Origin of the sequence: Pseudarthrobacter polychromogenes, from assembly GCF_014644495.1 — a bacterium.
GTDB classification, from domain to species: Bacteria; Actinomycetota; Actinomycetes; order Actinomycetales; family Micrococcaceae; genus Arthrobacter; species Arthrobacter polychromogenes.
Genome location: NZ_BMKU01000004.1, coordinates 1,026 through 58,696, shown reverse-complemented (window position 1 = coordinate 58,696; position 57,671 = coordinate 1,026). Strand labels below are relative to the sequence as shown.

The 57,671-nt window shown below is 66.1% G+C and carries 48 protein-coding genes (1 of these 48 only partly in view); 25 read left to right on the top strand and 23 right to left on the bottom strand.

The genetic code is table 11. The annotated features are described in order from the left end of the window. From IEX43_RS07820 to IEX43_RS07810, 3 genes are all read right to left on the bottom strand, one after another. Positions 1-365, bottom strand: the 5' portion of a protein-coding gene (locus tag IEX43_RS07820) for a hypothetical protein (RefSeq protein WP_188809883.1). 55 nt of this gene lie to the left of the window's left edge; 365 of the gene's 420 nt are visible here — the first part of the coding sequence; its start codon is at positions 363-365; the stop codon falls past the left edge of the window. A gap of 92 nt (positions 366-457) precedes the next feature. Beyond that, the gene (locus IEX43_RS07815; RefSeq protein ID WP_188809881.1) at positions 458-613 is read right to left on the bottom strand and encodes a hypothetical protein; all 156 of its coding nucleotides are present in this window, start codon (positions 611-613) and stop codon (positions 458-460) included. 157 nt (positions 614-770) lie between these two features. Next, positions 771-1,541, bottom strand: coding sequence for a class I SAM-dependent methyltransferase (locus tag IEX43_RS07810; protein WP_188810394.1), 771 nt, complete (start codon positions 1,539-1,541; stop codon positions 771-773). A gap of 228 nt (positions 1,542-1,769) precedes the next feature. Here IEX43_RS07810 and IEX43_RS07805 point away from each other — a divergent pair, with 228 nt between their 5' ends. From IEX43_RS07805 to IEX43_RS07795, 3 genes are all read left to right on the top strand, one after another. After that, entirely contained in the window at positions 1,770-3,440 is a 1,671-nt protein-coding gene (locus IEX43_RS07805) for an ATP-binding protein (RefSeq protein WP_188809879.1), read from the top strand. Between the two features lie 18 nt (positions 3,441-3,458). Continuing rightward, a complete protein-coding gene (locus IEX43_RS07800; protein ID WP_188809877.1) occupies positions 3,459-5,006 on the top strand; it encodes a putative bifunctional diguanylate cyclase/phosphodiesterase in 1,548 nt (515 codons plus the stop codon). Between the two features lie 165 nt (positions 5,007-5,171). Further along, positions 5,172-6,233 (top strand): EAL domain-containing protein, encoded by a 1,062-nt coding sequence (locus IEX43_RS07795; protein ID WP_194734852.1) that lies wholly within the window; start codon positions 5,172-5,174, stop codon positions 6,231-6,233. Between the two features lie 63 nt (positions 6,234-6,296). Here IEX43_RS07795 and IEX43_RS07790 read toward each other — a convergent pair whose 3' ends face one another. Beyond that, a complete protein-coding gene (locus IEX43_RS07790; RefSeq protein WP_188809875.1) occupies positions 6,297-6,563 on the bottom strand; it encodes a DUF6480 family protein in 267 nt (88 codons plus the stop codon). Positions 6,564-6,703: 140 nt separating this feature from the next. Here IEX43_RS07790 and IEX43_RS07785 point away from each other — a divergent pair, with 140 nt between their 5' ends. Next, complete coding sequence (locus IEX43_RS07785; RefSeq protein ID WP_188809873.1) at positions 6,704-7,132, top strand: hypothetical protein; 429 nt, start codon at positions 6,704-6,706, stop codon at positions 7,130-7,132. Positions 7,133-7,169: 37 nt separating this feature from the next. Here the strand turns inward: IEX43_RS07785 and IEX43_RS07780 are convergent, their stop codons facing one another. From IEX43_RS07780 to IEX43_RS07770, 3 genes are all read right to left on the bottom strand, one after another. Next, the gene (locus IEX43_RS07780) at positions 7,170-7,928 is read right to left on the bottom strand and encodes a glycerophosphodiester phosphodiesterase (protein ID WP_188810389.1); all 759 of its coding nucleotides are present in this window, start codon (positions 7,926-7,928) and stop codon (positions 7,170-7,172) included. A gap of 88 nt (positions 7,929-8,016) precedes the next feature. Next, a complete protein-coding gene (locus tag IEX43_RS07775) occupies positions 8,017-8,283 on the bottom strand; it encodes a hypothetical protein (RefSeq protein ID WP_188809871.1) in 267 nt (88 codons plus the stop codon). A 154-nt stretch (positions 8,284-8,437) separates the two neighbouring features. Further along, complete coding sequence (locus IEX43_RS07770) at positions 8,438-9,256, bottom strand: HAD family hydrolase (protein WP_188809869.1); 819 nt, start codon at positions 9,254-9,256, stop codon at positions 8,438-8,440. Between the two features lie 145 nt (positions 9,257-9,401). Here IEX43_RS07770 and IEX43_RS07765 point away from each other — a divergent pair, with 145 nt between their 5' ends. Further along, positions 9,402-10,268 carry an AraC family transcriptional regulator gene (locus IEX43_RS07765; RefSeq protein ID WP_188809867.1) on the top strand — a complete coding sequence of 289 codons (867 nt, stop codon included), beginning with the start codon at positions 9,402-9,404 and terminating at the stop codon, positions 10,266-10,268. A 55-nt stretch (positions 10,269-10,323) separates the two neighbouring features. Here the strand turns inward: IEX43_RS07765 and IEX43_RS07760 are convergent, their stop codons facing one another. The 3 genes from IEX43_RS07760 to IEX43_RS07750 all read right to left on the bottom strand — a co-directional run bounded on the left by IEX43_RS07760 (position 10,324) and on the right by IEX43_RS07750 (position 13,914). Next, complete coding sequence (locus IEX43_RS07760) at positions 10,324-11,154, bottom strand: IclR family transcriptional regulator (RefSeq protein WP_188809865.1); 831 nt, start codon at positions 11,152-11,154, stop codon at positions 10,324-10,326. 99 nt (positions 11,155-11,253) lie between these two features. Then, positions 11,254-12,507: an aminopeptidase P family protein gene (locus IEX43_RS07755; protein ID WP_188809863.1), complete on the bottom strand. Its 1,254-nt coding sequence runs from the start codon at positions 12,505-12,507 to the stop codon at positions 11,254-11,256. Between the two features lie 63 nt (positions 12,508-12,570). Continuing rightward, a complete protein-coding gene (locus tag IEX43_RS07750; protein ID WP_188809861.1) occupies positions 12,571-13,914 on the bottom strand; it encodes an MFS transporter in 1,344 nt (447 codons plus the stop codon). Positions 13,915-14,411: 497 nt separating this feature from the next. On the opposite strand from IEX43_RS07750, the gene IEX43_RS07745 reads away from it, so the two are divergent. From IEX43_RS07745 to IEX43_RS07735, 3 genes are all read left to right on the top strand, one after another. Then, positions 14,412-15,497 (top strand): S-(hydroxymethyl)mycothiol dehydrogenase, encoded by a 1,086-nt coding sequence (locus IEX43_RS07745; protein WP_188809859.1) that lies wholly within the window; start codon positions 14,412-14,414, stop codon positions 15,495-15,497. Next, positions 15,497-16,114: an MBL fold metallo-hydrolase gene (locus IEX43_RS07740; protein WP_188809857.1), complete on the top strand. Its 618-nt coding sequence runs from the start codon at positions 15,497-15,499 to the stop codon at positions 16,112-16,114. Before IEX43_RS07745 ends, IEX43_RS07740 begins: the two co-directional genes overlap by 1 nt. A gap of 144 nt (positions 16,115-16,258) precedes the next feature. After that, on the top strand, positions 16,259-18,613 hold the full coding sequence (locus tag IEX43_RS07735) for an FdhF/YdeP family oxidoreductase (RefSeq protein WP_188809855.1): 2,355 nt from the start codon (positions 16,259-16,261) through the stop codon (positions 18,611-18,613). 101 nt (positions 18,614-18,714) lie between these two features. On the opposite strand, the gene IEX43_RS07730 is transcribed toward IEX43_RS07735, so the two are convergent. From IEX43_RS07730 to IEX43_RS07705, 6 genes are all read right to left on the bottom strand, one after another. Beyond that, a complete protein-coding gene (locus tag IEX43_RS07730) occupies positions 18,715-20,181 on the bottom strand; it encodes an HNH endonuclease signature motif containing protein (protein ID WP_188809853.1) in 1,467 nt (488 codons plus the stop codon). 120 nt (positions 20,182-20,301) lie between these two features. Beyond that, entirely contained in the window at positions 20,302-22,809 is a 2,508-nt protein-coding gene (locus tag IEX43_RS07725; RefSeq protein ID WP_188809851.1) for a GcvT family protein, read from the bottom strand. Between the two features lie 36 nt (positions 22,810-22,845). After that, positions 22,846-23,775 (bottom strand): formyltetrahydrofolate deformylase, encoded by a 930-nt coding sequence (gene purU / locus IEX43_RS07720; protein ID WP_188809849.1) that lies wholly within the window; start codon positions 23,773-23,775, stop codon positions 22,846-22,848. Positions 23,776-23,778: 3 nt separating this feature from the next. Then, a complete protein-coding gene (locus IEX43_RS07715) occupies positions 23,779-25,701 on the bottom strand; it encodes a BCCT family transporter (protein ID WP_188809847.1) in 1,923 nt (640 codons plus the stop codon). A gap of 250 nt (positions 25,702-25,951) precedes the next feature. Continuing rightward, positions 25,952-27,367: a ferredoxin reductase gene (locus tag IEX43_RS07710; protein WP_188809845.1), complete on the bottom strand. Its 1,416-nt coding sequence runs from the start codon at positions 27,365-27,367 to the stop codon at positions 25,952-25,954. Beyond that, positions 27,364-28,668 (bottom strand): aromatic ring-hydroxylating oxygenase subunit alpha, encoded by a 1,305-nt coding sequence (locus IEX43_RS07705; RefSeq protein ID WP_188809843.1) that lies wholly within the window; start codon positions 28,666-28,668, stop codon positions 27,364-27,366. The genes IEX43_RS07710 and IEX43_RS07705 overlap by 4 nt, the downstream gene beginning before the upstream one ends. 160 nt (positions 28,669-28,828) lie before the next feature. Here IEX43_RS07705 and IEX43_RS07700 point away from each other — a divergent pair, with 160 nt between their 5' ends. Then, entirely contained in the window at positions 28,829-29,761 is a 933-nt protein-coding gene (locus IEX43_RS07700; protein ID WP_188809841.1) for a LysR family transcriptional regulator, read from the top strand. 28 nt (positions 29,762-29,789) lie between these two features. On the opposite strand, the gene IEX43_RS07695 is transcribed toward IEX43_RS07700, so the two are convergent. Together IEX43_RS07695 and IEX43_RS07690 are read right to left on the bottom strand one after the other, a co-directional pair. Then, on the bottom strand, positions 29,790-30,596 hold the full coding sequence (locus tag IEX43_RS07695; RefSeq protein ID WP_188809839.1) for an IclR family transcriptional regulator: 807 nt from the start codon (positions 30,594-30,596) through the stop codon (positions 29,790-29,792). A 67-nt stretch (positions 30,597-30,663) separates the two neighbouring features. Next, positions 30,664-31,923, bottom strand: a complete 1,260-nt coding sequence (locus tag IEX43_RS07690) for a helix-turn-helix transcriptional regulator (protein WP_229666359.1) — start codon at positions 31,921-31,923, stop codon at positions 30,664-30,666. A gap of 131 nt (positions 31,924-32,054) precedes the next feature. Between IEX43_RS07690 and hxlB the strand changes: the two genes are divergently transcribed. Both hxlB and hxlA read left to right on the top strand, forming a co-directional pair. Next, positions 32,055-32,657 carry a 6-phospho-3-hexuloisomerase gene (gene hxlB, locus IEX43_RS07685; RefSeq protein ID WP_188809835.1) on the top strand — a complete coding sequence of 201 codons (603 nt, stop codon included), beginning with the start codon at positions 32,055-32,057 and terminating at the stop codon, positions 32,655-32,657. 57 nt (positions 32,658-32,714) lie between these two features. Next, positions 32,715-33,338: a 3-hexulose-6-phosphate synthase gene (hxlA, locus tag IEX43_RS07680; protein WP_188809833.1), complete on the top strand. Its 624-nt coding sequence runs from the start codon at positions 32,715-32,717 to the stop codon at positions 33,336-33,338. Between the two features lie 95 nt (positions 33,339-33,433). Here the strand turns inward: hxlA and IEX43_RS07675 are convergent, their stop codons facing one another. Further along, a complete protein-coding gene (locus IEX43_RS07675) occupies positions 33,434-35,005 on the bottom strand; it encodes a glycoside hydrolase family 32 protein (RefSeq protein ID WP_188809831.1) in 1,572 nt (523 codons plus the stop codon). Between the two features lie 278 nt (positions 35,006-35,283). On the opposite strand from IEX43_RS07675, the gene IEX43_RS07670 reads away from it, so the two are divergent. The 5 genes from IEX43_RS07670 to IEX43_RS07650 all read left to right on the top strand — a co-directional run bounded on the left by IEX43_RS07670 (position 35,284) and on the right by IEX43_RS07650 (position 41,115). Next, positions 35,284-36,720, top strand: a complete 1,437-nt coding sequence (locus IEX43_RS07670; protein ID WP_188809829.1) for a GH32 C-terminal domain-containing protein — start codon at positions 35,284-35,286, stop codon at positions 36,718-36,720. Between the two features lie 48 nt (positions 36,721-36,768). Continuing rightward, positions 36,769-38,103, top strand: a complete 1,335-nt coding sequence (locus IEX43_RS07665) for an ABC transporter substrate-binding protein (protein ID WP_188809827.1) — start codon at positions 36,769-36,771, stop codon at positions 38,101-38,103. 101 nt (positions 38,104-38,204) lie between these two features. Next, positions 38,205-39,086, top strand: coding sequence for a carbohydrate ABC transporter permease (locus tag IEX43_RS07660; RefSeq protein ID WP_188810387.1), 882 nt, complete (start codon positions 38,205-38,207; stop codon positions 39,084-39,086). Further along, a complete protein-coding gene (locus IEX43_RS07655; protein ID WP_188728775.1) occupies positions 39,083-39,988 on the top strand; it encodes a carbohydrate ABC transporter permease in 906 nt (301 codons plus the stop codon). Before IEX43_RS07660 ends, IEX43_RS07655 begins: the two co-directional genes overlap by 4 nt. A gap of 38 nt (positions 39,989-40,026) precedes the next feature. Next, positions 40,027-41,115 carry a LacI family DNA-binding transcriptional regulator gene (locus IEX43_RS07650; protein ID WP_188809816.1) on the top strand — a complete coding sequence of 363 codons (1,089 nt, stop codon included), beginning with the start codon at positions 40,027-40,029 and terminating at the stop codon, positions 41,113-41,115. Positions 41,116-41,142: 27 nt separating this feature from the next. On the opposite strand, the gene IEX43_RS07645 is transcribed toward IEX43_RS07650, so the two are convergent. Then, entirely contained in the window at positions 41,143-42,348 is a 1,206-nt protein-coding gene (locus IEX43_RS07645; protein ID WP_188809814.1) for an MFS transporter, read from the bottom strand. A gap of 79 nt (positions 42,349-42,427) precedes the next feature. Then, positions 42,428-43,099, bottom strand: a complete 672-nt coding sequence (locus IEX43_RS07640; RefSeq protein WP_188809812.1) for a GntR family transcriptional regulator — start codon at positions 43,097-43,099, stop codon at positions 42,428-42,430. A 156-nt stretch (positions 43,100-43,255) separates the two neighbouring features. Here IEX43_RS07640 and glyA point away from each other — a divergent pair, with 156 nt between their 5' ends. The 7 genes from glyA to purU (IEX43_RS07605) are packed head-to-tail and all read left to right on the top strand — an operon-like array spanning position 43,256 to position 52,147. Then, positions 43,256-44,620 carry a serine hydroxymethyltransferase gene (glyA, locus tag IEX43_RS07635; RefSeq protein ID WP_188809810.1) on the top strand — a complete coding sequence of 455 codons (1,365 nt, stop codon included), beginning with the start codon at positions 43,256-43,258 and terminating at the stop codon, positions 44,618-44,620. Beyond that, positions 44,617-45,837 carry a sarcosine oxidase subunit beta family protein gene (locus IEX43_RS07630; protein WP_188809808.1) on the top strand — a complete coding sequence of 407 codons (1,221 nt, stop codon included), beginning with the start codon at positions 44,617-44,619 and terminating at the stop codon, positions 45,835-45,837. The genes glyA and IEX43_RS07630 overlap by 4 nt, the downstream gene beginning before the upstream one ends. A gap of 37 nt (positions 45,838-45,874) precedes the next feature. Further along, a complete protein-coding gene (locus tag IEX43_RS07625) occupies positions 45,875-46,300 on the top strand; it encodes a sarcosine oxidase subunit delta (RefSeq protein WP_188809807.1) in 426 nt (141 codons plus the stop codon). Next, positions 46,297-49,242, top strand: coding sequence for a sarcosine oxidase subunit alpha family protein (locus IEX43_RS07620; RefSeq protein ID WP_188809805.1), 2,946 nt, complete (start codon positions 46,297-46,299; stop codon positions 49,240-49,242). Before IEX43_RS07625 ends, IEX43_RS07620 begins: the two co-directional genes overlap by 4 nt. Further along, the gene (locus IEX43_RS07615) at positions 49,235-49,873 is read left to right on the top strand and encodes a sarcosine oxidase subunit gamma (protein ID WP_188809803.1); all 639 of its coding nucleotides are present in this window, start codon (positions 49,235-49,237) and stop codon (positions 49,871-49,873) included. The genes IEX43_RS07620 and IEX43_RS07615 overlap by 8 nt, the downstream gene beginning before the upstream one ends. Next, the gene (locus IEX43_RS07610) at positions 49,874-51,247 is read left to right on the top strand and encodes an L-serine ammonia-lyase (RefSeq protein WP_188809801.1); all 1,374 of its coding nucleotides are present in this window, start codon (positions 49,874-49,876) and stop codon (positions 51,245-51,247) included. A 3-nt stretch (positions 51,248-51,250) separates the two neighbouring features. Beyond that, entirely contained in the window at positions 51,251-52,147 is an 897-nt protein-coding gene (gene purU / locus IEX43_RS07605) for a formyltetrahydrofolate deformylase (RefSeq protein WP_104185779.1), read from the top strand. A 188-nt stretch (positions 52,148-52,335) separates the two neighbouring features. On the opposite strand, the gene IEX43_RS07600 is transcribed toward purU (IEX43_RS07605), so the two are convergent. Further along, positions 52,336-53,295 (bottom strand): DUF559 domain-containing protein, encoded by a 960-nt coding sequence (locus tag IEX43_RS07600; protein ID WP_188809799.1) that lies wholly within the window; start codon positions 53,293-53,295, stop codon positions 52,336-52,338. A gap of 182 nt (positions 53,296-53,477) precedes the next feature. Beyond that, a complete protein-coding gene (locus tag IEX43_RS07595; RefSeq protein WP_188809797.1) occupies positions 53,478-55,028 on the bottom strand; it encodes a helix-turn-helix domain-containing protein in 1,551 nt (516 codons plus the stop codon). Between the two features lie 109 nt (positions 55,029-55,137). Here IEX43_RS07595 and IEX43_RS07590 point away from each other — a divergent pair, with 109 nt between their 5' ends. Beyond that, positions 55,138-56,661, top strand: coding sequence for a purine-cytosine permease family protein (locus IEX43_RS07590; RefSeq protein ID WP_188809795.1), 1,524 nt, complete (start codon positions 55,138-55,140; stop codon positions 56,659-56,661). 18 nt (positions 56,662-56,679) lie between these two features. Next, entirely contained in the window at positions 56,680-57,636 is a 957-nt protein-coding gene (locus tag IEX43_RS07585) for a polysaccharide deacetylase family protein (RefSeq protein WP_188809793.1), read from the top strand. Positions 57,637-57,671: the final 35 nt, after the last annotated feature.

The window sequence follows — 57,671 nt, the reverse complement described above, 5'->3', positions numbered from 1 at the left end:
TCCGGCTCTTCCGGTACGGCCATCAGCGGGACTGCGAACGTCACCACCGGGCGGCCCTCCGGATCATCGGCGGACCGGATGGTCAAGCTCCTGGTTCCCGGGGGCACGGAAGGGGTGAAGGTCTGCAGGTTCCGGGACTCCACCGTGGCCGAGTCCCGGAAGGAGTACTCGGTACCGAAGTGGTCCTGCAGGATTAGGTGCGGCTCGGGACCGTCGGCGGAGGCCAACTGGATGTTGACCACTAGCCCGGTGGCCCAGACCTCGACCGAAAGGATGGTGAACTCCGTGCGGTGGGTGACGTGCTGGCCGTAGGTTGGCGGCAGCAGCATCCCCCGAAGGCCGCCGGAGGGAATGAATTTGCGCATCGTGGTTCCTGTAGGTTCTGGGGCCGCCGTTGGCGGAACGGCGCCGGCGCGGAAAGCCGGTGCCGGGCTGTACGCGGCGGGAGGGAGGTGGCTTAGGCGTCGTCGCGGCCGGCGTTTTTCGGGCGGAAGAGCGGACCGCTGCGGGCCCTGCCGCCGCTGGGGCCGGCACCCGGGCCGTCCCCGTTCCGGCACCATCCGGCGCCGCCGATACTGTTGCCCTTGCCCTTGTTGCCCTTGACCTGTGCCACGGTAGCCAGCCTTTCCCCCGGAAGCTATAACTAGTAAGACTACTTACCATGTAGCCTCCCGACCCTCCCTTGTGTCAAGGGCTTTGGATCTCTGTTGTGGAACAACTGTGGGGATCACCATCCGGGATCACCAACGGCCGCCGGAAGTCGGCACCGGCTAACCCCGTGGCCGCAGCACCGCGAAATAGCCCGGGACCCGGCTTTGTCCGTCCACCCCGGTCATCGGGTTCGTCTCGATGGCCACCTCACCATCCGCCAGCAGTTCCCAGGCCTCCGGCGGAAAGGCCCGCGAGCGCTCCTCCGGGCCGAAGTGGCCGGGCATGGGCAGCCCGCGGATGGCCCGTTCCAGCGGCGCCGGGATGTTGCGGGTTGTAGCGCCGAGATGGGAGACGTACTGCACCGGGTTGCCCTGGAAATTCGTCTCCGCCAGGAACACCGTGCCGGTGCTGCCGGCCAGCAGCCGCAGGTTGTCGACCATCGCCGACTGGTCCGCCGCGTCCAGGACGTGCAGGACGCCCCGGATGAAGACGTTCGCGTCGCCCTGGACAGCCAGTGCGCCGGCCGCGCCGGCCCCGGTCATGTCCAGGGCCTGGTAACGGACCCTGGCTGCCACGCCGTCGGCCCGGTTGTGCCCATCGGCATGGGCTACGGCGTGGCCGGACACGTCCACGCCCACAGCCTCGGTGAAGACGCCAGCCAATGCCCTGGTGAAACGGCCATGCCCGCAGCCCACGTCAATGACGGGAAGTTCCCGGTCCAGGTATCGGAGCAGGACGTCCCTGTAGCCGAGGAATTCATCGTCGGTACCCGGATCCCAAAGAATTTCGGTGCCGGCCCCCCTCCCCCGGATGCCCGCCCAGTACGTGTCCCATGCAACCGGCCGGTCCTTGGGGGCAGAGCGGGACAGCCTGATGAGCTTGGGGAGCATCAGGTACTTCTGGAGGGCGGAACGCACGGACTTTGCGGCAGGGGACTTTGCTGGGGAGGACACGGAACAAATATAGGTGCCCTGCCTCTTTCGGACGCGACCTGCCGGATTGTTGCAGCCTGCACGTCCGCAACTCCGGCACTTCCCCCGCCGTGCAGGGGTGGGGCAAGCCCATCGCCCGCTTAACCTGCCCCATTCACCGAGCCGCCCGCCCGGCGTCGCCATACAATGTACTCAACTGGGAGGGAAGGGGGCACTGTGGCGGCTGAATCGCCGAGTGACCTGCGCGCGCCGCGCACCGCCGTCGTGGCAGATCCCGACGGCGGGCGGCTGGAATCGTACGCCAGGACGTTGCGGGACGCCGGCTACAGCGTCCTGTGTGCGGGGAACGCTGACGAACTCGCCGCCTCAGTGGATTCCCGCCAGCCCTCCGTGGTGGTCGTCGATGCTTCGCTCTCCGCCGTGGAGACGGCCGCACCGGTCCTGGTGGTGGTGGACCTGGACAATCCGGCGGAACTCGCAGCCATGATGCCCTCCGGCGTCCACGACTGCATCGCCAAACCGCCGCCTCCCAGGGAGCTGGTCCACCGCGCCACCGCCCTGATCGACCAGGTGGCCCGCCGCAAGGCCGCGCGGCAGGAAACCGAAACCCTCCGGGAACAGCTCCGGGAGGTATCCGCCGCTGTTCGGGCAACAAACGATCCGGAGGAAATAGCCCGCCACGTGGTGGCCGGCTTCGGCCGGACGTTCAAGGCTGACCATGTCTGGCTGGCCACCTTTGAGGACAGCCGGGTTCCCCGCATCAATGCTTCCTGGAGCAGGCCGGGGCTGGAACCCCTCCCCGAACAGGCGCTTCCGGATGAACAGTACTCGCGGCAGACGGCGGACCGGCTGTGGGCCGGTGCCGAGACAATGTCCACCGCCGGGACGGAGGAGCCGGCGGCGGGTGATGCCCCTGCTCCGGGAATCGCCAACGCGGTCTCCTCGCTGGCGGTGCCCATGGGCGAGGGAAGTTCATCGCTGGGCATCATCTGGATTGCGATGCTTGACGGACCGCGGACATGGTCCGGTACCGAACTCGGGCTCATGCAGCACGTGGCCGGCAATGCGGCGCACGGACTCATCCAGAGCCACCTGATCAGCAGCCAGCAGCAGGTGGTGAAGCAGCTGCAGCAGCTCGACAAGGCCAAAACCGATTTCCTGGCCACGGTGAACCATGAGCTGCGGACGCCGCTGACGTCCATCATGGCGTACCTGGACATGATCCAGGAGAGCACCGAGCAGCCTGTCTCCCCCGAGGTCCACCAGATGCTGGACATCGTGGTCCGCAACACGGAACGGCTCCGGATACTGATCGAGGACATGCTGAGCGTCTCCCGCAATGGCCTTGATGACAGCCTGATGCACCTCACCCCCGTGCGGCTGGGACAAACCCTGGACCTGGTCGCGGCAGCACTCAGGCCCCTGGCCACGCAGCAAAACGTCACCATCGCCGTGGACCCGGTTCCGGAGGACCCGGAGATCCTCGCCGATGAGGTGCAGCTGCAACAGGTCTTCACGAATCTGGTCTCCAACGCCATCAAGTTCACCCCGAGCGGTGGTCGGATCGAGGTGGGCAGCGAGTCGCACGCTGCCTCGGACGGCTCCCGCTGGGCCACCGTCAGCGTCGCGGACACCGGCATCGGCATTTCGAGCGACGAGATCGACCACGTCTTCACCCGTTTCTACCGCGCCTCCAACGCCATGACCGGTGCCATTCCCGGAACCGGCCTGGGGCTGGCGATCACCAAGGACATCGTGTCCCGCCACGGCGGCCGGATCGACGTGTCCTCCACCCTGGGCAGCGGCACCACGGTCACCGTCAGCCTGCCCCTTGATACCCGCAGCCAGGAAAACTGAGCACAATGCAGGAACACGATGTTTGCGGATAACGACCCGCGGCTCTCCCAGCTCCTGGAAGGCATTGTGCGGCTGGCGTCCGGCGACCTCACTTCCCGGATCGAGGTGTCCCCCGCGCGCGACGAGCTCGACGCGATCATCATGGGCACCAACCTGCTGGCCGAGGACCTGCAGATCATTTACGAGGAACTTGAGCAGCGCGTGCAGGTGCGGACCCAGCTCCTGCATGAAGCCCACCTGGAAATGCAGAAGATGGCCATGCAGGACCCGCTCACGGGCCTGGCAAACCGCTCCGCCCTGATCGACGCACTCAAGGATGCGCTGGAGCCGGACGCCGCGACCCCTGCCGGGGAGGGCCCGGCCCTCCTGCTGATGGACCTGGACGCCTTCAAATCCATCAACGACAGCCTGGGCCACACCGCCGGCGACCATGTCCTGGTGAGCGTGGGCGAAAGGATCCGCAGCGCCGTCCGCGAGTCCGACGTCGTTGCCCGCCTGGGTGGTGACGAGTTCGCCATCGTGCTGCCTGCGGCGTCCCCGGACCAGGCAGGCATCGTGGGGCACCGCATCCTGGCGGCCCTGGGCCAGCCGGTGGAGCTGCCGGGCCGCAGCGTGCGCTGCGGCGCGAGCATCGGGCTCAGCGCCGGCGGCGCCGGCAAGACCCCCGAGGACATGCTGATGGAAGCCGACGTCGCCATGTACGCCTCGAAGGCCGAAGGCCAGAACCGGCTGCACCGCTTCGAACCCGGGCTCCTGCTGGTCCGCAGGCTCCGCAGCCAGCTGGTGGAGGACCTGCGTGCCACCCTCAAGGACGGAGGCCTCACGCTCCACTACCAGCCCGTGGTGGAGCTCGCCACGGGACGGATCGAAGGCGTGGAGGCCCTGGTCCGCTGGAACCACCCGACCCGCGGCTTCATCATGCCCGATGAGTTCATTCCCCTCGCCGAAGAGGCCGGCCTGATCTCCGAGCTGGGGCTGTGGGTGCTCCGGGCCGCGGTGCACCAGCTGCGCGACTGGATCAACGCGTCGCTGGTGGACAGCCGGTTCTCCGTCCGGATCAATATCTCGGCCACAGACCTGCAGAGCCTGCAGTTCATCGAGGACGTCAGGAACGTCCTGAAGGAAACCGGCGTCAGGCCGGAACAGGTGGTCCTGGAGCTCACGGAAGTGGCAATCGTCAGAGGGAACGAGCTGGACCGCTACTCGCTGGGCGGTTTGCGGGGCCTGGGCGTGGGAATCGAGATCGATGACTTCGGCACCGGTTACTCGTCCATCAGTTATCTGCGCCGGCTGCCCGTAGACCGGGTCAAGGTGGACCGGTCGCTCATCACCGGGCTGGGCACCGACCCCACGCAGCCGGCACTGGTGGCAGCGGTCCTGCAGCTCATCCGGGCCTGCGGGCTGGAAGCCGTGTGGGAAGGCGTGGAAACCGCAGAGCAGGCCGAGCTGCTGCGCGGACTGGGCTGCCTCAGCGCACAGGGCTATTTCTTCAGCAGGCCGGTCCCGCCTGAACAAATTCCGGAATTGTTGGCGGGCCAGGCGGAAAGCGCAGCCCGGCAAGGGTAAAGTACTGCGCTTTTGTTTCCCGCGATATACGATCATCGTGCGGTGTCTGGTTTTCGTCGCCGCGAAAATCAGGTTTCAGCATGGACACCGGAATTAAAAGGCGTTTGGAAATTGAACAACATCGGGGCCAATGGGTCATTACTTCGTCAACTGGGGGCGTAGCTAATGTCGGTTCGAATACAGGCATGGGGAATTATTGCCGCTGTACTGGCAGATACGGATCCGTCCGGAGCGGCTGTCCGGCAGCGGCTGAGCAACAGCCTGGATGAGAATCCGGGAGTGCCGGAACGGGCGCTGCTCGAGTATCTCCTGGATACGCGGCGCAGTGACGCCAATACCGTGGAAACGCTGGAGAGCGCCCGGGAAATGCGGCTTACCCCCGCAGTCCCGCCGAAAGTGGCGGAGCAAATCGACGCGATCCGCAGCATGTCGCGCATCAGCGCGCTGCTCGAAAACCAGATGCTGATGACCGCCTTCCAGCCAATCTACGGGCTGGAGGAAAAGAGCGTGGTGGGAGTCGAGGCATTGTCCCGCTTCGTCAGCGATGACGGAGCTGCCGCGGAACTGTGGTTTGCCGAGGCCGCCGCCGTCGGTTTGGGCGCGAACCTGGAATTTGCCGCCCTGGGATCTGCCGCCGCTGCGGCGAAGTCGCTTCCCGGAAACCTGTTCGTGTCCCTCAACATTTCGCCCGCCTCCTGCCTGGACCCCCGGCTGCCTGAATTGTTCGATCACATTGATCTCCCCATCAACCGCGTGGTGCTCGAAATGACGGAGACCGTCAAGGATGAGGAGTACCCGCAGTTCATTTCCGCCATCAATCCGCTGCGGGACAGGGGACTGAGGATCGCTGTGGACGACACCCACTCCGGGGCGGGAGCGCTGAGCCGGATGGTGCACCTGCGGCCGGACTTCCTGAAGCTGGGCCGGAATGTGATCGGCGATGTGGACAAGGACGGCATCCAGCGCGCCCTGGCCGCCTGCCTGGTGGATTTCGCGGAACAGATCGGCACCACGCTGGTGGCTGAGGGCGTCGAGACTGTAGGCGAACTCAAGGTCCTGACCGAACTCGGAATCAGCGCCGGGCAGGGCTACCTGCTGGGCCGGCCCTCTGTCCGGCCCAAGGACTGGGCCGGCTGGAACGGCCGCCTGGACGTGGACGGGCTCAACCGCCACCTTGCCGTACGGGAGCAGGCCGGGGAGTCTCAGGTCGCCAGCGAACAGCACTGACCCGGCCGGCGGCGGGGCCGGGGCCCTCCGGACAACATCCGAAGGACCGCCCGCCCAAGGGTGCTATTCGCTGTGGCCCTGGTCGCCGCTCATCTGGTCTTCCGCAGGCGGCGTCTCGCCCGGAGGCACTCCACCGCCCGGTTCCAGCCCCGTGATGTTGCCTTCGGCGGGATCCGGATTCGACGAGCCGGCAGAGTCTTTCGCACCTTGCCCGGCGTCGCCCGGCTGGCCGGCAGCGGGCTGGCCAGCGCCTTCCCCGGCGTCGGCGGGCGGGGTCTTGCCCGGCTGGTCCGGGTTCGCCGGATCATTTTCGGGATGGTAGCTGCTCATGGTGCTTGCGTCCTTCCTGCCCGGCCGCGGTTCCTTGCCCCGGCTCTGGACTAATTGTAAGCATGCTGATAATTCTGGAAGGGTAATGCTCCGGGCATCCGCTGGGGTGCCCGGCACGCGAGGTCGGAAGGAGCAGTCACATGGGTATCGGCGACAGCATCGGCAAGGCAGCAGAAAACGCCATGGAGGATCTGGCGGGGACAACAAAACCCACAGAGGCAGCGCATGTTCCTGAGCCCACCGACCCGAACGACGACGTGGAAGTCCACTCCTCCATCAGTGAGGGCTCCAATGCCATGGAGGCGGAGAAGCAAAAAGCCCCGGGCCCCGCAACCGAGGCAGCTCCGGGCCCTGCCTCGGAATCCCCCTTTGGCGGGGACCTGGAATCGGACGAGGCGGACGACGACGGCGGGCTGGCTGGCGACGCGTCCGCACCGGCGGATGGATCGCCTGCGTCCCAACGCGGTTTCCCCGGGCCAGGCGGCCTTCCGGAGTCCAACCCGGACGAGTTGCGGGCCGACCCTTCCGAAGGCGACCAGGACCCGTCCACCAGCACGGGCCGCGGCTAGGAGCCGCCCGGGATCCGGGGAGCAGCCGCCGGCACAGTCAGCCGTGCGGCCATTCCCCGCGCTCACGCAGCACCTCGCGGAGCAGGTCCGCGCGGTCCGTGACCAGCCCGCCCACGCCCAACTCCAGGAGCTGGCGCATCTCGTCCGGGTCGTTGATGGTCCAGACATGCACCACGAGGCCCAGGGAGTGCGCGCGCCGGACAAAGCCCGGCGTCACCACGCGCACCCTGCCATAGCGCACCGGAACCTGCAGCGCGTGGACTCCGCGAAGGTTCCAGCGCATGCTCCACCTGAAGACCGGACCGGGGAGCAGGCGGCCCAGCACAGTGAACAAACCCACCGACACAACACCGGCCGACGCCGCCACGGGCTGGCTCAGCAACTTCAGCACCGCCCGCCGCCGGCGGTCCGAGAAACTGGTCAGCAGTACCCTGTGGTGCACCTGGTGCTCTTCGATTCCCGCTGCGATACTGCGGACCGAGTTCCAGTCCTTGACGTCCACGTTGAGCCGGACCCCGGGCAACTCCGCAAGCAGCTCGTCCCACCGCGGGATAGGCTCACGCCCGCCGATCCGCGCCTTGGCCACCGCATGGGCGGGGAGCTCGGACACCCGGCCGCTGCCGTCGGTCACCCGGTCCAGCGTTTCATCGTGGAAGAGGAGCACCACGCCGTCGGCTGTGGTGTGGACGTCGGTCTCAAGGTAGCGGTAGCCGAGGTCGACGGCGGCGCGAAACGCGGCCATGGAGTTTTCCAGGCCGTCCCGGGAAAAGCCGCGATGCGCCATCGCGATGGGCATCGGGGACCCGTCCGCGGCGGCATGGTCGAAGAACGGGAGTGTCACACTGCGAGCGTACTCCCGGAGCGCCGGCCCCGGTCAGGCAGCGTCAGCCCTTGTACGCAACGGCGTCTTCCTGGAGCACGATGTCCACGCCGTCGCTGCAGTGCAGCAGCGTCCGGCCGCGTCCGCCGTCGAAATCGATCCACACCGCGGAGTGGTCGGCAGTGACTGCGTCAACCAGGCCTCCGGCTTCGAATCCCGGGGCGAGGAGCACGCGGACACGGTCGCCCGGCGTGAGCTTTTTCCAGTGCGGTGCGGGCGTTGCCTGGCGCGGAGGCGCGTCGGCGGTTCCAAGCTTCACTTTTCTTGCCATTGCTACCCCTTGAGCCTGTTACCCGGAGCCGGAATGGAGGGGTTGGGCCCTCCATCGCCAACGTTAGGGAGCGAAGATGAACGCAAGGTGAGCGCCAGCTGTGAAAACGGCGCTGCGTCCACAGCGGGCCGGGGAGGACATCCGGCGCCGGGAATCAGGAAATCTGTACGCCCAGCGAGGCCAGCCGGGACTCCAAAACCTGGGCCACGCCGTCGTCGTCAAAATGTGGTGCCTGCTGCCCGGCCGCGCGGATCGCTTCCGGGTGCCCGCTGGCCATGGCGTAGCCGTGCCCGGCCCAGCGGAGCATCTCGATGTCGTTGGGCATATCCCCGAATGCCACCACGTCCTCGGCGCCGATGCCCAGGGCGGCGGCGTATTCGGCCAGGGTGACGGCTTTGTTGACCCCGGGCAGGGCGAGCTCGAGCATCGACACCCCCGGCGAGGAATGCGTGACGGAGGCGAGATGTTCGACGGCGGGGGCCACCTCGGCGAGGAAGTCGTCGGCAGTGCCTTCGCGGACGATGGCCAGGAACTTCACCACGGCGTCGTCCGTTACCAGCGTTTCGGCCAGCGGCGCCGGCGTGAATTCGGAAAGCAGCTCACTGGAGCCGTTTTCGATGAAGCCGGGTTCAAGGTGGAACCCCCCGAGCGTTTCGGCGGCGAACATCGCGGCGGGACGCAGCCGTTTGATGACGCGGCGTACTTCCAGGACAGCGTCGAGGGTCAGCGTCCGGGCGGAGACCAGCTTTTCGGCCTCAAGGTCCCAGACCACGGCTCCGTTGGAGCAGATGACGGTTCCGGTGTGGCCCAGCTGGTCCTGCAGGGGGTGCAGCCAGCGCGGCGGGCGTCCGGTGACGAAAACGAGTTGGACGCCGGCATCCCGGCAGGCGTGGAAGGCCCGGACGGTGCGGTCGCTGATTTTGCCATCGTGGCCGAGGATCGTTCCGTCTATATCGCTTGCTACCAACCGCATCCTGCCAGTCTACGTTGCGGGATGCGCCGGAAAACCCTGCTGGGACCGGTTTAAGGCGCTCCCGCGGTGAGCGCGATCGAATCGAACCGCGATAGTAGGGTGCGGGGTGACACATGCGCGCAGGCTTGTAGGTGAAGGGGGAACCGTGATCTCAGCGCTCAACCAACTCGTCGATTACATCGACGGTCACCTCACTGAGGAGATCGACGTTGACGACCTGGCGGTCAGTCTCGGCATGACGGAGTACCACCTCCGCCGCATGTTCTCATCACTGGCCGGCATGCCGCTCTCCGAGTACGTCCGCCGGCGCCGCATGACGGTGGCGGCAACGGACGTTCTCGAAGGCGGCGAGCTGCTGGCAATCGCGGTGCGGTATGGCTACGGCTCTACCGAGGCTTTCAGCCGGGCATTCCGGTCAGTGCACGGCGCCGGACCCAGCGACGCGCGCCGGGACGGCGGGCCCCTTCGCACGCAACCCCAGCTCAGGTTCCGCCTGACCGTAGAAGGGAACACCCCGATGGACACTCGCATCGCAGATCGGCCGGCATTCCGGCTCATCGGCCGTTCGGCCCGTGTGCCACTTATCCACCACGGCCCGAACCCGCACATCCAAGCGCACATCGCCTCACTGCCGGGGGCAGAGCACGCCCGGCTCAAAGCACTGGGCAACACCGAGCCCGAGGGCCTGCTCCAGGTGAGCGCCGACGTCGACCCGGACTACGCGGAAGGCAGCGAGCTAACCTACCTCCATGGCGTCGCCGTCACCCCCACGACGCCGGCGCCTGGGGAGCTCGACGTGATCGAAGTCCCCGCAGGCACCTGGGCGGTGTTCCGCGCAGAAGGGGCGTACCCCGCGGTTCTGCAGTCCACGTGGGCATCCACAGCCACCGACTGGTTCCCGTCGAACCCGTGGCGGCTGCGCCCTGGCCCCTCGATGGTGGCAGTCCTGGATCGCAGCGCCGACTTCAGCACAGCAAGCTGCGAATTGTGGCTCCCGGTAGAACGTGCCTGACGGATCAGCCTTGCTCTCCGGATGCGCTGGAAACTCGGTACAGGCAGGCCCGGATTCACTTTGTGTCTTTTGCCGCTCCCGGGCCGGCCCGCCGGGACCCTCCGCCCAGCCGGGCGCTCACCTTCGCTGCGGCGGCGGCGCAGGCCTCCCCCAAGGCCTGCAGCCTGTCCTGGGATACCCGGAACCGGGGTGCGGGGATCAGGACGGCGGCCACCACCTCGCCCCGGTGGTCGAAGACGGGTGCTGCCAGTCCCACTTCATCGATGGAGGTTTCGCCGTAGTTGACGGCCCAGCCGCGCCGGATGTCGTCTTTGAGCCGGACCAGGTAGGCGTCCAGGCTGGAGTCGTCCAGGCCCGGGTAGCTGATGGCCCCGCTGCTGAGCAGGGACCGGACCCGGGGTTCAGGTTCGCGAGCCAGGAAGACCTGCACCGAGGCGCTGAGGGCGTCGTTGTACCGTGCCCCCAGCGGGGTGGTGTGCTTAATCTGGTGGTGGCTGGCAATCTGCTCCACGCAGATGGATTCATCGCCGCTCCACACCATCAGTGCGCTTGTTTCGCCGGTCTGCTCCGAGAGTTCGCGGAGTACGGGATAGGCAACGCGGCGCTCCTCAAGCTCGGCGAGGAGCGGCCCGGCCACGGCAATCAGCCCCAGCCCGAGCCGGAACCGCCGCGTTTCGGCGTCCCGCTCCACCAGGTGCTCCTGCTCGAAGGTGGCCAGGATCCGTGAGACCGTGCTCTTGTGCAGCCCCACGCGGTTGGCGATCTCGGTGACGCCAAGCAGGGGCTCGTCCGCCGAGAAAGTCCGGAGGACCGCAATCGCGTTGACGATGACGGAAGCGCCCTTGCTGTCGCCGTTGCCTGTGGTCTCGGGTTCTGTTGCACTCATGGTGTTACCCATCATTCCCTAAGGGAGGGCCGGAAGCGGCGCCATGGGGATGACGCCGCTTCCGGGTGTTCGTTGGGCCTGGGGTAGCCCGTTGGGGCGTTATGCGCTGATGATGTTGTACTCGGGTCCGAACGGGAACTTGGTGATGTTCTCCGCGCCGTCCTCGCCCACCACCAGGATGTCGTGCTCACGGTAGCCGCCGGCACCCGGCTGGCCCTCGAGGACGGTGATCATCGGTTCCATGGAGACCACCATGCCCGGTTCCAGCACCGTGTCGATGTCCTCGCGGAGCTCGAGTCCGGCTTCACGGCCGTAGTAGTGGCTCAGGACGCCGAAGGAGTGCCCGTAGCCGAAGGTGCGGTTGGCCAGGAGCCCGTAGCCCACGTAGATCTCGTTGAGCTCGGCGGCGATGTCCTTGCAGACGGCGCCGGGCTTGATGAGTTCCAGGCCGCGCTTGTGGACTTCCACGTTGATGTTCCACAGCTCCAGTGAACGGGCATCCGGTTCGCCGTAGAACAGGGTGCGCTCAAGGGCTGTGTAGTAGCCGGAGGTCATGGGGAAGCAGTTCAGGGACAGGATGTCGTGTTCCTGGATCTTGCGGGTGGTGGCCCAGTTGTGGGCGCCGTCGGTGTTGATGCCGGACTGGAACCACACCCAGGTGTCGCGGATTTCGGAGTCGGGGAAGGTCCTGGCGATTTCGTGGACCATGGCCTCGGTGCCGATCAGCGCGACCTCGTACTCGGTGATCCCGGCGGTGATGGCGTTGCGGATGGCTTCGCCGCCCAGGTCGCCGATGCGGGCGCCATGCTTGATGACCTCGATTTCCTCGGCGGACTTGATCATGCGCTGGCGCATGGCTGCCTGGGCCACGTCCACCAGGGTGGCGGACGGGAAGGCTGCCTGGATCTTGTTGCGGTTGTCCAGCGGCAGCGAGTCGTCCTCGACGCCGAGGCGGCGCGGGTTGATGCCGCGGGTCCGCAGGACTTCCTGGATGGCGAAGATGTAGTTGTCGCGGCGCCAGTCCGTGTAGACGATGTTGTCGCCGTAGCTGCGGCGCCAAGGCATTCCGGCGTCGATATTGGCGGTGACGGTGACGGTGTCTTCCTTGGTGACCACCATGCCGTAAGAGCGGCCGAAGGTGGTGAAGAGGAAATCGGAGTAGTACTTGATGGAGTGGTAGCTGGTGAGGACCACGGCGTCCAGGTCCTTCTCCGCCATGATGCGGCGCAGGCCGGCCAGGCGGCGCTCGAACTCGGTGTCGGAGAACGTGAGGCTTACCTTCTCGCCGTTCTTGAGGATCTTGGTGCGCTCGAGTTCGGCGACAGTGGTGGCGTTTTCGGTGGTGATGGTCATCGTGACGATGCCTTTCTCTCGTGCATTTGTTGAGGTGCAGCTGGTTTGGTTTTGGGAGGGAAGCTATTCGTGCCGCAGGGGCTCTTTGCAGGTTTCCCTGGAGAGCGACACGGCAATGAGGGAGACGACGGCGGCAGCCACCAGGTACCAGGCCGGAGCCAGGTCGCTGGCGGTTGCGGCGATGAGGAGTGTCGCCATGAACGGGGCGGTGCCGCCGAACAGGGCGTTGGAAAGGTTGAAGCTGACCGCAAAGCCGCTGTAGCGGACCCGGGTGGGGAACATTTCCGCCAGGAAGCTGGGGAGGGTGCCGTCGTTGAGGGTGAGCATCGCGCCCAGCAGGATCTGGACCAGGACGATGACCAGGAAGTTGCCGGTGCCGAGCAGTGCGAAGGCGGGAACGGTCAGGACAATAAAGGCAACCGATGCGCTGATCAGCACCTTCTTGCGCCCGTACCGGTCCGAGAGCATGCCGGTGAGGAAGATAAAGCCGATGTAGGTGACCAGCGCGATGGTGGTGGCAAGGAATGATTCGGTTTCGCCCAGGCCCAGTTCCGAGGACAGGTAGGTGGGCATGTAGCTGAGGATTACGTAGAAGCCGACGGCGTTGAGCAGCACGGCGCCGACGGCCTGCAGCAGCTGCCGCCAGTGGTTGCGGAAGAGGCTGGAGACAGGGGCCTTGACGGCGTTGTCCTCGGCGGCCAGCTCGCGGAACACGGGGGTGTCCTCGAGCTTGGTCCGGATGTACCGGCCGATCAGGCCCATGGGTGCTGCCAGCAGGAAAGGCAGCCGCCAGCCCCAGCTCTGCATCGCCTCGGTGGAGAGCAGGGTGGTCAGCAGTCCGGCCATGAGTGAACCCAGGAGCAGGCCGGCGGCGGTGCTCGCGGGGACGACGGCGGCGTACAGGCCACGCCGGTTGGCGGGGGCATACTCCACCAGGAAGGCCGAGGCTCCCGCGTATTCACCGGAGGCGGAGAAGCCCTGGACCACCCTGATGATCAGGAGCAGGACGGGCGCCCAGATGCCGATCGTGTCGTAGCCCGGAATCAGGGCTATGCAGAACGTGGCTCCGGACATGATGAGGATTGACAGGGAGAGGGCTGTCCGCCGGCCCACCCTGTCGCCGATGTGGCCCCAGATGAATCCGCCGAGCGGGCGGACCAGGAACGAGATGGCAAAGAGGGCGAAGGTCAGCAGCAGCCCGGTCTGCGGATCGGATTCCGGGAAGAAGACCGTTGCGATGGTGACGGCCAGGTAGCCGTAGACGGCGTAGTCGAACCATTCAACGAAGTTGCCGATGAAGCTGGCAGCGATGACCCGGCGCCGCGTTTCCTTGCTGACGGCACTGTCGGCAGGTGCGGGACGCGGATCGCTCACGATGCTGCCCGGGGAGGAAGTTTCGTTACTCATGTATCCACCAAAGTGTTGTGGTTGCATTCAGCGCAACGCTGTTGCAACAGACTAGGGCGTGATGGCCGCCACAGTCAATGGTTTCGAGGTGGGGAGTTAATTAGTCGAGATGAAAGGATCAGCAGAACCGGGGGTCGCCACCAGCACTTGGGCGTCACGGACAGGCATGGAGACATAGGACCAGGAGTTGCTCGAGATGCAATAGAGTTGCGGACGGACTGCACACCGACCCCAATCGCTTGGCGTTGAGGCACGTAGCCCGGGGCCGGTCTATTGACACCCCCTATGGCGGCTGACATATTTCGAGTAAGCGCTATACGCACCGTGTTGTGCATTACGCAATTAGAGAGGGGCTGGGCGGATGGCCTTGAGCGGAACGGCCACCCTTTCGGTGCTCGCCACCCACCCTTTTGGGTAGCCGCCCGGAGGCGCCGCAGCTTCTAGACTTGATAGTCGGGCCGGGATCTTTGTCCGGCCAACGAAAGGAACACAGAATCATGGTTCATAAAGTCAAGGCAGTCGTCGCCAGGGAAAAGAACGCTCCGGTGTCAGTGGAAACTATCCTGGTGCCGGATCCGGGCCCGGGCGAGGCCCTCGTTGACATTTTGACGTGCGGTGTCTGCCACACGGACCTGCACTACAAGCAGGGCGCCATCAACGATGACTTCCCCTTCCTGCTGGGCCATGAAGCCACCGGTGTTGTCAGCGCTGTCGGCGACGGTGTTACCTCCGTCGCCCCCGGCGACCGCGTGATCCTGAACTGGCGTGCCGTGTGCGGTGAATGCCGCGCGTGCGCCAAGGGACAGCCGCAGTACTGTTTCAACACCGCCAACGCCACCCAGAAGATGACCCTGGAAGACGGCACGGAACTCTCCCCCGCCCTGGGCATCGGGGCTTTTGCCGAGAAAACCCTCGTCGCTGCAGGGCAGTGCACCAAGGTGGACCCCGAGGCTGATGCTGCCGCCGTCGGCCTGCTGGGCTGCGGCATCATGGCCGGCATCGGCGCCGCCATCAACACCGGCGACGTTAAGCGCGGCGAGTCCGTCGCGGTGATCGGCTGCGGCGGCGTGGGCATCGCCGCGATCGCCGGCGCCAAGCTCGCCGGCGCCACCACGATCATCGCCGTGGATATCGATGCCAACAAGGTGGACATGGCCAAATCCCTTGGCGCCACGCACGGCATCGACTCCAGCAAAGAGGACCCCATCGAGGCCATCCGCGCCCTCACCGGAGGCAACGGAGCGGACGTGGTGATTGACGCCGTCGGCCGTCCTGAAACCTACAAGCAGGCGTTCTACGCCCGCGACCTCGCCGGCCGCGTAGTGCTAGTGGGCGTCCCCACCCCGGAGATGCAGCTTGAGCTGCCGCTGCTGGACGTCTTCGGCCGTGGCGGCTCGCTCAAGTCCTCCTGGTACGGCGACTGCCTGCCCTCCCGCGACTTCCCCATGCTGGTGGCGCACTACAAACAGGGCAACCTGGACCTGGACGCGTTCGTGACCGAACGGATCACCATCGACCAGGTGGAGGAGGCCCTCGACAAGATGCACGAGGGCAAGGTCCTGCGTTCGGTGGTGGAACTCTAATGGTCGCCATCGAGAACCTGGTCACTTCGGGCACATTTTCGCTCGACGGCGGCACCTGGGACGTGGACAACAACGTCTGGATCGTAGGCAATGACGAGGAGTGCGTGATTATCGACTCCCCGCACGACGCCGCCGCGATCATCAGCCAGGTCCGGGGCCGGAAGGTCCTTGCCATCCTCCAGACCCACGCGCACAACGACCATATTGGCGCTGCGCGTGAGGTTGCCGACGCCGTGGACGCCCCCATCTACCTGAACCCCGAGGACCTGGTCCTCTGGCAGCAGGTCTACCCGGACGCGAGCCCGGACCGGGAACTGGCCGACGGCGACGTGTTCGAGGTGGGCGGTGCAACACTGAAGGCCATCCACACCCCCGGCCATTCCCCGGGCTCCACCTGCTTCTACCTGGAAAGCGAGGGAACGGTCTTCACCGGGGACACGCTGTTCAACGGCGGCCCGGGTGCCACCGGCCGGTCCTACAGCGACTACCCCACCATCCTGGCCTCCATCCGGGAACGCCTGCTCACCCTCCCGCCCGAGACTGTGGTCCGCACCGGCCACGGGGACAACACCACCATCGCGGCGGAAACGGAAACGCTGGCGAAGGTTTCGCAGTAGCCGGCGGCGGGTCCAAGAGAATCGCGCGGGGCGCGCCGGGAATGCCCGGCGCGCCTTCGCGGCGCCAGAGGCAACCGCGCCTTCATGGCGCCAAGGCCAACACACAGTACAAACACCACGCATGCCGGTAAGGAAGTTGGAACAATGAAGTTCGGTAAGCAGCCCGCCCCCGTAGCGGACATCGACGAGGACAACCTCGAAGTCCATAAGCCCAAGGCCGAGGCGGCCGGTGTAAAGGCCGTGATGGTGGCGCTGGAACGCGCGGTGGCGCAGGCCGGGGTGGCCCGCACCGCGCACTCGCTGCTGCGGCTGAACCAGCGGGGCGGTTTCGACTGCCCGGGCTGCGCGTGGCCGGAGTCGGACAAGAAGCGCAAGACCGCGGAGTTCTGCGAGAACGGTGCCAAGGCGGTGGCGGAGGAGAACACCCTCCGGACCGTGGGCGCCGAGTTCTGGGCGAAGCACTCGATCGCCGAGCTCTCGACGAAGACCGAGTACTGGCTGGGCAACCAGGGCCGGCTGAGTGAACCCGTGGTGATCCGGGCAGGCGAAACCCACTATTCGCCGATCTCCTGGGGTGATGCCTTCGACCTGATCGGCGAACATGTCAAGGCGACAACGGCCGACCGCTGCGTCTTCTACACTTCCGGGCGCACCGCGAACGAGACGGCGTTCATGTACCAGCTGTTCGCGCGGGCGCTGGGCACCAACAACCTGCCGGACTGCTCCAACATGTGCCACGAATCCTCGGGCTCTGCGCTGAACCCGACCATCGGGATCGGCAAGGGCACCGTGTCCCTGGACGATATCCATGATTCCGAGCTGATCTTCGTGGTGGGGCAGAATCCCGGGACCAACCATCCGCGGATGCTGTCCGCGCTGAAGGAATGCAAGGACAAGGGCGGCAAGGTGGTGGCGGTCAACCCGCTGCCCGAGGCCGGGCTGTTCAATTTCAGGGACCCGCAGACCGTCTCCGGTGTGGTGGGCGGCGGCACCCCGCTTGCCGACGAGTACCTGCAGATCAAGGTGGGCGGCGACCTGGCACTGTTCCAGGCCCTTGGCCACCTGCTCCTGGCGGAGGAAGAGCGGAACCCGGGCACCGTCGTCGACCATTCCTTCATCGAGGCGCAGACAGACGGGTTCGCCGCGTACCGCGAGGCCCGCGGCAGCCTGGACTGGGCCGAAACCGAGAAGGCCACCGGGCTGTCCCGGGATCAGATCGAGACCGTGGCCGGGATGCTCATCAAGTCCAAAGCCACCATCTTCTGCTGGGCCCTGGGCGTCACCCAGCAGCCGCACTCAGTGGACACCATCAAGGAGATGGTCAATGTCCTGCTGCTGCAGGGCAACTTCGGCAAGCCCGGCGCCGGCGCCTGCCCGGTCCGTGGGCACTCCAACGTCCAGGGCGACCGGACCATGGGCATCTGGGAAAAACCCAAGGAATGGCTGCTGGAAGCGCTGGACACCGAGTTCGGGATCACCTCTCCGCGCCACCACGGGTATGACGCCGTGGAAGCGATGGAGGCGTTCGAACGCAACGAGGTGGACGTGTTCGTGTCCATGGGCGGCAACTTCTCCCTGGCCTGCTCCGACACAGAAACCCTGGAAGCCGGCATGCAGCGGATCGGCCTGACCGTGCACATCTCCACCAAGCCCAACCGCTCCCACGTGGTGCACGGGCGCACCTCGCTGATCCTGCCCACCCTGGGCCGGACGGACAAGGACGACAAGCACCCCAACGGCGCACAGTTCCTCTCCGTGGAGGACTCAATGTCCGTGGTCCACTCCACCCAGGGCAGGCTCACGCCGGTCTCCGAGCACCTGCTCGCCGAACCCGTCATCGTGGCACGGATGGCCGAGGCGACGTTCGGCCCGGACCACCCCGTGGACTGGAAGGCCATGGCCGAGGACTACGACGTGATCCGCGACCACATCGCCCGCGTGCTGCCCGGCTTCGAGGACTTTAACGCCAGGATCCGGACCAAGAACGGGTTCGTCCTGCCCAACCCGCCGCGCGATACCCGGTCCTTCAAAACCGACATCGGCCGGGGCCGGTTCACCGTGAGCCCGCTGGAATACCTCACCCCGCCAAGCGGACACCTGGTGCTCCAGACCATCCGCAGCCACGACCAGTACAACACCACCTTCTACGGCCAGGACGACCGCTACCGGGGCATCTCCGGCGGCCGCCGCGTGATCCTGGTCCACCCCGAAGACCTGGTGGAGCTTGGCTTCAAAGACCGCGACCTGGTGGACGTGGTCAGCACCTTCCGTGGCCACGACCGGCAGGCCGACAAGTTCCGCCTGATCGCCTACCCCACCGCCAAGGGCTGCGCCGCCGCGTACTTCCCCGAAGCAAACGCCCTCGTCCACAAGGAAAACGTGGCCCGGGAATCCAACACACCAGGTTTCAAGGCCATGTTCGTCCGGTTCGTGCCGCACCTCGCAGAAACCACTGACGTTGAAGCTGAGGGAGAGCTGGAGACAGCAGCGGCAGGATAGTTTCTTCCGGTGCTTCCCTAGGCAGGACGACGACGGCGACATGCGGCAGGTGCCGGTTGTCGCCGTCGCTGTTTCATCCGAACGGGAGCGCGGATGCGTCGTCAGGCGCGGACGCGGAGGAAACGCTCCAGGGCGTCCTCTCCCGGTGACTGCGCGGTGTGCAGGAAATCCGCCGTACCAAGCTTGAGCCGGCTGGGCCAGTGGGGTGGTTCCCAGTCCTGGTGTTCGCTTTTGTAGTGCCGGCCGGTGGGTGAGGTCCAGCCGGGTGGTTCGTTCTTGGTGGCCGGTGTTGGTGTCCACCCGGTGGAGTGCCGAAGTTTGTGATGCTTTGGGCAGGGTTGTCCGAGGTTGCTGATCCCGGTGGTCCCGCCATTGTGCCAGGCGAGGAGGTGGTCTGCCTCGTTATCCAGGGAGCTGTTGCTGCAGCCGGGGAAGGGGCATGTGCCGTCCCGCATCCGCAGCCAGTTCCGCATGGCTTTGGTGACCCGGTAGCTGGTCCGGCCGATTTCCAGCGGCGCCCCGTCCCTGGGATCAACGAGCACACGGTGGAAGGAGTCAGCTCCGTTCGCGACAAGTTTCCGGGCCATGGACGGCGGGATGGGCCCGAACCCGTCCAGCATGGCGGGCTCGTCGGTCACTCCCATGAAGGCCAATACGGGCACGGTGACGAGCACCTGCGCCCGGATCGTCGACGACGGGGTGGGATCCGTTCCTGCGCCTGCCACGGCGCTGTTGCCTGCATTGGAGTTTGTACTGGTGCCGCTGGTGAGGATCGCTGAGGCGAATTCGTCGGCCCGGATCTGGGTGAGGGTGCGGAGCTCGTCGGGTCCTTGCGCGGCCCGGGCGAGGGCGTTGAGGCGGTTCCATCCCGCCATTGCCTGATGAGCGGGGAGGCAGGCCGACAGCCAGGCCATGCCGTCCTGGTCCGGCCGGTAGTCGACGCGCCGGTCCGCCAGACCCTTGGCGTGGCGCTTCTCGATCGATTCGGGATGGTGGCGTTCCCGCCAGGTGCGTGCTTTGTGCTTGAACCGGTGCGCGGGCATCTCCCCGATCGTGGCCGCGGTGGCGGGCCTGGGGGTGTCGGGGTCGAGGAAGTGGGCTTCGAGGGCGGCGGCGCCGGCGGCATCGAGGGTGGCTGCCTCGTCCGCCATGCCCCGGGCGTGCTGCCACGAGAGCGTGCCGGCCTGCAGGGCGGAAAGTGTCAGGGGCAAGGTGGTGGTCAGGGCGTGGGATACGGCCAGGAACGCGCTGGCGGCCCGCGGCCCCATGGCCAGCACGCACCCGATCTCCGCGGCGACGGCCATTTCCTGCGCGCGGGCCGGCGTCCCGGGAGGGGCCAGGGTATGGGCGGTGTCGGCGTATTTCATGGCAGCGCGGGCCTTCAGGCCTGCGAGCCAGGCTTCCGCCTCCCTGGTGCCGGCAAGGATGTCCAGGCTCCCGTCCGCCAGCCCGGCCAACGGATCGGCAGCCGAGAACGGCTCCGCGCCACACCCGTCCACCTCCGCATTGAGCACAGCAAGGGCGGCCCTGATATCCGCAAACGCCTTCACCACCGCTTCGCTGCCCATAAACCAATCATGGCAAGGGGGTCTGACAATGAGGCGGGAACCGAGCCAGCACACGAAAAACGGGAGCCGCCTCTTCGGCGACCCCCGTTTCCCGACGACAGGTCCGGACAGGTTCCGGGTCTAGCCCCGGAGGCGCTCCATGCCCGGATCGAACAGCGGCTCGGCAGAGACCGTGGCGGCGATGCGCTTGCCGAAGTACTCAACCTCCACCGAATCACCGACGGACACCGAGGCGGGCAGCCACGCGTACGCGATCGGCTTCCGCACGGAGTAACCGTAGGCGGCACTCGTGACGTACCCAACTGCGGAACCGTCCACGTACACCGGTTCCTTGCCCAGCACGAGGGACGTGCCGTCGTCGACCGTCAGGCACCGCAGCTCCCGCGCGGAAGGCTGCTCCTTGCGCGCCGCAAGGGCCTCACACCCCACGAACCCGGTCTTGTCCTTGGCAATTGAGAAGCCCAGGCCGGCCTGGTACGGGTGGTGTTCCGAGGTCATGTCCGTGCCCCACAGCCGGTAGCCCTTCTCGAGCCGCATGCTGTTGAACGCGCCGCGGCCGGCGGCGATGATGCCGTGTTCCCGGCCCGCCTCAAACAGCAGGTCCCACAGCTTCAGGCCGTATTCGGCGGTGGTGTACAGCTCCCAGCCGAGCTCGCCCACGTAGGAGAGCCGCATGGCCGTGACGGGGATGCCGCCAACGGATATTTCCTTGGTGCGGAAGTATTTGAGTCCGTCGTTGGTCAGGTCGTCGGAGCTGACCTTGCCGATGACTTCGCGGGCCAGCGGACCCCACAGCCCGATGCAGCAGGTGCTGCCGGTGACGTCGGAAACATGCACCCACTGGGCGGGATCGGCAGACGACTGCTTCCGGGCCTCCACCCGCAGGTAGTCGAAGTCCACGTTGCTGTTGACGCCCAGCTGGAAGTCTTCCTCCGCCAGCCGCGCCACCGTCACGTCACTGCGGATGCCGCCGTCGTGCTCGAGGAGCAGGCAGTACGTCACGGCACCCGGCTTCTTGGCGATGTTGCCCGTGCTGAGCCGGTGCAGCAGCGCCTGCGCGCCGGGACCCACCACGGAGAGCCGCTTCAGGGGCGTCATGTCGAAAAGTCCGACGGCGGTACGCGTCTTCCACGCCTCGGCCGCAGAGATGGGGGAAGAGAACATGGCGGACCACTCGTCGCGTTCCGGCGCCTGCCACTCTGCGGGAAGCTCCTCCAGCAGGCCGCGGTTGGCCTCGAACCAGTGCGGACGCTCCCAGCCGGCGGACTCCAGGAAGAAGGCCCCCAGTTCCTTCTGCCGGACGTTGAACGGGCTGACGCGCAGGTCCCGCGGAGATTCCTTGGGCTGCAGCGGGTGCAGGATGTCGTAGATCTCCACGAAGTTCTGCTGGGAAGTTTCGCTGACGTACGCGTCGGAGGTCTGCACCTTTTCAAAGCGGGTGAGCTCGCAGCCGTGCAGGTCCGTCTGCGGGTGGCCGTCAACCAGCAGCTCCGCCATTGCCTTGGCAACACCGGCGGAGTGTGTCACCCAGACGGCTTCGGCCACAAACAGGCCTTGGAGGTCGGGAGCCTCGCCCATGAGCGGGCCGCCATCCGGGGTGAAGGAGAAGATGCCGTTGAAGCCGTCCTGGATCCCGGAGTTGCGCAGCGCCGGCAGGAGATCCTGGCTGTCCTCCCACGCGGGCAGGAAGTCTTCCAGGGTGAAATCGAGGCGGGAGGGCATGCGGTGGTCCGACATCTCCTCTGCGGAGACCTTCGGCAGGGCGGACATGTCCACCGGCATGGGACGGTGCGCGTAGCTGCCGATGCCGATGCGGTCGCCCCACTCACGGTAGTACAGGTCCTTGTCCTGGTAGCGCAGGATGGGCTTGCTGGCGCCCTTGGGGAGCTCGTTGACGCCCTCGAGTTCGGGCAGCGGGTTGCTGATGGCGTACTGGTGGGCCAGTGGCAGCAGCGGCACCTCCAGGCCCACCATCTTGCCGAGTTCACGGCCCCAGAAACCTGCACATGACACCACGATGTCCGCCGGGATCAGTCCGTTGCCGGTTTCGACGCCGGTCACCCGGCCGCCCTCCTGGGCGATGCCGGTGACCGTGGTGTCGCCCTGGTACGTCACGCCACGCTCGCTGGAGCGCTCCATCAGCAGTTGCACCGCACGGGCGGCCAGGGCCAGGCCGTCCGTGGGGATGAGCAGGCCACCCAGGACTTCACGGCCGCCAGTGAGCTTTCCGGTGTTCAGGAGGGGGTAGATCTTTTCGCATTCGTCGGCGTCGACGATCCGGCTTTCGACTCCCCAGGAGGTCATGACGCCCATTTTGCGCTTGAGGTCAGCCAGGCGCTCGGGGGTGGTTGCCAGCTCCAGGCCGCCCACCTGGTTAAAGCAGGACTCGCCGTCCTTGCTCAGGGCGAGCAGCTTGTTCACCGTGTACGTGGCGAATTCGGTCATGGTCCGTGACGGGTTGTTCTGGAACACCAGGCCCGGCGCGTGCGAGGTGGAGCCGCCGGCGAGTTCCAGCGGGCCCTGTTCCACCACCGTGATGTTGGTCCAGCCCCGGGTGGCGAGTTCGTCGGCAAGGTTGGTTCCGACGATGCCGGCGCCGATGATGACAACGCGTGGTGATGCGCTCATAAGTAGTTCTCCTGTTTTGCGTGGCGGGCGTTCGCGTTAGCGGAAGACGACGGTGCGGGTGTTGTTGAGCAGGACCCTGTGCTGGCAGTGCCACCTGACTGCGCGGGACAGTGCCTGCGATTCGGCGTCCCTGCCTACAGTGACCAGTGCATTCGGGTCCAGGCTGTGGTCCACCCGGAACACTTCCTGCTCGATGATCGGGCCCTCGTCCAGGTCTGCGGTGACGTAGTGTGCGGTGGCTCCGATGAGCTTCACGCCGCGGTCGTAGGCCTGGTGGTAAGGCTTGGCCCCCTTGAAACCGGGCAGGAAGGAATGGTGGATGTTGATGGCGCGGCCGCGAAGGGTCTTGCTGAGGCCGTCCGAGAGTACCTGCATGTAGCGGGCCAGGACCACCAGGTCTGCCTGGTACTCCTCGACCAGTTCCAGCAGGCGCGCCTCGGCCTGCGGCTTGGTGTCCGCCGTGACCGGGACGTGGATGAACGGCAGGCCGGCGGCTTCCGCCATGGGGCGGAGGTCCTCGTGGTTGGACACCACGACGGCGATCTCCGCACCCAGGCTTCCGGCGCGCCACCGGAAGATGAGGTCGTTGAGGCAGTGGCCGAACTTCGAGACCATTACCAGCACGCGCTGGGGGCTGCCGTCGTGGATGGCGAACTCCATGCCGAACTCATCGGCAGTGGCAGCGAACTCTGCGCTGAGGCCTTCCGCGGAAACTTCCTTGTCTCCCGGGGTGAAGGCCGTGCGCAGGTAGAGCTTGCCGCTCATATGGTCATCGAACTGCTGGTGTTCAACGATGTCGAAGCCGCGGTCAGCGAGGAATGCGGTGATCGCCCGGACGATTCCGGGGCGCTCCGGGCACGCAAGCGTGAGGACGTACTGTGCGGTGCCGGTACTGCGGACACTGGGGACGGCGCCGGCTTCCGCCGTCGCGTTGGCGGTGGGGCGGCCCTCGAGGACTGTGGTCATGGTCTACTCCTGGTTCTTTGCGGGGGCTTGGGTGTCAGCGGGGGAAGCGGCGCAGGGGCCGTCCTCCGAACAGCGCTGGTCACATTGATGCTGGGTCACGAGATCGAACTGGACGCCGCCGTGCTGGTCCACGCCGGTCCGGATGGCGCGTTCCACCACTGAGTCAGCCAGCCGCCGCCGCAGGGACAGCGGATCCCGGCGCAGGTCCTTGACCAGGGCGAAGCAGAGCAGCAGCATGACCAGCACGAACGGCAGGGCCGCGACGATGGTGATGCGTTGCAGCCCGGACAGCGCCTCCGAGGGCTTGTCGCCTCCGGCGAGCAGCATCACTGCCGCCACGGCACCGGTGAGCAGGCCCCAGAAGATGACCAGTCCGCGTTTTGGTTCGGCTGAACCGTTGGAGCTCAGGGAGGACATCACCAGGGACGCCGAGTCGGCGCCGGTGACAAAGAAGATTCCCACCAGGACCATGGCCAGGACAATGACTGCTCCGGTCAGCCAGCCCGGCATGGCCAGGTTGTTGACGAGGTCGAACAGTGCTCCGTCGAAGTCGATGGACGGAGCTCCGTCAGTCATGGCCACCAGTCCCGGCTGGCCCGCCTGGTCCGCTTTCTCCTGCACCTTGAACGCGGCACCGCCGAAGATGCCGAACCAGATGACACTGACAACGCTGGGGACCAGCAGGACGCCGGTGACGAACTGCCGGATGGTGCGGCCGCGGCTGATCCGGGCGATGAACATGCCTACGAAAGGCGTCCAGGACACCCACCATGCCCAGTAGAAGATGGTCCAGCCGGACATCCAGGTGCGAAGGGCCTCGTCACCGACTGCCTCGGTGCGGGAGGACATTTCGGCGAGGTCCCGGGCGTAGTCCCCCACTGCGGCAGGGATGAGGTTGAGGATGAACAGCGTTGGCCCGGCGATGAAGACGATGAGCGCCAGGACCACGGCCAGGACCATGTTGATGTTGGACAGCCACTGGATGCCGCGGCTGATGCCGGACACTGCCGAGGCCACAAAGCAGGCGGTCAGGACGGCCACAATGGCCACGAGCACGGGCGTACCCACCTCGCCCATCCAGCCGTTTGAGCTCAGTCCGCTGCCGATCTGCAGGGCGCCGAGTCCCAGGGAGGCCGCCGTGCCGAACAGCGTGGCGAAGATTGCCAGGATGTTGATGAACTTTCCTACCGGCCCCTCCACCGTCCTGATGCCGAACAGGGACGTAAAGGCCGCGGAGATCAGTTGCTTGCGCCCCAGGCGGTAGGTGCCGTAGGCCATGGCGATTCCGACGACGGCGTACATCGCCCAGGGATGCAGGGTCCAGTGGAAGATGGACGTGGCCATGGCCGCCTGGATGGCAGCGGGCGTCCGGCCGTCCACGGTGCCGGGCGGTGGGGCGATGTAGTGGTACAGCGGCTCGGCCACGCCGTAGAACATCAGGCCGATGCCCATGCCGGCGGCGAACATCATGGCGATCCATGAGACCGTCCGGAATTCGGGCCGTTCCCCGTCCTTGCCCAGCGGGATGTTGCCCCATTTTCCGAGGGCCAGCCAGAGGACGAATACGACGAACAGCGAGGCCAGCACCATAAAGAGCCAGCCGGTATACTCCATCACCCAGTCCAGCGCGACGGTTGAGGTTGCGGCCAGGCTGTCCCGGCCCAGGAAGCCCCAGGCCACGAACGCCAGGGCCAAGATGCCGGTGATGCCGAAGGTGGCCTTGTCGAGGGTGAGCTTACGGTTCCGCCGCTCCGCGACAGCCTGCTCGGCCTTGGTCTGGCGGAGTTCCTGCATGATCTGCTGGGTGTCCTCCGCGACGTGTGAATCATGGGCGGACGGAGAGTTCTCCGGTGCAGGAATGGGTTGGGGATCCTTGAGCTCAAGAGGGGTTTGGGCATCCGGGCGGATGTCGCTGTTCAAAGCCATGGCAGGTCCTTTGGTTTGAATTCATTGGGCGTTGTACTCCGGCGTCCCCAGGCCGGTCGGAAGGTCTAGCTTCTTGGCATTCAGTGAGCAGATTTTGTTTTTGGCGGTTCAGTTGTTCCGCAAGGATCAACGCGTCTCGTAATAAGCAACAGCGTGGCGTTGGCCATAACCGCGTGTCAAGGTTTTTTCGGTTTCTTAAGCCCTGTTTCAGCGTTTTCGGTGTCACCTTGACAGTGGTCCCGGAACAGGATCAGGCATCGATCACCAGGTCCGTCTGCGCGGTGGAGCAGCAGGGCAGGAACTTGCCTGCAGAGATTTCCCGAGCCCGGATTCCGCCCTGGTGGTTCATCTCGACATCCCCTGAAAGCTTGACGACCTTACAGGAGCCGCACATGCCTTCCTTGCAGTTCGCGCCAATCCTGACACCGGCACGCTGGGCCACCTCGAGGATGCGCTCGGTGGGGTCGATCCGCACATTGATGCCGGTGCGCGTGAAGGACATGGTGAGGCTGCCTGTTCCCACCGTGTCGAAGCTTGAGGCGTCAGGGGAACCGGCGTCCGGCTCCCCGCCGGGGCTGTCGGCGGAGGAGTCGAAGCCGGGCGCCTCCGGGTCGACGACTTCCAGCGGCATCCCGGAGGCCTGCAGGGTTCCGTCGGCGTCGTAACCAGGCTCGTAAAGGCCGAACGCGGCCGGTTGGCTTTCGAAGTAGTCCTCGGCGGATTCGGCGATCTCCTCGGCGATCTCCTCCGCGACGTCGGCTGCAAGCGCCACCTCCGCCTGGTATTCAAGGAGCGTCTGGCGGTCTCCGGAGAAGAACTCCATGTAGATGGACGTGTCGTCGACGCCGACCTTCTTGAGGAGCTCGGCGGCGGTGTTCAGGTAACCTTCAGGACCACATGCGTACACCTGGCGGCCGTTGGCATCCGGGGCCACCTCCTCGAGCATGGCTGCCGTCAGTCTTCCGCTGAGCCCTTCCCATCCCTCCGGCACACTGCGGTCGCCCAGGGAGTAGTGGATCTTGATGCGTGAGTCCACGGAGGCGATGTAGGCCAGTTCCCGGTGGAAGGCAAAGCCCCCAGCATCCGAGCCGTGGTAGAGCACCACAACGTCGGCGTGTCCGGGGAGGGAATGGATGGTCCGCACCATGGACATGATGGGAGTGATGCCTGCGCCGGCGGCAAGCAAGAGATAGCGTGCCCGCCGGTCGGCATCGGGCAGGTGGAATGCTCCCACCGGTCCCAGCATCTCAAGAACGGTGCCGGGCTTGACGTTATCGTGCACCCACGGCGAGACCAGCCCCGTGGGGTCACACTTGACGGTGATGTTGAAGGTCCACGGCTCGGTGGGCGAACTTGAAAGCGAGTAGCTGCGGTCCACCGGTTCCTGATCCTCGCCATTCACGGGGAATGCGACGTTCACGTACTGGCCGGCACGGAACGCCAGGGGCGCACCGTCGCAGCGGCGGAACACAAAGGTCATCATGCCGCCGGCCTCGGGAACGGTCTCGACGCATTCGGCCATAAACTCCTGCGGATGCCATGGGCCCAGTGCACGGGCGGCCCGGGCGGGTGTCTCGGTGCTTCCCATCACCCTGTTCCACGGCATCTCCAGACCCCGGATACGCTGCGGTTCCTGGATCGCCGTTTCAGTGAGGACTTCAATCATGCCAAGTGCTCCTGCACGCGCTGCACGTACCAGTTGATGAATGCCTCGACCTGGTATTCGCTCTTCATGTAGGGACCGGGCTCGTAAGCGGGGCTGCCGGCACCCTGCTGGCAGAGCTCCACGAACGCCTTGTCCTGCAGGTTGGTCTGCTTCCAGGTGTAGGTGAGCTTCTCCAGGTCGTAGTCCACGCCTTCCACGGCGTCGTCAGCCACCAGCCACGTGGTGCGTACGAGGCTCTGGTGTTCGTTGATGGGGAACACACCGAACGTGATGACGTGGTCGCCGAGGAAATGGAACCAGCTGTTGGGCTGCAGGTGCATGGAGCAGCGGCCAAGGCGGAAGTCGGGCAAGTCGCCGAGCAGCTTCTTGGAAAGCCTGCGCCCGTCGGCGGAGAACGATTCGCCCTCTCCATCGAGTGATTCCCGTGAGATGCGGATTCCCGCGATGCGCGTGTCAAGCTGCTCGACCACCTCGTAGGGAAGGCCGTAGCGGCGGCAACGCTCCTCGAGGGAGGACTGGGCCTCCTTGTTCCGGTCCCACACTTCCTCCAGGTGGGGCGGGACCAGGCCCTCCGTCAGGCCCCAGGTGGGGAAGAGGGAGCAGGCGAGCTCAGGGTGGCCGTCGCAGTGGTAGCACTCACGGTTGTTCTCCATGACGAGCTTCCAGTTGCCCTCTTCGATGATGTTTTGCTGGTAAGCGATTTTTGTCTTCGAGAGATCGTGGGGCGCCAGGTAGGGCTCAAAGATCTTCGCGGTTTCATCGAAGTCCGCTGGCGGTTCCTCCGCAATGCAGACGAAGATGAGTCCGGCGACCTCGCGGCCGTGGGCGCGCTTGAGGCCAAAGCAGCTCTTGTCGAACTTCGTCTCCCCCGGCGCGGAGGCGTGGATCAAATTGCCCTCCGGGGAGTAGGTCCAGGAGTGGTAGCCGCAGACCAGGTTTCCGGTCGACCCGGCAGCTTCGGTCAGGACGCGGGCGCCGCGGTGGCGGCATACGTTGTGCAGGACGTTCACGCCGCCGTCGTCGTTGCGCAGCACAATCAGGGAGTACGGCCCGTAGTCGACGGTGACGTAGTCGCCCGGCTCCGGCAGTTCCGCGGTGCTGGCGGCAAAGATCCAGTGCTGGCCGAAAATGGCCTCCATGTCGATGTTGAAAATGGAGCGATCGGTGTAGAAGGGGGCATCGAGGGAGTAGCCGGCCCGCCGGAATTCAAACAACGCGGTGATCTCCGCCAGCTGCTCGGCAGGCAATGATGCAGCGAGTTTTCCGCGTGAATTGAGGGGCACGTTCACTGAAGCAGTCATGGGTTTCCTCCCGGGAGGCATGGATAGTGGGTGTTGCGTGGTGACCACGGGTGCGCGGTTGGCAGCGGCAATGATCGAAGGACTTGTTGTGATGAGATTAGGGTCACAAGCGCTACAATAAAAGCGCAAAATTCTGAAGATTACCCTGCACAATAGGTGCATGATCGATGCGCGCCTCATCACGCTCCGCGTCTTCGCCCGGTGCGGCACCATCGGGGCGACCGCGGAGCTCACGGGCTATTCCCCCTCCGCCGTCTCCGCGCAATTGCGGGAGCTCCAGCGCGTGCTTGGAATGCAGCTGCTGGCGAAAGACGGCCGGGGCGTGCGGCTCACCGCCACGGGACGCTTTCTCGTGGCGGGCTCGGATCCCCTCATTGCCCAGTGGGAGAGCCTGCGCGCCGCGGCCATGGAGGCCGGCGACCAGGTGCAGGCCCATTTTGGCCTCGGCGGGTTCTCCTCTGCAGCAGCCCACCTGCTCGCGCCGCTGGCCGCCACGTTGCGCTCAACGCACCCCCTGCTGGAGGTGCAGGTCCTTGAGGCTGAACCCGCCCGCTGCTTCGACTTGTTGATTGCCGAACGAATCGACCTTGCGGTCATAGTCGCCATGCAGTCCGACACTTATGGCGAGGACGACCCGCGCTTCGAGCAGCGAGTCCTGCTCGACGATCCACTGGACGTGATCATTCCCGGCGACCATCCGCTGGCGTCACGGCAAACGGCGACGCTTGAAGAGCTGGCGTCGGAACCCTGGATCACGGAGGCCGCCGGTTCCGCCTACCATTCCCTCTTCACCGCGGCGTTCACGGCAGTCGGGGTGACACCGCGGATTGCCCATGAAGCCGTTGAATGGGAGACCCACATCGCATTCGTGGGTGCGGGGCTGGGCGTCGGCCTGCTGCCCCGGCTGGCACCTTTGCATGGTGCTGAGAACGTGGTTCGGCTACGTATCACCGGCAGGGCGAAACCCACGCGCCGCATCGTCGCCGCGGTGCGCAGGGGCAGCATCGCCTCACCCCTGATCCAGGAGTCGCTCCGCATCCTGCAGGTCAACGCCAACCGGATCCTTACCGCCCGCCTCGAAGAGGATCTGTGAGCGCCGACGGCACGCGGACGCCAGCGCATCAGCGCTGGGTGTAACCCATCTTGGCGCTCACCTGGAGGCCTGCCTCCTTGAGGTCCCCTGCCAGCCCCGGTTCCTTCTCCGGATCGAAGCGGAAGGCCGGGCCGGAGATGCTGATGGCGCCGATGACCGTTCCCAGGTGGCTGTACACCGGCACGGACATGGCGTTGATCCCGATTTCGAATTCCTCCCGGGTGACGGCGTAGCCGTCCCGGGCCACTTTGATCAGCTCGGTTTCGAGCTCTTTGCGGCTGGTGATGGTGCGGGGCGTGCGTGCAGGAAGCCCCGTCTCCTTCAGGATCCGGTCCCGGTCATCCGCGGTGAGTGCCGCCAGCAGGACTTTGCCGCTCGAGGTGGCGTGCAGCGGGGTCAGGCTGCCCACCCAGTCGTACGTGGCCAGGGTTGACGGCCCCATCGCCTGGTCCACGTTCACCGCGTAGTTGGAGCGCAGCACCGCGAGGTTCACCGTCTCCTTGAACTGGTCGGCCAGGGCCTCCATGACCGGCCGGGCCTCCCGCACCAGGCTCAGGCGTCCGGGGATGGAGCTTGCCAGCCGGAGGATGCCGAAGCCCAGCTGGTACTTTCCGCGCTCACTGTTCTGGTGGACCATTTCCCGGCTCACCAATGACCCGAGCAGCCGCGAAACAGTGGATTTATGGATGCCCATTTCCTCGGCAATGTCGCTCACGCCGGCGTGGCCGTCCCGTGCCAGGATCTCAAGGACCGCGAGGGCACGGTCCACGGACTGGACGCCGCCGTGGCCCGCTTCACCATCGACGTCGGGTTCGCGCTCATTGTTCGAAGCCATGACTAATACTCTCAACTAGCAAGCGCCGCATGAAATCAACGGCGCCCGAAATCACCGGCTGATGAAATCAGCGCAGGCCGTTGCTGTGGGCGAGCGCCATCGCCTCAGTACGCGAGGATGCGCCGATCTTCCGGTAGAGGTTGCGCAGGTGGAACTTCACGGTGTTCTCGCTGATGTGGAGTTTCGCGGCAATCCCCCGGTTCCGCTGGCCGGCGGCCAACAACTGGAGGACCTCCACCTCGCGCTCCCCCAGGTTCCACTGGGCGACGTCGGCCAGCGGCCGGGCGGGCGGGTCCAGCGGAATTGCCACGGCCACGTCGGCGCCCCAGCCGGGCATCACGTCCACGCCCATGCTCCCGTCCAGCGCTTCAACTCGCTGGACCAGGCGCGCCATGGCAGGCGCCGACGCGGAAAGCTCGCCCGGGCCGTCGTCGCGCACGTTGATGAGGAGGTTCACGCCGTCGCAATCCCATTGCGTGCGGATCCGGCGGACGCCCTGCTGGTCCACCATGGCGAGGACCAGGCCGCGGACAATCGCCCTGGCGGCATGTGCCACCTCGCCGGGAAGCGCGCGGCCGTTCACTGGCGGTTCGATGAACTGGACGTCGATGCCGCTGAAGCCCATCAGCGGCCGGAGGTCCTCGCGAAGGCGCTGGAAAGCGGAGGCGACCGGTTCCTCCACGAGGCCGGTGGTGCGGTCGCTGAGGGTGCGGAGGCCCACTAATGCCCTGGCCGCGACATCCGTTGCCGCAGTCCGGGCCGCGGCGTCCTCCAGCGAAGGCGACCTCAGCGCCGCGAGCAGCGTTTCGAGGGTGGTGGAGTGCTGGTCCACCAGTTCAGCGGTCACCCGCAGGCGTTCCGCCGAGGCGGCGCGTGATTCGATGAGGTACGACGGCGGCGCATCAGCCACCTTTTCGCGGATCCGTTCAGCTGCGAGGGTCCAGAGGTAGTGCAGGATCCACTGCGCCTCCGGCCCGGCGGGCTGGGGGTCCGAGAGGACCAGGAGCGCGTTGCTCGGGGAGGACACCGCGAGGACCGGGCGAACGCCGCCGCCGAACGTGGCGTCCCCGCTCCAGGTGCCGGCGTCGCCCGCTTCCACGAGCGTTGCCCGGATGGCATCCAGCTCCGCTATGGACACCCGGCTGATGACGGCCTCGTCACCGGCTTTCTTCTGCGGCCGGCCGGTGCAGTCCTCCGTGAAAATCACCAGCGCGCCGGACGTGATGTACGGGGCGGCAGCCTCGCGCAGCCGGTGCGCTATGTCCAACAGGGGTGCCGTTGCCAGGGCAGCAATTGACCGGAGCAGGGATGCGTCTTGGTGATCCACGTGTCCAGTGTAGGTGAGCCGCCAGGATGCACCTACCCTTTCGGGTGGGTTGGACCGTCCCATCATGCCGTTTCACCCACCCCCTGGGCGGGCGAGGATGAAAGGGCACCAGCGTCCAAGGAGGTACACGCATGAACGCCACCACAGAAGTAGGCCCTGCCGCCCTGACGGGAACAGCACGGGCTTTCCACCACAACCGGGGCCTGGTCCTGGGCGAGATCGGCTCAGCATTGGAGCAGGTTGACCCGTTGGAGGTGGCCGCACTGGTGACCGAACTTCGGCTGGCGGACCGGATATTCGTGGCCGGCGCCGGCCGCAGCGGCCTGGTCCTGAAGATGGCGGCCATGCGGCTCATGCACCTGGGACTGACGGTCCATGTGGTCGGCGAGACAACGGCGCCGGCCATCCGCGCCGGCGACCTGCTCCTCGCAGCCTCCGGCTCCGGCAGCACCGCCGGCGTCGTCAAAGCCGCGGAAACCGCAGCCGCCCACGGTGCCCGCGTGGCTGCCTACACCACCGCGAAAGGTTCCCCGCTGGCGGCCGCTGCTGCCGCCGTCGTGATCATCCCTGCCGCCCGGAAGACGGATCACGGCTCGGCGCTCACGCGGCAGTACTCGGGCAGCCTCTTCGAACAGGTGCTGTTCGCAACCACCGAGGCGGTGTTCCAAAGCCTGTGGGACGAGGACACATCCGCCGCCGAGGACCTCTGGCTGCGGCACGCAAACCTCGAGTAAGTTGCCCGCTCCCTTCCCCACCATAAAACGCAGGAAACAACAGAAAGCGACCCCCACATGAAACTGCAAGTAGCCATGGATGTCCTCACCCTCGAGGCCGCACTGGACCTGGCCGGCAAGGTTGCCGAGTCCGTGGACATCATCGAACTCGGCACCCCGCTGATCAAGAACGCGGGGCTCTCCGCCGTAACCGCCATCAAGACCGCCCACCCGGACAAGATTGTCTTCGCGGACATGAAGACCATGGACGCCGGCGAACTCGAGGCCGAAATCGCCTTCAACGCGGGCGCGGACCTCGTGTCCGTCCTGGGCAGCGCGGACGACTCCACCATCGCCGGTGCCGTCAAAGCCGCCAACGCGCACAACAAGGGCGTGGTGGTGGACCTGATCGGCGTTGCGGACAAGGTGTCCCGCGCCAAGGAAGCCCGGGCGCTGGGTGCCCAGTTCATCGAGTTCCATGCCGGCCTGGACGAGCAGGCGCTGCCCGGCTACAACCTGGACGTCCTGCTGGGCGCCGGAGAAAAAGCACGCGTGCCCTTCTCCGTGGCCGGCGGCGTGAACATCTCCACCATCGGGGCCGTGCAGCGCGCCGGCGCGGACGTGGCCGTTGTGGGCGGTTCCATCTACAGCGCCAAGGACCCCGCCCTGGCGGCCAAGGAACTGAAGACTGCCATCATCTGATCCTTCCTGCCGGCCGCTGATTTCACCGCCGGCTGCTGAATAATGCCGACGGCGGCCCCCACCGATGCATGGGGGCCGCCGCTTCGCGTGGCCGGCTACTGGAAGGACCGGATGGTGATGCCGGAAAAGGTTGCAGGCCCTCCGTCGGTGTAGAAGGAGATCCCGGTGTCGCCGTCGGCGAAGTGCACCTGCTGCGAGAGCACAGTGTGGCCGGCGTTGACGAACACCTCGATGCTTTGGGTATCAACGAGAATGCGCAGGTGGACCGATCGTGCGGCGGCGTCGATGGGCGCTGCCGCGCGGGTATACGGGACCAGCGAGTAGCCGGCAAGGTCCGAGGGCGCACGGTCCACGTACAGCTCGCTGCCGTACTTACCAATGTTTGTGTGCCGGGCGCCGTCGGCGGAGCGGCCCACCGAGACTCCGATGTTCGCGGCGGCATCCCAGGAGATGTCGAGCTCCAGCTCGTAGGCGCGGCCGCGCCACGGCAGGACATCGCTGCCGTTAACCGTCCGGTCCGGGAACGCGGTGGTGGAGCCGGCGTAGTTCGAGAGCGCCGTGACGGGACTGCTGAGCAAGCTGTACCAGCCGCCGCCCTGGCGCTCCAGGCGCAGCTCCCGCACGATCGAGTTCTGCCCGTTGTACCCGTCGGACGCGTCGGTGGGCACCTCGCGGGCGGCGTACTTCCAGTTGTTCATCCAGCCAATCGCGTACCGCCGCGTTGCGGGCGCCTCTGCAGCCGGCCATGTCACCGCTCCGTACCAGTCCCAGCCCCAGTCCAGCCACTGCGGATTGCTGACGTCGTCAGCGAGGAACTGCTCCCCGTCCCAGGTGCCCGTCCAGTAGGCGTAAGTCATGGGCAGCCCGATGCTGTAGGCGTCCATGCTGGCACCGAGCACCCAGTGGCTGGTGCCGTCGTCGGCCGTCATCTCAAAGAGGTCGGGGCATTCGATGCCGCCCAGCGCGGGGTTGGGGAAGTCGAAGTTGCGCTTCAGGTGCCAGTCGCGCAGGTTTGCGGACGTATAGAAGGCCGCATACCGGGCCCGGCCGATCACGCAGACCCACTCGTTGCGCACGGCATCCCAGTGGATTTTCGGGTCCCGGAACCATTCGGCGTTGTCGATTTCCGCCTGCGTGGTGGCGGCCCTGCCGTCCGTGTTCACGATGACCGGGTCCGGCAGCGCAGTAAACGTGTAGCCGCCGTCTGTTGACCAGTACAGGTACTGCTCCTGGTACTTGCGGATGCCGCCAGTGGGCTGCGTGGCAAGGACCACGACCGCCCCCGCGCCGAAGCCCGCCGTGTTGGAGGTGTCCACCACCGCCGATCCGGACCACACGGGGAAGTCGGGCTGCAGCGGCAGGGCATCGCCGTGATGGGCGAACGCCACGCCATCTGCCGTGGTGGCGTGGTCCCAGCCGCCCTGGCCGTTGTTCTGCGTGGAGTGCAGGTAGTAGAGGTGGTACTTGCCGTCAAGGAATACCGGACGTTGCGGGTCGCACAGCCAGCCGGACGGCGGCGTCATGTGGTAGACGGCCCGCTGTGAGCCCTGCGCCGCCCGGGCCGGTGCGGCCGATGCGGCGCTGGCGCCGGCGCCGCACGCGAACAGGGCGAGTGCTCCTGCTCCGGTGCCTTGCAGGACGTGGCGACGGGAAAAGGCATGTGTCATCGTTGACTTCCTCTCAGGGGGCGGCTGCTCCGCCTGGCGCCCGGGGTGACGGAACCTTCGGTGGTTCGCTGATCGGATCACCGGCTGCTTAAGCGCTTTAGCAGAAGAACATACCGAGCCATAATCCTGCGGTCAAGCGTTTCAGCGAAAGTGGTTCACGCCTCAAACCAACGAAAAGAACGTTCGGAATAATTTTTGCTAAAACGCTTGATCAGTGATCCATTTCACGCTAGCTTCATGGTGATCAAACGCTTTAGCAGAAATGGACATCAACGCCGATGAGCTACCCAGTCTTCTTCCAGCCCGCCGATGCATGGGTTGGCGACCTTATCCCTTTCCAGAAGGACGGGGAGTTCTGGCTTTTCTACCTTCACGAGGTCCGCGCCGACCCGAAGCCCGGAACAGCCTGGAACCTGGTGACCACCAAGGACCTCACCCAGTTCCAGGACCACGGGGTGGCCCTCCCCCACGGAACCACGGAAGACCTGGACTTCAACTGCTACACAGGCAGCGTCGTTGCTGACGACTCAGGCGTCCACCACCTGTTCTACACGGGGCAGAACCCGGGCAACCTCGGGACGGACGGCCTGCCCCTGCAACTGGTCATGCACGCCACCAGCACGGACGGCATGAACACATGGGTCAAGCACCCGGAGCTTACCTTCGGCGCACCGGACGGCTACGAGTCAGCGGACTGGCGGGACCCCTTCGTCTTCGGTGACGAGGCGGCCGGCCTGTGGCGGATGCTCCTGGCGGCCCGGCACTCCGACGGTCCCGAACGCCGCCGCGGGGTCATCGCCCAGTGCGTTTCCACTGACCTGATGACGTGGGAGCACACGGACCCGTTCTGGGATCCCCGCAGGTACATCACGCATGAATGCCCTGACGTGTTCGAGTGGGGCGGCTGGTGGTACATGGTCTACTCCGAGTTTTCCGAAACGTTCACCACCCGGTACCGGATGGCCAAGAGCCCCACGGGGCCGTGGACAGTTCCGGACCTGGACAGCATCGACGGGCGCGCGTTCTACGCCTCCAAGACGGCGGAGCGGGACGGCCGGCGGTTCTTCTTCGGCTGGATTGCCAGCAAGGAAGGCAATCGCGACGACGGCGCGTGGCAGTGGGCGGGCACCATGTCCGTCCTGGAGGCACGGCAGAACCCCGACGGGACGTTGGCATTCGGCCTCGCGGACGAGCTTGTGGACAGCTTTTGGGACGGTATCCCGCTGGAACTGGAGAGCCCGCTGCCCATCCGGCTGGACGTACCGGACTCCTACAGCGCCGCCGTCGCAGCACACGACCTGCCCACGCAGTTCTATGCCAAAGCGGTGCTGGACATCCAGCCGGGCACCACGGAATGCGGGCTCCTGCTGCGCTCCAGCCCGGACGGCGACCACTCCTACGTCCTCCGCCTCGAACCGAAGCGCGGACGCCTGGTGTTCGACCGGTGGCCCCGGACCATCACCGGGGAAGCCCAGTGGCATGTCTCGGGCGACGTTCCCTACGCCGTCGAACTGGAACGCCCCTGCGACCTCTCCCCCGGCAGCCACACGCTGGAAGTGGTGGTGGACGGCGACCTGTGCGTCGCCGTCGTGGACCGCCAGGTGGCCCTCAGCACCCGCATCTACGACCTCCCCGCCGGCGGAATAGGCGTGTTCGCCGGCGAGGGCACCGTGACCGTCACGGATTTCGAAGTACGCAAGCGCACCGACAACTGAATACCCCCAACACCCATCCTCCGTTCCAATCAAGGGAGATTGACCCATATGAAGAACATGTTCCGCGCTGCCGCAGCCGCAGCCGTTACCGCCCTGGCCCTGACAGCCTGCGGGGGCGCGAGTTCCACCGACCCGTCCAACGTCAGCCCCACCGGCGAGATCAAGGCCCGCGAGATCTCGTGGCTGCTCTCCCGCCCTGCCGACGGCGCGGTCATCAACATCATGAAGAAGCTCGCCGACGACTACGCCAAGGACCACCCGGGCTTTGAGCTCAACCTGATCACCACCCCGGACCGGCCCTCCTACATCCAGAAACTCGAGACCCTGGCGGCAGCCAACAAGCTGCCGGAACTGTTCGATACGGACGCAACGCCCTTCGCCCAGCAGTTGGCCAAGCAGGGCAAGATGGTGGACGCCGAGAAGCTGCTGGAGTCACTGGATATCTACGACAACTACCGTCCGGGCGCGCTGGACTACCAGCGCTTCGACGACGGGTCCCTGTACATGATCCCCTTCCAGTTCGAGCTGGAATTCATCTGGTACAACAAGGCACTGCTGGAGAAGGCCGGCGTGGCGGTGCCAACATCGCTCGATGACATCCCGGCCATGTGCACCGCCCTGCGCAGCGCCGGCATCACCCCCATTGCCATCGACGGCCAGGACCAGTGGCCCCTGGAGCGCTACATCGCCTACCAGCCGTTCCGCGAAGCAGGCCCCGAGTTCGTCCAGAAACTGAAGAAGGGCGAAGCGAAGTTCAGCGATCCCGCCGGCCAGAAGACCCTGAACTGGATGGCGGAACTGGGCAAGGCCAAGTGCTTCCAGGACGGCTTCTCCGCCCAGGGCTACTCGGACGCGCAAAACCAGTTCACCTCCGGACAGGCAGCCATGTACAACATCGGCACGTGGGAACTGCCCAGCCTGGCCACGGACAAGCTGGACCCGGCTGTCCGCAACGACATCGACTTCTTCACCCTTCCCACCACCGCGGGGTCCGTGACGGCGGCCAACGAGTTCGTGTCCCCGTCCGGCATCGGCATGGCCGTGAACGCCACAACCTACGATCCCCTGGTGAGCGACTTCCTCAAGTTCGCCCTGGAAAAGTACCCCGCTGAATATGCCGCCACCGGGGCACTGTCCCCCACCACCGACGTCGAAACCGTTGTTCCGGCCAATGCCACGCCGCTGTACCAGAAGGCCCTGGACCAGGCCGACGGCCTCGGTTCCAAGCAGGCCATGCCGTGGGACACGCAGCTGGACCCGACCACCAACGGACGGCTGCAGCAGGAGCTGGTGCTGCTGGTGCAGGGCAACATCACGCCTGAGCAGTTCACCGAAACCATGGACAAGGCCATCGCGCAGAACGCCCCCAAGTTCTTCAAGTAGGCACTGCTTCCCCACGAAACCAACGCGGCGGGGGAGCGCACAAGCGAAAGCGCTCCCCCGCCCGCAAGGCCCCGAAAGGCCCCGCCATGCAATCCAACAGGATGCTGCCCAACAGGTCACGGACCTCGGTCCTGGTCTTCCTGCTTCCACCGCTGCTCCTTTACGGCGCAGCAGTCCTCTTTCCCATCCTCCAGTCCCTGTTCCTGAGCTTCTTTTCCTGGAACGGCATCAGCGACATGGAGTTCGTGGGCGTGGACAACTATGTTCGGATGTTCGTCGCCGACGATATCTTCTGGCGGGCGTTCCTGAACGCCCTCGTCTACCTGGCCATCTGCCTGGTCCTGCAGCTCGGCGGCGCCCTGGTGGTGGCCAGCCTCCTCACCTCGCTCCGCCGCGGACGTGAGCTGATCAAGACCCTCTACCTGCTGCCGGCTGTCATCTCCACCGTGGCCATCGCCTTCCTCTTCGTGCGGATCTACTCCCTGGAGCCCGTGGGCCTGCTCAACCAGCTGTTCCACTGGATGGGCCTCGGCAGCCTGGAGCGGCCGTGGCTCTCGGACGTCAACACGGTCCTTGCGGCGGTGTCCGCGCCGGAGGGCTGGCGTTTCACCGGGCTGTACATGCTCATCATCTACGCGGCCCTGCTCGCGGTGCCCAAGGAGCTTGAGGAGGCCGCCGTCCTGGATGGCGCGTCCCGGTGGACGCTGTTCACCAAGATCCGCTTCCCGTACATCCGCCCGGTGTGGATCACCACCACCATCATGGCCACCACCTACGGCCTGCGCGGCTTCGACATCCCCTACCTGATGACCAACGGCGGCCCCGGGCAGTCCTCGGAACTGCTCACCACGTACATGTACAAGACGGCGTTCACCAGCACGGACTTCGGCTACGCCAGCACCATCTCGGTGTTCATCGTGGTGGAGTGCCTCGTCGCCGTCGGCCTCATCCTTTTCCTGCTGAAGCGGAAGGCAGACGCATGATCACCCAAACAGCCCCGCCCACCCCGCCCGCCGCCGTCGTACCTGTCCGGCCGTCCGGAAAGCGCCGCCGGCGCAGGCCCGACCTGTTCCGGACGCTGTCCCGCGTGCTGATCATGCTCATCGTGATCGTGCAGGTTTACCCGCTGGCGTGGCTGTTCCTGACCAGCCTCCGTACGGAACAGGACTTTGCCACCGGAGATCCCTTTGCCCTGCCCAGCTCCCTGACGTGGGAGAACTATGCCAGGGCCTTCGAAACGGGCGACCTGGGGCGGAACATCCTGAACAGCTTCATCGTCACCATGGGGGCGAACATCCTGATCGTCCTGCTGGGCATGATGGCCGCCTACGCCATCCAGGTGCTGGGGTTCCGGCTCAGCAAGCTGGTCCGCGGGCTGTTCCTGATCGGCATCATCGTCCCGGTGCAGATCGCCCTGGTCCCGCTGTTCATCGATTACGCTGCGGTGAACCTGCTGGACACCTACCTGTCCATGATCATCCCGCTGGCGGGGTTCTCGCTGCCCATGGCCATCTACCTGTTCTGCTCGTTCTACGAGTACATCCCCAAGGAAACGTACGAGGCAGCGTCCCTGGACGGCGCGGGTCCGTACCGGATCTTCGGGCTGATCACCATGCCGCTGTCCCTGAACACCGTGGTGACTGTGGTCCTGGTGAACAGCATCTTCATCTGGAACGACTTCATTTTCGCCAACACCTTCGTCCTGTCCGAGGACCTGAAGACCATTCCGCTGGGCCTGCAGAACTACATCGGCGCCATGGGCAAGGTGGACTGGACGGCAACGTTCGCCGCCGTGTGCGTGACCATCACCCCCCTGCTGCTGGTGTTCCTGGTGCTCAACAAGGCCATGATCCAGGGACTTGAAAGCGGGGCGACGAAGGGATGACGGCAACAGCGGATGGATATACTCCTCAAGGAGGGCAGATGAGTTCAATGGAGAATGGTGCGGAGGCGCCGGCACCTGCCGGCAGGGCGCCGAAAACCCCGGAGCGCGTGCACCCCGTCACCCTTCGCGACGTGGCGGAAGTAGCCGGTGTTTCCACAGCAACAGTGTCGCTCGTGGTCAACAAGAAGAAGGCCGCCCGGATCGCCGAGGAAACCCGCCGGCGGGTGCAGGACGCCATCCGGACCCTGGGCTACCGGCCCAACGCGATGGCAAAAACCCTGGTCAGCGGCACGTCCCGGTTCATCGGGCTGGTGGCGGACGGCGTTGCCACCACTCCCTTCGCCGGCCAGATCATCCACGGAGCCCAGGACGAGGCGTGGAAGCACGGCTACGCCCTCCTCATCGCCAACACCGAAGGCAACGGCGAGCTTGAGCAGGACGCCATCCAGATGATGCTCGAATACAAGGTCCGCGGCATCCTCTACTCCACGTGGTTCCACCGCCAGACGGACATTCCGGTGCAGCTCCGGGAAGCCGACTTTGTCCTGGTCAACTGTTTCTCCAACGAGCCGGGCACCCGGGCCGTGGTGCCCGACGAGGTGCAGGGCGGCCGCTCAGCCACGGACATCCTGCTGGGGCACGGGCACCGGAAGATCGCCTTCATCAACGCCACCATTCCGGCGCCGGCCAAGGACGGACGGCTCCGGGGGTACCGGGAAGCACTGGAGAAGGCCGGTATCCCGTTTGATCCCGAGCTGGTGCTGGAAGCCTATCCGGACCAGGAGGGAGGCTACGGGGCCACCTCCGATCTCCTGACGCGTGGCGTGACCGCGGTTTACTGCTACAACGACCGGATGGCCATGGGCCTCTACGACGGCCTGCGCGAGCACGGCCTGTCCATCCCCGACGACATGGCCGTGGTGGGGTTCGACAACCAGGAGGTCATTGCCGCCCACCTGCGGCCCCCGCTGTCCACGGTGTCCCTCCCCCACTACGAACTGGGCGCGGCGGGTGTGCGGATGCTCCTCGGGCTCGATACTGCACCCGGAACCGGCTCGGGCGGGGTGGCCAAGATCAACTGCCCCGCGGTGGAACGGACCTCGGTAAAGGCGCAGGCGCGGGCCTGACCTGGATAGAAGTACGACGGCGGGTGGTCATGCCGGTGCGCTGATCACCCGGTTCCGCCCCGCGAGCACACCCGTCACGGCAAGGACCGCCATGATGCCCGCGGTCACCAGGAGCGGAAGCGTCCAGTCTCCGCTCAGATCGCGAAGGGCACCGAACATCACCGGCCCCGCAGCAGCCAGGCCGTAGCCCACCGACTGCGCCATGCCGGACAATGAGGCCGCCTGCGGATAGTTCACGGTCCGGAGGCTGAACAGCGACAGGGCAATGACGATGAGGCTTCCGCACCCGATTGCCCCCAGGAGGACCCACAGCAGGATGAGGTCCGGCGCGAGCGCCAGGCCCAGGAACGTCACAACCATCACCGCGCCGCTGGCGAAGGAAACGAGCTGCTGGTCCGAACCGCGGTGAAGGATGCCCCCTGCCACAAGGCTGGCGAAGACGCTGACCAGCAGGAAGACAGACAGGTGAATGCCGGCGGTAGTCGCCGGGACCCCGCGGCTTTGTTCGATGGTAGGCAGCCACGCCATCAGGACGTAGAAGGCTATCGACTGCAGCCCCATGAAAATGGTCACCTGCCAGCCCAGGGCCGAGGTCCAAGGCGACTGGTGGGAGGCTTCCGGCGTGGCGGTATTCATGGTGCCGGAGCTGTGCCGTCGCAGCCAGGGCAGGAGCACTGCCATGGCGATGAGGGCAAGTCCCACCCAGATACCGAGGGCAAGCCGCCATCCGGCGGTGGAAGTCTGGGCAACGGGTACGACGACGGCGGCCCCCATGGCGGCGAAAGCAGCCTGGGTGGCGGTGTAGCTTCCGGTGAGCTGGCTGACCCTCGTGGGAAAGTCACGCTTGACCAGGGAGGGGACCAGGACATTGAGGAACGCGATCGCGAGGCCAATGAGTGCTGTGCCTACCCAGATGAATCCGGGGACAGGCAAGGAGCGGAGCGCAATGCCCGAGGCCAGGAACAGCAGCGACATCCACAGCGCACGGTCGAGGCCCAGGCGGGAAGCGAAGCCGGGCGCCACGGGTGAGAAGACGGCAAAAGCAATGAGCGGAAGGCCCGTCAGGAACCCCGCTGCAGCGCTGGACAGGCCCAGGTCGGAGCTGATGTTGGACAGGACCGGCCCCACGCTGACAAAGGACACCCGAAGGTTGACTGCAATGAGCAGGACGCCGATGAAAGCGAAGCCGAACCTGGCAGTGCGGTCCTGTGCATTCCGGGTGGCAGCGGGCATCGTTGCGTTCTTCCATCCTTTTAAGAGTGCGAGAGGGTCGCGGTAAAACCGACAGTAAGTGAGAGAGCGTCCCCGGGGGCTACAGCACCTTACGGATGGTTTCCTCGAAGCTCGTGACGTGGTGCAGGGCGAGCTCGGCGGCTTTGTCGGCGTCGCCGGCGGCCACCGCCTTGAGCAGGTCCACATGCTCGGTGATGTGGCCGCTGACAGACGGCACCTTATCCAGCACCACGCACCAGATGCGGGTGGCCAGGTTGTCGTAGCGGATCAGGGTGCTTTCCAGGTGCGGGTTGGCGGCCGCCTTGTAGATCAGCCGGTGCACCATCAGGTCATAGCGCATGAGTTCGCGCGATTCGGCCTGGCCAGGCCCCAGCTCCGCGATGGCATCGGCCACCTGCAGCAGTTCGCGGCGCATGCTTTCACTGGCCCTTTTGGCCGCCCGGCGTGCGGCCAGCGGTTCCAGGAGTTCCCGGATTTCCGAGACATCCGCCAGCTCCGTGAAGTCCACATTCGTGGCGAAGGTGCCACGGCGCGCATAGGAGATGACCAGATGGTCAACCTCCAGGCGCTTGATGGCCTCCCGCACGGGGGTGCGCCCGAGCCCGAGTTCAACCGCCACCTGGCCCTCGTTGATCGGCTCGCCCGGGCGGATTTCCAGCATGATCAGTTTGTCCCGCAGCTGCCGGTAGGCGGCCTCCGCCTGGGACGGTGCCTCGTCCTCCGCCTGAGGCAGGGCAAGAAGTGCATTCAACGCGCCGCTCCGTTCTTCGCTGACGTGACGAGGCTGCCCGTGCCGGGCTTCGCGTCACTTTCGTCCAGCTATTGACTCTGCTGTGATCCCGATCATACCATTGACCTCACACTGATATATCAGTTAGTAAGCAAGTGGTATTTCAAAGGAGCATCCGTGGTTGAGCAGTTGAACGAGCGACTTTCGGTCGTCGATCCCGAAGTCCAGCAGGCCATTGCCAGTGAGCTGGGCCGCCAGCAGTCGACGCTGGAAATGATCGCCTCCGAGAACTTTGCCCCGTCCGCGGTCATGGAGGCCCAGGGCTCGGTCCTGACCAACAAGTACGCCGAGGGGTACCCGGGCAAGCGCTACTACGGCGGCTGCGAGCACGTGGATGTTGTGGAGCAACTCGCCATCGACCGGGTCAAGGCCCTGTTCGGCGCAGAATTCGCCAATGTCCAGCCGCACTCCGGCGCGCAGGCCAACGCTGCCGCCATGTTCGCCCTGCTGAACCCGGGCGACACCATCATGGGTCTGAGCCTGGCCCACGGCGGCCACCTGACGCACGGCATGAAGATCAACTTCTCCGGCAAGCTCTACAACGTGGTCCCGTACCACGTGAGCGAATCGGACCTCCGCATCGATATGGCCGAGGTTGAGGCGCTCGCCCTGGAGCACCGGCCCAAGCTGATCGTTGCCGGCTGGTCCGCCTACTCCCGCCAGCTGGACTTCGCCGAGTTCCGCCGCATCGCCGACCTGGTGGGCGCGTACCTCATGGTGGACATGGCCCACTTCGCAGGCCTGGTGGCCGCCGGCCTGCACCCGAACCCGGTGCCGTACGCCGACGTCGTCACCACTACCACGCACAAGACCCTCGGCGGCCCGCGCGGCGGCGTCATCCTTGCCAAGGAGCAGTACGGCAAGAAGATCAACAGCGCGGTGTTCCCCGGCCAGCAGGGCGGGCCGCTGGAGCACGTGATCGCCGCCAAGGCCGTGGCCTTCAAGCTCGCCGCCTCCCCCGAATTCAAGGAACGCCAGGAGCGCGTCCTTGAGGGATCCAAGCTCCTCGCCGAACGGCTCCTCCGCGACGACGTTGCCGCGGCCGGAATCTCCGTGGTCAACGGCGGCACCGACGTCCACCTGGTCCTCGTGGACCTCCGCAACTCCGAGCTGGACGGACAGCAGGCCGAAGACGCCCTGCACCGCATCGGCATCACCGTGAACCGCAACGCCGTCCCCTTTGACCCCCGCCCGCCGATGGTGTCCTCCGGCCTTCGGATCGGTACGCCCGCCCTCGCCACCCGTGGCTTCGGCGCCGAGGAATTTACGGAGGTCGCAGACATTATCGCGGCAGCGCTCATCGCCTCGGCAGGCAGCGTCGCCTCCGGGACCACGTCCCTGGGCGACAGCACCGCCGTCGAACTCCGTGCCCGCGTTACCGCCCTGGCGGAAAAGTTCCCCCTCTACCCCCACCTTTCCCAGAACGACGGCGGCACGGAAGTTGCCGCGTTCGAAGCAGACCTGATTGGAGCAGCCCAGTGAGCGCAGACCTCCTCCCCGAGCACCCCGACTTCCTCTGGCGCAACCCGGAGCCCAAGTCCTCCTACGACGCCGTGATTGTGGGCGGCGGCGGGCACGGCCTGGCCACCGCGTACTTCCTGGCCAAGAACCACGGCATGACCAACATCGCCGTCCTGGAAAAGGGCTGGCTGGCTGGCGGCAACATGGCCCGGAACACCACCATCATCCGCTCCAACTACCTCTGGGACGAGAGCGCGGCCATTTACGAGCATGCCCTCAAACTCTGGGAGATCCTGCCCGAGGAGCTCGAGTACGACTTCCTGTTCAGCCAGCGCGGTGTGATGAACCTTGCCCACACCCTGGGTGACGTCCGTGAAAGCATGCGGCGCGTGGGAGCGAACAAGCTCAACGGCGTGGACGCGGAGTGGCTGGACCCCAAGCAGGTCAAGGAACTCTGCCCCATCCTGAACATCAGCGACAACATCCGCTACCCGGTCATGGGCGCCACCTACCAGCCCCGGGCCGGCATCGCCAAGCACGACCACGTTGCCTGGGCTTTCGCCCGCAAGTGCGACGAAATGGGCGTGGACATCATCCAGAACTGCGAAGTTACCGGCTTCGTCAAGGACGGCAACCGCGTGGTGGGCGTCAAGACCAACCGCGGCACCATCAACACCGAAAAGGTTGGCCTGGCCGCCGCCGGGCACAGCTCGGTCCTGGCCGAGATGGCCGGTTTCCGGCTCCCCATCCAGTCCCACCCGCTGCAGGCCCTGGTCTCCGAACTGCACGAGCCGGTCCACCCCACGGTGGTCATGTCCAACCACGTGCACGTCTACGTCTCCCAGGCCCACAAGGGCGAGCTGGTCATGGGCGCCGGCGTGGACTCCTACAACGGCTACGGCCAGCGCGGCTCCTTCCATGTGATCGAGCACCAGATGGCCGCCGCCGTCGAGCTCTTCCCCATCTTCGCCCGGGCCCACGTGCTCCGGACCTGGGGCGGCATCGTGGACACCACGCTGGATGCCTCCCCGATCGTGGGCAACACCCCGGTGGACAACATGTTCGTGAACTGCGGCTGGGGCACCGGCGGCTTCAAGGCCACCCCCGCGGCAGGCCTCACGTTCGCGCACAACATCGCCACGGGCTCCCCGCACAAGCTGAACAAGCCGTTTGCGCTGGAACGCTTCGAAACCGGCGCGCTGATCGACGAACACGGCGCCGCCGCCGTGGCCCACTAGCCGCCAGCGAACACTGCACTTAAGAAAGAAGACGCACATGCTGCTCATCTCCTGCCCCAACTGCGGCTCCCGCGACGAGACCGAGTTCCACTACGGCGGCCAGGCCCACGTCCCCTACCCGAAAAACCCCAACGAGCTGAACGACCGCCAGTGGGCCGAGTTCCTCTTCTACCGGGACAACACCAAGGGCGCCTTCGCCGAGCGCTGGCTCCACAGCACCGGCTGCCGCCAGTGGTTCAACATGCTCCGCGACACCGTCACCTACGAAATCCAGGCCATCTACCCGATGGGCACGCCCCGCCCGGACGCCGCCGGCCGGACAACCCCGGACACCGGCACCGCCAGCACCGCCGCTGACAGCACCACCACCGGGACCGCCGCACCGGACATCTCGGGGACCAGCACCGCTACGACCGGCACCACACCCGCCAGCACCACCGCCCCGGAAGGAGCAACCAAGTGACTTCCCAGAACGCCCGCCTCGCTTCCGGAGGACGGATCGACCGCACCATCTCCTGGCGTTTCACCGTGGACGGCGAGGAATTCACGGGCCACCCCGGCGACACCCTCGCCTCGGCCCTGATCGCCAACGGCCGCATCAACGCCGGCAACTCGCTCTACGAGGACCGGCCCCGCGGCATCATGTCCGCCGGCGTGGAGGAATCCAACGCGATGGTGAAGGTCGCCGCCCGCTTCCCCGGCGACGTCGCCGAATCCATGCTCCCCGCCACCACGGTCACCCTGGTTGACGGCCTGAAGGCCGAACTGCTCAGCGGCCTGGGCAAGCTGGATCCCGAGGAGGACCGCGCCGAGTACGACAAGAAGTACGTCCACACCGACGTCCTGGTGGTCGGCGGCGGCCCCGCCGGCCTGGCCGCAGCCCGCGAAGCCGTCCGCACCGGCGCCCGCGTGATGCTCCTGGACGACCAGCCCGAACTGGGTGGCTCGCTCCTGTCCGGGTCAACGGCATCGGAACTGGCTGAGACCATCGAAGGCAAGCCGGCCCTGGAATGGGTGGCGGACGTCGAAGCCGAGCTCGTCTCCGGTGCCGAGTCCACCGTCCTGAACCGCACCACGGCCTTCGGCGCCTACGACGCCAACTACGTGATCGCCGTCCAGAACCGCACGGACCACCTGTCCTCCCCCGCCGCGTCCGGAGTGTCCCGGCAGCGGATTTGGCACATCCGTGCCAACCAGGTTGTCCTGGCACCGGGCGCCCACGAGCGTCCCCTGGTGTTCGAGAACAACGACCGCCCCGGCATCATCCTCGCCTCGGCCGTCCGCAGCTACCTGAACCGCTACGGGGTGGCCGCCGGCCAGCGCGTGGTCATCAGCACCACCAATGACAGCGCCTACGCCGTGGCCGCGGACCTCCGCGCAGCGGGCGTCAAGGTGGCCGCCGTGGTGGACGCCCGCCCGCAGCTCACCGCGGTGGCCGCTGCCGCCGTCGAAGCCGGCACCCGGGTGCTGATCGGCAGCGCCGTGGCCAACACGTCCTCCCAGTCAGCAGACGGCCGCGTGGACGGCGTCACCGTCCGCAGCATTAACGACGACGGCGAGCTCACCTCGGGCGTCGAACAGATCGCCTGCGACCTGCTGGCTGTCTCCGGCGGCTGGAGCCCGCTGGTGCACCTGCACTCCCAGCGGCAGGGCAAATTGCGCTGGGACGACGAGCTGGCCGCCTTCGTGCCGAGCACCGTGGTCCCCAACCAGCAGACCATCGGCTCGGGCCGCGGCAGCTTCGACCTGGCCGACTGCCTGGCCGAGGGCATCTCCGCCGGGGCTTCGGCGGCCATCGCAGCAGGCTTTGCGTCCGGCACAACGCCCGTACCGCTCTCCGAGCCGAAGGCCTCCGCCCCCACCCGCCAGCTGTGGCTGGTTCCCGGCGAGCAGGGCACCCCTGACGACTGGCACCAGCACTACGTGGACTTCCAGCGTGACCAGTCGGTGGCCGACGTGCTGCGCTCCACCGGAGCCGGCATGCGTTCGGTGGAACACATCAAGCGGTACACCTCCATCAGCACCGCCAACGACCAGGGCAAGACCTCCGGCGTCAACGCGATCGGCGTCATCGCCGCAGCGCTGCGCACCGCAGGAGAAGCCTCCCGCGGCATCGGCGACATTGGCACCACCACCTACCGCGCACCCTTCACGCCAGTGGCCTTCGCGGCACTGGCCGGACGCCAGCGCGGCGAGCTGTTCGACCCCGCCCGCAAGACCTCCATCCACCCGTGGCACGTGGCCAAGGGCGCGCTGTTCGAAGACGTCGGGCAGTGGAAGCGGCCCTGGTACTACCCGCAGGCCGGGGAGGACATGGACGCTGCGGTGCTGCGCGAATGCGCCGCCGTCCGCGACTCCGTGGGCTTCATGGACGCCACCACGCTGGGCAAGATCGAAATCCGCGGCAAGGATGCCGGTGAGTTCCTCAACCGGATCTACACCAACGCCTTCAAGAAGCTCGCCCCGGGTTCGGCCCGCTACGGCGTGATGTGCATGGCGGACGGCATGATCTTCGACGACGGCGTGACCCTGCGCCTCGACGACGACACCTACTTCATGACCACCACCACCGGCGGCGCCGCGAAGGTGCTGGACTGGCTGGAGGAATGGCTGCAGACCGAATGGCCGGAGCTGGACGTGCACTGCACCTCGGTGACCGAACAGTGGAGCACCATCGCCGTCGTCGGGCCCAAATCCCGCGCGGTCCTGGCCAAGGTGGCACCGGAACTGGCCGCCAACGGCGGGCTGGAAGCCGAAGCCTTCCCGTTCATGACCTTCCGCGAAACCACCCTCGCCTCCGGCGTCCGCGCCCGGGTCTGCCGGATCTCCTTCTCCGGTGAATTGGCCTACGAGATCAACGTGCCGTCCTGGTACGGGCTGAACACCTGGGAGGCCGTGGCAGCCGCCGGCGCCGAATTCAACATCACCCCGTACGGCACCGAAACCATGCACGTGCTCCGCGCCGAGAAGGGCTACCCGATCGTCGGCCAGGACACGGACGGCACCGTCACCCCGCAGGACGCCGGCATGGAATGGATCGTCTCCAAGGCCAAGGACTTCATTGGCAAGCGCTCCTACTCCCGGGCCGACGGCCAGCGCGAGGACCGCAAGCACCTGGTGAGCGTGCTTCCGGTGGACGGGACGCTGCGGTTGCCGGAAGGCACCCAGCTCGTGGAGAAGGGCCGTTCCACCAACCCTGCCTACGGGCCGGTGCCGATGGAAGGCTTCGTCACCTCCAGCTACCACAGCGCGGCACTCGGCAGGTCCTTTGGCCTGGCCCTGATCAAGAACGGCCGCAACCGCATCGGCGAAACCCTGACTGCTGCCGCCGGCGACCAGCTGGTGGACGTCGTCGTCGCCGAAACCGTACTTTTTGACCCCGAAGGGACCCGCAAAGATGGCTGAAACAGCAGCACCCGCAACCTCCTACGAGAAGAACCTCTCACTCCGTGTCAGCCCCGCCGCCCAGCTCCGCGCAGATTTTGAAACCGGCTCCGTCCGGGGCGTAGTGGAACTGTCCGAGGTGGCCTTCCTGACCATGGTGGGCCTCCGGGTCAACCGGGACAGCGACGCCGGACAGCGCATCGCTGCCGTCACCGGCGGGCTTCCCGCCGCATGCGGCGGCGTGGCCGGCAGCGGTGAGACATCCGTGCTGTGGCTCGGCCCGGAAGAGTTCCTGGTGGTGGCACCGCGGGAAGCCCACGAATCCTTGGGCGGCGGCCTGCTCCAGGCTCTCCGCGAAGCCCTGGGCGACGGTGCCGGCCAGATGGTGGACCTCTCCGCCAACCGCACCACGTTCGAACTCACCGGCCCTCGGGCCCGCGCTGTCCTGGAGAAGGGCTGCTCACTGGACCTGCACCCCCGCGTGCTGAAAGCCGGCACGGCGCTCTCCACGGAGGTGGGCAACATCCCCGTGGTGCTCTGGAAGACCGGCGAGGAAACGTTCCGGCTCTTTCCCCGCGCATCGTTCGCCGATTTCCTGGGCCGCTGGCTCCTCGACGCAATGCGCGAGTACGCCTCGCCTGAGGTCCCCTAAATGGCCCTCAGCGTCCTGGACCTGTTCTCCGTTGGCATCGGGCCGTCGTCGTCACACACGGTCGGCCCGATGCGGGCAGCAAAGCTGTTCGCCGACGGGCTCAAGGGCGATGGACACTTAAGCTCCACCCGGCGCGTACAGGCTGAACTGTTCGGCTCCCTCGGCGCCACCGGCCGGGGCCACGGCTCGGACAAGGCCGTGGTCCTGGGCCTCAAGGGGCTGGACCCCGAAACCGTGGACACCTTCACGGCCGACGACCAGGTTGCCGCAGCTGCCCTGGACGCCGAACTGTGGATCGGCGGGGACCACCGGGTGGACTTCAACTGGGACGAGGACGTGCTGCTGCACCGGCGCAAGTCCCTCCCGGCCCACCCCAACGGCATGACCTTCCGCGCCCTGGACCACGCCGGGGCAGTCCTCAGCGAACGGAGCTTCTATTCGATTGGGGGCGGCTTCGTTGTTGACGGGGACGCCAACGCCGGCGACAGGGTGGTGGCGGACTCCACCGTCCTGCCCTACCCGTTCAGCACAGCCGACGAGCTCCTGGAGATCTGCAAACGCGAGGGGATGTCCATTTCCGACGTCATGCTCGCCAATGAACTCACCTGGCGGACCGAAGCGGAGCTCCGGGAGAAGCTGCTGGGGCTGTGGGCGGTGATGCGCGAATGCGTGGACAACGGCTGCGCCGCGGAAGGCATCCTGCCCGGCGGACTCAACGTCCGCCGCCGCGCGCCGTCGTTGTTCCAGACCCTCACGGCGGACACCGGCGTGACCGATCCGCTCCGGGCGATGGAATGGGTGAACCTGTTCGCGCTGGCCGTGAACGAGGAAAACGCCGCCGGCGGGCGCATCGTCACCGCCCCCACCAACGGCGCCGCGGGGATCGTTCCCGCGGTGCTGCACTACTACGTGGAGTTTGTCCCCGGCGCCAACGACGACGGCGTGGTCCGCTTCCTGCTGGCGGCGGCCGCCGTCGGCATCCTGTTCAAGATCAACGCCTCCATCTCCGGCGCCGAGGTGGGCTGCCAGGGTGAAGTGGGTTCCGCCTGCTCCATGGCCGCCGCCGGGCTCTGCGAGGTGCTGGACGGCACGCCGGCCCAGGTGGAGAACGCCGCCGAGGTGGGCATTGAACACAACCTGGGCCTCACGTGCGACCCCGTGGGCGGGCTGGTGCAGATCCCCTGCATCGAGCGCAACGCGATCGCCAGCGTCAAGGCCATTAACGCCGCCCGTCTTGCCCTGCACGGCGACGGCAGCCACAAGGTATCCCTGGACAAAGCCATCAAGACGATGCGTGAAACCGGAGCCGACATGAAAACCAAGTACAAGGAAACCTCCCGAGGAGGACTCGCCGTGAATGTGATCGAGTGCTGAACCATGACCGCCATTGAGACTGAAACTTCCCTGTCCGCGCCAGTGACCACCGTGGAGCATGTCCTCACGCTGGACTGCAGCGAGTCGCCGGGCATCGTCCACGCCGTGTCCGGCTTCCTGCTGGAGCACGGCTGCGACATCATCGACAACCAGCAGTTCGGCGAACGTTCCGAAGGGCACTTCTTTATGCGGGTGCATTTCGCGTCCGACGGCGATGCCTCCACCGCGGACACGCTGCGGGCCGCTTTCGGTCCCGTTGCCGAGCGGTTCGGGATGCGCTGGCGCCTGGAGCCGCACGGCTCGAAGCGGCGGGTGCTGATCATGGTGTCCAAGTTCGGGCACTGCCTCAACGACCTGCTGTTCCGCGCGCGGATCGGCGAACTGCCCGTGGACGTGGTGGCCGTGGTCTCCAACCACACCGACCACCAGGCACTGGTGGAGTGGCACGGAATCCCGTTCTTCCACGTGCCGGTCACCGCTGACACCAAGCCTGCGGCCGAGGCGCGGCTACTGGAACTGGTGGACGAGTTCGACGTGGAGCTCGTGGTGCTGGCCCGCTACATGCAGGTGCTCAGCGACAACCTGACCCGCAAGCTGGACGGGAAGGCGATCAACATCCACCACTCGTTCCTGCCCAGCTTCAAGGGCGCCAAGCCGTACCACCAGGCCTACGCGCGCGGAGTCAAGACCGTGGGTGCCACCGCCCACTACGTCAACAGCGAGCTGGACGAGGGCCCGATCATCTCGCAGCAGACCGTGGAGGTGGACCACACCTACGGGCCCGAGGACCTGGTGGCCGCCGGCCGCGACACCGAGTGCAAGGCCCTGTCCAACGCGGTGCGCTGGCACTGCGAGGGCCGGGTCATCCTGCAGGGCAACCGCACGGTGGTCCTCCGGTAACCCCCTGCGACGCTCTCTCACTTAACGCAGGCTTTTGCATGACGCTCTCTCACCTGATGTGCGTTTTCCGGTGATCCTCTCTCATTTGATGAGGGTTTTCCTGTGACGCTCCCTCACCCCTTGAATTGGTGAGGGAGCGTCACGGCCTTAAGCGCCGCCGTCGTCATTGCACAAGAGTCCTTTGATGCTCAGGCCCCGCTGGCGAACCCAGACGCCTGGGGGTGGTCAAGCCAACCGTTCCGGAGCGCTCTTTTGATTTGTTCCACGGCTCGGCGAAAGTCGTCAGCGTGATCGTCTTTGTCGAAGACAAGGACCGTCCAGCCGGCCGACTCGAAGGCCTTATTCCGCCTCCTGTCGCTGAAGATCTGTGCCTCACCCAGGTGATGCCCGCCGTCGTACTGGATCGCAAGGCGGCCATTGCGATAGCCGAGATCGGCCGACGGCGACCGCACGTCTCCGGCGCGCAACGGCACCTGGAGTTCGGGCTCCGGCAGCCCGGCGTCGGCGATTGCCAAGCGAAGGAGCGATTCGGGCGCTGAGTCAGCCCCCACCCGCATCAGATCCAGCGCTTCACGGGCGCGCACGATACCCTGGAGGTTCGGGTGGCGCGCTACAAGTGCGCGAAGGCCCGCAATGGTGTCGTAAGGCTGCGTCCTTCCCTCGAAATCTACTCGTGGAATGCGGATGAGTTGGTCCCCCATGCTCACCAGGTCCTGGAGCGGCAGGATCCGTGCCACATCAAGCCACGTGCGGGACCGGGTGCTCAGACGGATGCCATCGACAAGTTCAACCTCATCCTCACGTGCCAGCACGGTATGGCCGAACACGCCCTTCCGGCGGACCGATGGCAGCGATCGCGGCTTGCTCAAATGCAGCTCTGACGAATCCGCCAGCCACGGTGGCAGTACTTGGCATCGAAGCCGGGCCGCGGTCACGTGTGAGATCCAGGCTCCTGGTGACGCCGCGGACAACGCCCTGGCCGCGCCTTCCAGGTCAAAATTCCAGCCCACCGGACGGTAGAGTCCGCGGCCCACATTAATCACATCCCTGCGGCGAAGCCTGCCTAACGGGACTCCGGCAGCCAGGGCTGAGCCGAAGGTGAAGGGAGCCGCTGCCAACGGCAGGGGCAGGGAATCCTGCTTTTGCATGCTGGCATTGTGCCCCGATACGGCTGGAGGCTGCAGAAGTTATCCACAGGCCCTGCGGTTGGGCCTCCGAGGGGTGAGAGAGGGTCCGCCCAAAACGCGCGTTAACTGCGAGAGGGTTTCCCGGAAGCCGACGTTAAGTGCGAGAGCGTCGCCAAAAAAGGGGCATCAAGTGAGAGAGCGTCCTAGTCGGAGTGCATGGCAGCGAGGCGGCTGGCCAAGTGGAGTGCGGCAAGGCGGCCGGTACTGCGGGGGTCGCCGCCGCAAAGGGAGAAGATCCGTTGCAAACGCTGGTGCATGGACTGCCGCTCCAGGTGCAGTTCCCGCGCAGCCTGGGCGGTATTGCAACCGGAGTCCAGCCACACCCGCAGCGTTTCGGCCAGCTGCGAGCGGCGCTGCGCATCGTAGTCAAGGACGAATCCCAACTGCTGGCGCACAAAATCCTCGCGCCTGGCCGCATCCAAGGAATGGAAGGCCATCCGTTCCACCGCAAACGCCTCCGCGTCGAGCGCCCCAGTGGTGAGCCGCGCCCCGGACGGGCGCAGTTCATTACGGGCTCCAATATCCAGGGTCAGCCGCGCCTCGGCCAGCGACCAGGGTGCCGACGAAATCCCCGATGCCACGGGGCCTACCGCGCTGATGCTGCCCTCGGGCAGTTCGAGCGTCCGGAGCCCGGCCAGGATCTCGCTCCGGTCCTCCTGCGCTTTTCCGGTCCGCAACGCCGCGAGCGCCAGCAGTTCCTCGTTATCCGCATAGCTGGCACTGTGCCGGCCCACCCGGTCCAGCAGCTGCTCCACTGAGGTTCGCAACTGCCGGGAGCCAGGAGAACGGACCACAACCGCCACCAGCTGCGCGGCCGGAGGAATCCCCGCAGCCGGGGCGAGCTGCTGGAGCCGCCAGTTTTGCGTACCGGCATCAACGGCGCGGATCAGTGCGGCACCCGCCATCTCCTTCAGGCCGGGCGGCATGCGCTGCAGCAGGGCCAGTACCAGAATGTCCACCGAGCGGTTCCCGGCAATCCTTGCCAGGTTCACGTCTCCTCCCTCCAACGTGCGGAGGCTCAGACGCGCTGAAGGGATGCCCCGCACGGACACGTCAATATTGGTGGTGCGTGCCCTGTCCTGGTCGGTCTCCACCGATGGGGCCGGGCCGCCGCCCCCGGCATAGTCGGCAGGCAGTGCACTCGCCAGCGGAGCCCCCGCGTTGGATGTCAGGGCAACTTCCGCGCCGGTAGCGTCAGCAAGGACAGCCAGGATCCGGTCAAGGCTGCCGCCGTGGGCCAGCTCCACCGCCATGGCATGGCTTGCCCGGTCAGCCAGCTGCAGGTGCGCAGCCGACTCGCTCACCAGCAACGAATTGATGGCTTCCATGACGCCCACGAACGGCACCCTTTTGCGCAGCTCTATCAACGGAAGTCCGGCAGCTTCAGCCGCTCCCACCATGGACGAAGGAATGGACGGCAGGGCGGTACCTGTCTCGATGGCCAGTGCGGCCACTCCACGTTCCGCCAGCTCCCAGATGTAGCCGATACGCCGCTTATCCGTCGCCGCGGCCAGCGCCTGGCCGCCGGTGAGCAGCAGTTCTCCGCCGCCAAGTAACGGTGCGATGTCCAAGACCTCACTCGAGTGGATCCAGCGCAGCTGCGTTTGGGCCGCAATCGCCGCCGCTGCGCGGATTACTGGATCCGCGGGTGTGAGGGTGGAATGTTTCAAAACATCCTGCAGCCGTATTGGCATGACACTCCGTCAAGTAGAAGGCAAATCTTCACGACACATTGTATGTGGTGGTTGTGGCATGAGCCACATAATCTGGATCTATCCCTTTCACTTACTGGAGGCTTTCCCCATGCAAGACAACCTCTCCACGAAGCAGTCTGGGCCGGCAATGGCGCCGGCCGAAGACTGCGAAGCCTGGCTCCAGCCCATTCCAGAGTCCCAGCGCACGCACAAGGTTTCAGGCCAGTTCTGGATCTGGGCCGGCGCCAACCTCGCCCCCATCAACTGGGTGCTGGGTGCCCTCGGAATCCACCTGGGGTTGGGTTTCGCGGACACCGTCACCGTCCTGGTCCTGGGCAACCTGATTGGCATGCTGCTCTTTGGCTGCTTCGTCCTGCTGGGCCAGAAGACCGGCGCCACCGGCATGGTCCTGGCCCGGGCTGCCTTCGGCCGGCGCGGAAACTACCTCCCCGCAAGCATCCAGGCCCTCCTGGTGATCGGCTGGTGCGCCGTCAACACCTGGATCATCCTGGACCTGGTGATGGCGCTGTTCGGAACGCTCGGCTGGGTGGATCCCACGGCACAGAACTATGCCTGGAAGATTGCTGTGGCCACAGGGATCATGGCCACCCAGGTGGCCATCGCCTGGTTCGGCTACAAGGCAATCGCCGCCTTTGAAAAGTGGACCGTCCCGCCCACCATCATCATCCTGGCCGTCATGTCCGCTGTGGCCTGGTTCGGCATGAAGATCGACTGGGCCTATGCCGGCCCCGCGGGCAACATCCTGGAAGGCTCCGAGCGGATCGCGGCCATGAGTGCCGTGATGACGGCAATCGGCATCGGCTGGGGCATCACCTGGTTCACATACGCCGCCGACTACTCCCGCTTCGTCAGCACCGAGGTTCCCAAGAAGAAGGTCTACCTGGCCTCCGTCCTGGGCCAGTTCATCCCGGTCGTCTGGCTCGGCGTCCTGGGTGCGAGCCTGGCTACCAACAGCGGTGAAATCGACCCCGGAAAGCTCATCGTCCAGAACTTCGGCGTCCTCGCGCTGCCCGTCCTGCTGATGGTGCTGCACGGCCCCATCGCCACCAACATCCTGAACATCTACACCTTCTCGGTGGCCACCCAGTCGCTGGATATCACCATCAGCCGCCGCAAGCTGAACCTGTTCGTCGGCGTCTTCTCGCTGATCGCCGTCGTCTTCTTCATCTTCCAGGAGGACTTCGCGGCGGTCCTGGACGCCTGGCTCATCGGCCTGGTGGCCTGGGTGGCCGCCTGGGGCGGCGTCATGCTGGTGCATTACTTTTGGATCGAGAAGCGCTGGCCCGGCAACCCCGCACGGCTGTTCGACAGTGTGGGCACCAAGCGGCTGCCCGGCGTCAACTGGGCGGGAGTCACCTCCCTCCTGGTAGGCATCTTCGCCACCTGGCTGTTTATGTACGGCCTCGTTCCCGCCATGCAGGGCCCCTTCGCCGTGGCCATGGGCGGCTTGGACCTGTCCTGGCTGGCTGGCGGGCTGGCGAGCGCCACGAGCTACGCCATCCTGGGTCCGAGGGTTCACCGCAAGTTCCTCGAATCCGCCCCGGCCGCCACTGCCGACGCCCAGCCATCTGCAGCCGTGGCCAGCGTCCCCGCCCAGCCTGCAGCCCTCTAAGCCCTAGGACTTTCCGCCATGACCTTTGAAGCATTCCCGGACTCCGCCCACCCGATCACCTGGCCCGAGGGCAAGCAGGCGGCAGCCTCGTTCACCTTCGACGTCGACGCCGAATCATGCACCATCGCGCACGATCCCAAGAGCACCAGCCGGATGTCCCTGATGACCCACCAGTCCTACGGGCCCAAGGTGGCAGTCCCCCGGCTGCTGCAGATCCTCCAGCGGCAGGACATCCGCGCCACGTTCTTCGTCCCCGGCTTCACGGCCGAGTGCTATCCGGACACCGTCCGGCGCATCGTGGATGCCGGGCACGAGGTGGCGCACCACGGCTACCTGCACGAGCCCATGCAGGGTATCGACGCTGAGACGGAGGCGCGCTACATGGACCGCGGCCTGGAGGCGCTGGCCAAGGCAGCTGGGGTGGAGCCGGTGGGCTACCGGGCGCCGTGGTGGGAACTGAACTGGCATTCCCCGGCCCTTCTGGCGGACCGCGGATTCCTCTACGATTCGAGCCTGCTCGACGGCGATGCCCCCTACCGCTTCAGCGTCGCCCCGGGCGACTCCCGGGACATCGTGGAGATTCCCGTGGACTGGGCGCTGGACGACTGGGAGCAGTACGCGTTCTACCCCGGCGTCACCGGCAGCGGCGTCATCGAAAGCCCGGCGAAGGTCCTGGAGATGTGGACGCTGGAGGCGGAGGCACACCACGCGCAGGGCAGCTGCTTTGTCCTCACCAACCATCCGTTCATCTCCGGCCGGCCCTCCAAGGCCGTGGCGTTGGAACGGCTGATTGAACGGGTGAAGGGGATGGACGGCATGTGGGTGGCCACCATGGAGGAGATCGCGGAGCACACCCGCCGGACGGTTCAGGAAGTCCACACCCACGCCCGCATCCAGGTGCCCTCCTTCCCCGATACCGGGGCCAAGTTCACGCCGTCCTTGGTGCGGGAGTCGCGGCCCGCCGTCGCCGGCTGACAGGAATCGGCTGGAAGCAGGAGTGGTGCTGTCCC

Coding starts and splice junctions, on each gene's coding strand:
- IEX43_RS07810 (WP_188810394.1), bottom strand. CDS start 1,541: ATGCTCCCCAAGCTCATCAGGCTGTCCCGCTCTGCCCCCAAGGACCGG.
- IEX43_RS07805 (WP_188809879.1), top strand. CDS start 1,770: ATGTACTCAACTGGGAGGGAAGGGGGCACTGTGGCGGCTGAATCGCCG.
- IEX43_RS07800 (WP_188809877.1), top strand. CDS start 3,459: ATGTTTGCGGATAACGACCCGCGGCTCTCCCAGCTCCTGGAAGGCATT.
- IEX43_RS07795 (WP_194734852.1), top strand. CDS start 5,172: ATGTCGGTTCGAATACAGGCATGGGGAATTATTGCCGCTGTACTGGCA.
- IEX43_RS07790 (WP_188809875.1), bottom strand. CDS start 6,563: ATGAGCAGCTACCATCCCGAAAATGATCCGGCGAACCCGGACCAGCCG.
- IEX43_RS07785 (WP_188809873.1), top strand. CDS start 6,704: ATGGGTATCGGCGACAGCATCGGCAAGGCAGCAGAAAACGCCATGGAG.
- IEX43_RS07780 (WP_188810389.1), bottom strand. CDS start 7,928: ATGCCCATCGCGATGGCGCATCGCGGCTTTTCCCGGGACGGCCTGGAA.
- IEX43_RS07775 (WP_188809871.1), bottom strand. CDS start 8,283: ATGGCAAGAAAAGTGAAGCTTGGAACCGCCGACGCGCCTCCGCGCCAG.
- IEX43_RS07770 (WP_188809869.1), bottom strand. CDS start 9,256: ATGCGGTTGGTAGCAAGCGATATAGACGGAACGATCCTCGGCCACGAT.
- IEX43_RS07760 (WP_188809865.1), bottom strand. CDS start 11,154: ATGAGTGCAACAGAACCCGAGACCACAGGCAACGGCGACAGCAAGGGC.
- IEX43_RS07755 (WP_188809863.1), bottom strand. CDS start 12,507: ATGACCATCACCACCGAAAACGCCACCACTGTCGCCGAACTCGAGCGC.
- IEX43_RS07750 (WP_188809861.1), bottom strand. CDS start 13,914: ATGAGTAACGAAACTTCCTCCCCGGGCAGCATCGTGAGCGATCCGCGT.
- IEX43_RS07745 (WP_188809859.1), top strand. CDS start 14,412: ATGGTTCATAAAGTCAAGGCAGTCGTCGCCAGGGAAAAGAACGCTCCG.
- IEX43_RS07740 (WP_188809857.1), top strand. CDS start 15,497: ATGGTCGCCATCGAGAACCTGGTCACTTCGGGCACATTTTCGCTCGAC.
- IEX43_RS07735 (WP_188809855.1), top strand. CDS start 16,259: ATGAAGTTCGGTAAGCAGCCCGCCCCCGTAGCGGACATCGACGAGGAC.
- IEX43_RS07730 (WP_188809853.1), bottom strand. CDS start 20,181: ATGGGCAGCGAAGCGGTGGTGAAGGCGTTTGCGGATATCAGGGCCGCC.
- IEX43_RS07725 (WP_188809851.1), bottom strand. CDS start 22,809: ATGAGCGCATCACCACGCGTTGTCATCATCGGCGCCGGCATCGTCGGA.
- purU (WP_188809849.1), bottom strand. CDS start 23,775: ATGACCACAGTCCTCGAGGGCCGCCCCACCGCCAACGCGACGGCGGAA.
- IEX43_RS07715 (WP_188809847.1), bottom strand. CDS start 25,701: ATGGCTTTGAACAGCGACATCCGCCCGGATGCCCAAACCCCTCTTGAG.
- IEX43_RS07710 (WP_188809845.1), bottom strand. CDS start 27,367: ATGATTGAAGTCCTCACTGAAACGGCGATCCAGGAACCGCAGCGTATC.
- IEX43_RS07705 (WP_188809843.1), bottom strand. CDS start 28,668: ATGACTGCTTCAGTGAACGTGCCCCTCAATTCACGCGGAAAACTCGCT.
- IEX43_RS07700 (WP_188809841.1), top strand. CDS start 28,829: ATGATCGATGCGCGCCTCATCACGCTCCGCGTCTTCGCCCGGTGCGGC.
- IEX43_RS07695 (WP_188809839.1), bottom strand. CDS start 30,596: ATGGCTTCGAACAATGAGCGCGAACCCGACGTCGATGGTGAAGCGGGC.
- hxlB (WP_188809835.1), top strand. CDS start 32,055: ATGAACGCCACCACAGAAGTAGGCCCTGCCGCCCTGACGGGAACAGCA.
- hxlA (WP_188809833.1), top strand. CDS start 32,715: ATGAAACTGCAAGTAGCCATGGATGTCCTCACCCTCGAGGCCGCACTG.
- IEX43_RS07675 (WP_188809831.1), bottom strand. CDS start 35,005: ATGACACATGCCTTTTCCCGTCGCCACGTCCTGCAAGGCACCGGAGCA.
- IEX43_RS07670 (WP_188809829.1), top strand. CDS start 35,284: ATGAGCTACCCAGTCTTCTTCCAGCCCGCCGATGCATGGGTTGGCGAC.
- IEX43_RS07665 (WP_188809827.1), top strand. CDS start 36,769: ATGAAGAACATGTTCCGCGCTGCCGCAGCCGCAGCCGTTACCGCCCTG.
- IEX43_RS07660 (WP_188810387.1), top strand. CDS start 38,205: ATGCTGCCCAACAGGTCACGGACCTCGGTCCTGGTCTTCCTGCTTCCA.
- IEX43_RS07655 (WP_188728775.1), top strand. CDS start 39,083: ATGATCACCCAAACAGCCCCGCCCACCCCGCCCGCCGCCGTCGTACCT.
- IEX43_RS07650 (WP_188809816.1), top strand. CDS start 40,027: ATGAGTTCAATGGAGAATGGTGCGGAGGCGCCGGCACCTGCCGGCAGG.
- IEX43_RS07645 (WP_188809814.1), bottom strand. CDS start 42,348: ATGCCCGCTGCCACCCGGAATGCACAGGACCGCACTGCCAGGTTCGGC.
- IEX43_RS07625 (WP_188809807.1), top strand. CDS start 45,875: ATGCTGCTCATCTCCTGCCCCAACTGCGGCTCCCGCGACGAGACCGAG.
- IEX43_RS07615 (WP_188809803.1), top strand. CDS start 49,235: ATGGCTGAAACAGCAGCACCCGCAACCTCCTACGAGAAGAACCTCTCA.
- IEX43_RS07610 (WP_188809801.1), top strand. CDS start 49,874: ATGGCCCTCAGCGTCCTGGACCTGTTCTCCGTTGGCATCGGGCCGTCG.
- purU (WP_104185779.1), top strand. CDS start 51,251: ATGACCGCCATTGAGACTGAAACTTCCCTGTCCGCGCCAGTGACCACC.
- IEX43_RS07600 (WP_188809799.1), bottom strand. CDS start 53,295: ATGCAAAAGCAGGATTCCCTGCCCCTGCCGTTGGCAGCGGCTCCCTTC.
- IEX43_RS07595 (WP_188809797.1), bottom strand. CDS start 55,028: ATGCCAATACGGCTGCAGGATGTTTTGAAACATTCCACCCTCACACCC.
- IEX43_RS07590 (WP_188809795.1), top strand. CDS start 55,138: ATGCAAGACAACCTCTCCACGAAGCAGTCTGGGCCGGCAATGGCGCCG.
- IEX43_RS07585 (WP_188809793.1), top strand. CDS start 56,680: ATGACCTTTGAAGCATTCCCGGACTCCGCCCACCCGATCACCTGGCCC.